Genomic DNA, 56,360 nt, shown 5'->3' with positions numbered 1-56,360 from the left:
TCCGAAAGCGCGGCGCCGCGGCCTACCGGCCGCGCGTGGGGGAGTCCGTCCTCGACACCAGGACCGGGCGCACCGGCATCTACATGGACACCATCGGTGGGGAGCACTACCTCCGCCCGCCCGAGGGCGGCTGCGAGTGGACCGCCCGCCCCGAGCACCTCGCCCCCGCGGCCGACGGCGGGGGCGGCGCCGAGGGCGCCGCCGACCCGGCGGGGCGGAGCGGACCGGGCGGGCGGGCCGACCCCGCGCGGGCCCCCTCTCCCACCTCCCCCGCCCACGCGGCCTGACGCCCGCCCCGGCCACCAGGCCCATCGGCGAATTCCGGCCACCGGACGTGCGTGTGCCCCGCGCCGCCGGACGGGGCGGGGCGGGGCACACGGGTGCTGTGTGGGGCTACGGGTGACCGGCGATGACTCCGGCGGAGGCGCCGGTGGCGGTCACGAGGTAGCCGGTGGTCACCACGATCGTCGAAACGGCGACGACCGCGAGGCGACGGAGCCTGTTCAAGTTCCCCCCTGGAACTGCTGGTGCGGAGTGCTTACGGGTGGCTCGCGATGACACCCTGCGGCTCGCGCTCGGCGTTCTGCTCGCCGCCGGCCGGCGCCTCGGTCTCCACCACGTACTGGGCCTCGTCACCGAAGAAGTCGTCCTCCAGGTCGGCCTTGCGGTCGGCAGAGGGCTCGGCGTACTCGGCCGGCTCCGAGGTCGCGGCGACCGCGCCCTCGACGGCCTCGACGGCCTCCGCGGTGACGGCCTCGTCGGCCTGCGCGGTCGGCACAGGGGTCTCGCTCTGGTTGCTGGCCATGGGCGGGCCGCCTTTCGGTCATCACATGTCTTCCGCCCCACCGGATTGGCGCGGGCGCGGGCTCAGTATCGTAGGGTTGATTAAATGTCCGATAAACATCGTGCGGCTTACCGTGCCGTCCGGCAGAGTCGGCCCCCCGCCTAAGCTGAGGCCACCACAACGGCGGAACCGCCGAGCGCCCTACCGGGACATCAACACCAGGCCATCGGGGGACTACATGGAGTTTCGGGAGACGCCGCCTGCACCGGCGCTGCGCTTCCAGGTACTCGGTCCGGTCCAGGCCTGGCTCGACGACAAGCAGCTCGCCCTCGGTTCACCCCAGCAGCAGGCCGTCCTGACGATGCTCCTGCTGCACGCCGGGCGCCCGGTCACCACCCAGGACCTCGTGGACGGTCTCTGGGGCGAGCGCCCGCCCGCCCAGGCCGTCGCCGCACTGCGCACCTACGTCTCCCGGCTGCGCACCGTGATCGAGCCCCGCCGCGAGGTGCGGCGGCCCGCCGAGTTCCTCGTCTCCGTCGCCGACGGCTACGCGCTGCACATCCCGGCCGAGGCACTCGACATGACGGTCTTCGAGCACCTCGCCGCCGAGGCCGCGACCGCCCGCAACGCCGGGGACCTCGACAACGCCCACCAGTTGCTGGTCCGCTCGCTCGCGCTGTTCGCCGGCCGCCCGCTCACCGGCGTCCCCGGCCCGTACGCGGACGCCCAGCGGCAGCGGCTGGGCGAGCGGCAGGTCTCGGTCGCCGAGGAGCGCTGCGCGGTCGCCCTCGACATCGGCCTGCACGCCGAAGTGGTCGGCGAGTTGAACTCGCTCACCGCCGAGCACCCGCTGCGCGAGCGGCTGCGCGAACTGCTGATGCTCGCGCTGTACCGCTGCGGCCGCCAGGCGGAGGCGCTCGGCGTCTACACCGACACCCGCAAGCTGCTGATCGACGAGCTGGGCGTGGAACCGGGCGCCGGGCTCTCCACCATGCACTCCCGGATCCTGGCCGCCGACCCGGCGCTGACCCTTCCCGCCGCGCCCGCGCCCGCCGCCGCGGCCCGTGAAGAGGGTCCCGCCACCCCGCCGGCCCCGGCCCAACTTCCCGCCGACGTCTCCGACTTCAGCGGCCGCTCGGAGATGGTGGCGGATCTCTCCGCCGTCCTGATGAACGCCACCGGCCAGGCCGTCGTCGTCACCTCGCTGGCCGGCATCGGCGGCGTCGGCAAGACCACGCTCGCCGTGCACGTCGCCCACCGGGTGCGCGCGGAGTTCCCGGACGGGCAGCTCTACGTCGACCTGCGCGGTGCGGGCGCCTCGCCCTCCGACCCGGCGGTGGTGCTCGGTGACTTCCTGCACGCCCTCGGCGTCACCGAGAACCCGGACTCGCTGGAACAGCGCGCCGCCCTCTACCGCTCGCTGCTCGCCAGCCGGCGGATGCTGATCCTGCTCGACAACGCCCAGGACGCCGAGCAGATCCGGCCCCTGATCCCCGGCGTATCCAGCTGCGCGGTGCTCGCCACCAGCCGCTCCCGGCTGGCCGGCATCCCCGGCGCGCACCTGGTGGACGTCGAGGAGCTGACGCCGGAGGAGGCGCTCGCGCTGTTCTCCGCGATCGTCGGCGAGCAGCGCGTCGCGGCCGAACCCGAGGCGGCCATGGCGGTGGTGACCGCCTGCGGTTTCCTGCCCCTCGCCGTCCGGATCGCCGCGGCCCGGCTCGCCAGCCGGCCCCGGTGGAGCGTCTCGGACCTCGCCCGCCGCTTAGCCGATCAGCGCCGGCGCCTCGACGAACTCCAACTCGGCAACCTCGCCGTGGAGACCACCATCGGGCTCGGCTACGGACAGCTCTCCCCCGCCGAGGCGCGGGCCTTTCGCCTGCTCTCGGTCGTGGACTCCCCGGACCTGCCGCTGACGGCGGTGTCGGCCCTGCTCGGCGTGGACGAGGACGAGGCCGAGGACCTCGCCGAGGCACTCGTCGAGGCCAACATGCTGGAGACCTTCTCGGCCGGCCGCTACCGCTACCACGACCTGCTGCGGCTCTACGCGCAGCGGCAGAACGAGCGGGTGGGGGACGTCGAGGAGCAGCAGGCCGCCGTCCTGCGGCTGCTCGACCTGCTGCTCGCGACGGTCCGCAACGCCGCACAGGCCATCGAGCCCGACGACCAGTTGCCCGAGCCCCTGAACGTCCCGGGCTCCACCGGCATCCCCCTGATCACCAGCGGATACGCGCAGGAGTGGATCCGGGCCGAGATCGGGCTGCTGCTCAGCTCGGTCGAGGCGGCCGTCCAGGGCCCGAGCGGGCTGCTGCGGCCCGCCGTCGACCTGCTGATCATCCTGGACAGCCTGGTCGAGGACCCGACGCACGGGCCGCGGGTGCGCCGCATGCTGGAGACCGCCGAAGGCGGCGCCGAGGAGCACGGGGACGCGGCGGCGCTCGCGCGGGTGCACTTCGCCTTCGGCACCCTGCAGTCCGTCACCGGTGACTTCCAGAGTTCCGAGCAGTCGCTGCGCAAGAGCCTGGGTCTCCTGGGCCCCGAGGACATGACCGTCATGCGCTCGATGGCGGCCAACACCCTCGGCATCATCCTCAGCCTCGGCAACCGCCCGGCCGAGGCCGCGCCGTTCTTCGAACAGGCCCTCACCATCAGCCGCGTCGTCGGCGCCCCGATCGGCGAGGCACGGCTGCTCGCCAACCTCGCGCGGGCGCAGCTCGGGCTCGGGCAGGTCGAGCAGGCCGTCCGCTCCGTCACCGAGGCGGTCGCCACCGCACGCGCCTCGAAGAACGGCCCCTGCCTGGCCGACACCCTGTACCAGCTCGGCGTCGTGCTCGCCTCCGCCGACGACCCCGCGACCGCCGCCGAGCACCTGCGCGAGTCCCACCGGCTCTACCGCTCGCAGCAGAACCGGCTGCGCGAGGGCTACACCCTCGCCCGGCTCTCCTCCGCCCTGCTCGCCGCCGGCCAGCAGGCCGAGGCGGCGGAGGCGGCGGAGGAGTCGCTGGCGATCGGCCTGGAGATGGACTCCGCCTACTGCCAGGGTCTGGCCAGTGCCGCGCTGGGCGAGGCCTTGCTCGCCCTCGCCCAGCCCGCACGTGGCCTGGCGTGTCTGCGCGGAGCGCACGCCATCTTCACCCGGCTCGGTGTGCCCGAGGCCTCCCCCGTGGCGGACCTCATCTCCCAGCAGCACACCGAGCCCCTCTCTCCCCCCGCGCCGTAGGCCCCCGCTCCCCCGTGTCCCCCGTGGAGGCCTTCCCCCGTGAGCGTCCGGTGCTCCCGCAGCCCCCCGGCTGCGGGAACACCTTCAACGCTTCCCCGGCGCTGACACCACTGTGCACCGCCCCGATTGACGTTCAATAAACGCCCGATTGTCGGCCCGCGGCTCGACGGATCCGCTGGTCAGCGCGGCTGTGAGGGCCGACCGTACGGCGTGCGGGCCCGGTCGCACCACCCCGGTCCGCGCCCCGTGCCCCCGCCGAGGGGGGCCGCGTCGGCCACCCGCCGCGAGTTGGCCGGAAACGCACCCCATGGCGGAGTGATCACGCATATTCTCGGATGCCAGTACACACACGAGCGCACTTCCCGGGTGGAGCAATCCGGAAAAGGCAGCGCGGTGGCGCTCCCGCAGTGCAGAGTGTCTCTGTGCAAAGAGTCTGTGCAAAGTGTCAGCGTGCAGTCAGCGTGGCAATGCAGTCATTGTGACGCGGGGAGCGTGACGTACCGCCACCGGCAGCGGGTCGGCGGGGCAGCGCGGGCGCCGGGAGGAGACGGCGGTCCGGCCCCGCGCCTCGTCCAGCCGACCGGAGGCCCGGCCGGAAAGGTGCCTCTCAATCGTGACGACCGGACAGATATCGGATCCGTTCCCCGTCGGCGAGGACGCGGGCGACGACGACGGGTCCGACGTCCTGCGCCGCCGGGCCGAACGCGCCCTGCAGGCGGTCGCCTTCGACACCATCGGCACCGGCTACGCCGAGGCGTTCCCCGCCAAGGACGGACAGCTGGCCTGCGGGCGCCGGCTGCTGGCCCTGCTGGAGCCGGGCGCCGCGGTGCTGGACGTCGGCTGCGGCAACGGCGAGCCGACCGTCCGCCAGCTGGTCGGAGCCGGGATGCGGGTCACCGGCGTGGACCTCTCGGACGTCATGCTGACCCTGGCCCGGCAGGCCCCCCACCCGGGCCCGTACCCGCCCGTCCTGCACCGCATGGACATGTACGACCTCGCCACCGAGCGCGCCCGCTCCGCCTGGAACGTGCCGCGGCTCGGCCCCGCCGGGCGGGGCACCTTCGACGCGGTCACCGCCTTCTTCTCGCTGATCCTGCTCCCCCAGGACGAGATCCCCGTCGTGCTGGGCCGGCTGCGCGAGCTGCTGCGGCCCGGCGGACTGCTGGCGCTCGGTATGGTCGAGGCGGATCTCGACCACGTTCCCCTGCCGTTCCTCGGCCGGGAGCTGCGGATCAGCGGGTACCTGCGGGAGGATCTCGAACGGGTCCTGCTGGCCGCCGGGTTCGCGGTCGAGGAGCAGGAGGGACGTCCGTACGCGCCCGCCAGCACCTCGCTGCCGCCGGAGGAGCAGCTCTTCCTCTGCTGTCGGCGGACCGGCTGACGGCCGGGCCTCCGGGCCCCCGACCGCCGGACCGCAGACCCAGGACAGTTCCCCGACAGACCCCAGACCGTACCGATCCCAGGACAGGCACCCGTGCGCGACCAGCTCAATCCCGAGGCCGGAGAGCCGCCTGCCCTGCCGGCCCCGCGCCGCCCGTCGTCGCCCCCGGAGCACGTCCCCGAACGCCTCGCCTACCTCGACTCCGCGACCCGGCGGATCAACAGCGCGCTCGACCTGGCCGCCACCCTGCGCAACGCCGGCCGGGTGCTCGTCCCCGCCCTCGCCGACGCCGCCGTCGTCCACCTGCGCGACCCGCTGCCCAACGTCGAGCGCGAGCCCGGCTTCCCCGAGCAGCTGCGGATCCACCACAGCCAGGGCACCCGGCTGGGCCGGCGCGGCCGCCCGGCCGGCGACGACCGCCGCGACCGCTACGGCGCGCGCTACGGCAGCCGGTACGGCGCCCGCTCCAGCGCCGACCCCGGCCCGGCCACCCCGGTCACCCGCGGCGGCGCGCTCGCCCACACCCTGCTCAGCCGCCGCCCCGCCGAACCCGTCGTGCTCGGCGCCGCCGGGGACAGCGGCAGCGCCCGCACCACCGAGCTGCTGCGCGAGCTGTACGGCGCCCGCGGCCTGGCCCGGCTCAGCCCGGGCACGTCGGTGCTCGCCCTGCCGCTGCGCGGGCGCAAGACCGTGCTGGGCCTGCTGGTGCTGATCCGGCGCCCGCCCGCGAAGAGCGGCCGGCCGGGCTTCGACGCCACCGACACCGCCACCGCCGCCCACCTCGCCACCCAGGCCGGGCTGGCCGTCGACACCGCGCTGCGGTACGCCCGCGAGTGGGAGATAGCCAACGAGCTGCAGCGCAGCATGCTCCCGCTGCGGCTGCCCCAGCCGCACGGCGTCCGGCTCGCCCAGCGCTACCTGCCCGGCGAGCGCGGCGCCCAGGTCGGCGGCGACTGGTACGACGCCGTGCCGCTGCCCGGCAACCGGGTGGCGCTGATCGTCGGCGACGTGATGGGCCACTCGCTGACCTCGGCCGCCATCATGGGCCAGCTGCGCACCAGCGCGCAGACCCTGGCCGCGCTCGACCTGCCGCCGCACGAGGTGCTCTACCACCTGGACGAGCAGGCCCAGCGGCTCGGCCGCGAACAGCACCTGGCGACCTGCGTCTACGCCGTCTACGACCCCATCGCCAACCGGGTGGTGCTCGCCAATGCCGGGCACGTGCCGCCGGTGCTCGTCCAGCCGGACGGCACGGCCGAGCTGCTCGACCTGGAGGCGGGCGCGCCGATCGGCGTCGGCGGGGTCGACTTCTCCTCCGTCGAACTGCCCGCGCCGCCCGGCTCGGCCCTGCTGCTGTTCACCGACGGCCTGGTGGAGACCCGCAGCCGGCCGCTCAGCGACGGTCTCGAACTGCTCCGCGCCCGGCTCGCGGGCGCCCACCGGCACGCGCCCGAACACCTCTGCCAGGAGGCGCTGCGGATCCTGCCGCCCGGCGACCGGGGCGACGACATCGCGCTGCTGGCCGCCTGCTTCGACGGGATCCCGGCCGGGGACGTGGCGCACTGGTACCTCCAGCCGCGCAACGAGACGCCGGGGCGGGCGCGCCGGCTGGCCGCGCACACGCTGCGCCGCTGGGGCCTGGAGGCGCTGACCGAGGCGACCGAGCTGATGGTCAGCGAGCTGGTCACCAACGCCGTCCAGCACGCCACCCGCCCGGTGACGCTGAGCCTGGTCCGCACCACCCGGCTGCGCTGCGAGGTCGGCGACGACAGCCCGCTGCTGCCCCGGCCGCGCCGGACCGGGCCGGAGGACGAGCGCGGACGGGGCCTGCAGATCGTGGCCCGGTGCGCCGAGCGCTGGGGCGCGACCCGGCTGGGCACCGGCAAGGTGGTCTGGTTCGAGCAGCGCCTGCCGTGACGCGCCGAGGGGCCGCTCCGGCGCTCGCGCGCCGGGGCGGCCCCCGTCCTGACCTCCGGAGCCGTCAGACCCGCTCGGGCACCTTCGTGTCCGCGGCGACGCGGCTCCCGTCGGACTCCAGCCGGGCCATCAGCTGCTCGCCCTCCATGTCCACCCGCGGCACCACCCGGTCCAGGCTCTTCGGGAACCACCAGGCGGCCCGGCCGAACAGCGCCATCGCGGCCGGCACCAGGGCCATCCGCACCACGAAGGCGTCCACCAGCACGCCCACCGCGAGCGCGAAGCCGATCGGCTGGACGATCGGGTCGTGGCCGAAGACGAACGAGCCGAAGACCGCGATCATGATCAGCGCGGCCGCGGTGACCACCCGGGCGCCGTCCCGCACCCCGGCCACCACCGCCTCGCGCGGCGCCATGCCGTGCGCGTGGCGCTCCTTCATGCCGGAGACCAGGAACAGCTCGTAGTCCATCGCCAGCCCGAACAGCACGCCGATCAGCAGGATCGGCACGAAGCTGACCACCGGGCCGACCTTCGGGACGTCGATCAGACCGTCCAGCCAGCCCCACTGGTAGACCGCGACGACGGCGCCGAGCGAGGCCGTGATGGAGAGCAGGAAGCCCGCCACCGCCTTCAGCGGCACCAGGACCGAGCGGAAGGCCAGCGCCAGCAGCACCAGCGCGATGCCCACGATCACCGCGACGAACGGCGGCAGCGCGTCGGCGAGCTTGGCGGAGACGTCGATGTTGGCGGCGGTGGTGCCGGTGACGTCGATCCGGGCGCCGGTCTCCGCCTTGAGCGCGTCGCGCTGGTCGCGGATGTCGGTGACCAGCTGCCGGGTGTCGGCGTCGTCCGGGCCGCTCTTCGGGATGACCGGGACGAGCGCGGTGCGGCTCGGCTGGTCGAGCTGCGGCGGGAGCAGGGTCTGCACCCCGGGCAGCGCGGCGAGCCGGCCCGCCACGCCCTGCACCGCCTGCTCCGGCTGCGCGGCGTCCGCGGCGTCGACGACGACCACCAGCGGGGCGTTGAAGCCGGGGCCGAAGCTCCGGTCGACCAGGTCGTACGCGGTGCGGGCGTCGGTGCCCTTGGCCTGCGAGCCGCCGCCGGGCAGCCCGAGGGTGAGGCTCGCGGCGGGCACGGCGAGCGCGACCAGCGCGGTGAGGCCCGCCAGCAGGACGGCGAGCGGGCGGCGCACCACGAAGCCGGCCCAGCGCTCGCCGAGCGTCGTGCGCCCGGTGGTCCGCAGCGCGCCCCGCCAGACCGGCAGCCGGTCGATGCCGCGGCCGACGAAGCCGAGCAGGGCGGGCAGCAGGGTGATCGCGACGAGCACCGCGACGACGACGGCGCCGGAGGCGGCCAGGCCCATCACGGTCAGGAACGGCACGCCGGCGACGGCCAGGCCGGCCAGGGCGACGACGACGGTCAGGCCGGCGAAGACCACGGCGCTGCCGGCGGTCGCGTTGGCGCGGGCGGCGGCCTCCTCCGGCTCCAGCCCCTCGGTGAGGTGGCGGCGGTGCCGGGAGACGATGAACAGGGCGTAGTCGAGGCCGACCGCCAGGCCGACCATCAGCGCCAGCACCGGCGCGGTGGAGATGATCTCGAACGAGCCCGCCAGCGTGATCACGCCGGCCATCGCGATGCCGACCCCGATCAGGGCGGTGACCAGCGGGAGCCCGGCCGCGACCAGCGAGCCCAGGGTGATCACCAGGACCAGCCCGGCGACGATGAGGCCGACCACCTCGCCGCCTTCGACCTGGGCCATCTCGTTGTAGGCGTCGCCGCCGAAGGCCACCGTGACCCCGGCCGCGCGGGCGGGTTCGGCCGCCTCCCGCACGGCGTCGCGCTGCTGGTCGGTGATGTCGCCGAGCACGCTGTCGAAGGAGACCAGGCCCAGCGCGACCTCGCCGTCCGGGGAGAGCGCCCCGGTGGTGTACGGGTCGGGGACACCGGCGACGCCCGGGACGGCGGCGATCCGGGTGACCGCCTCACCGACCGCCGCGGCCTTCTCGGGGGCGGCGATGCCGCCGGGGGCCTCGGTGGCGAAGACCACCTGGGCGGAGCCGTGGGCCTGGTCGGGGAAGGTGCCCTTGATCCGGTCCAGGGTGGCCTGGGCCTCGGTGCCGGGGACCTTGAACTCCTCGGAGGTCGAGCCGCCGAGCGCCGCCGCCGCGCCGCCGACGGCGATCAGCAGGGCCAGCCAGACGGCGAGCACGGTACGCCTGCGGCGGAAGCAGAGGCGGCCCAGGCGGTACAGGTACGTGGCCATGCGTGCACCTTCGGTCGGGTCGTTCGGGCAGGTCGTCCGGTCGGACCGTCCCGTTCGGACGTGAGCGCCGGACTCGGTCGTCCGCACCACCGTACGCGCAACTTTGTCACGTGACAAAGTCAATGGACGAGAACGTCTGACGCAATCATTCGATCCGGTTGTTTGAACATGGCGATACCCTGGCCCAATGGCACATGTCCCGGCCGCCGAACGGCGCCCCCAACTCATCCAGGCCGCCATCGACCTGATGGCCCGCGAGGGCGTGGCCGCCGGCAGCACCCGCGCCATCGCGGCCGAGCTGGGCGTGGCGCAGGCGACGGTGCACTACACCTTCGGCACCAAGAAGGACCTCTACCGGGCCGTCGTCGAGCAGCTGACCGCCGAGTTCATCGGCCAGGTGCGGGCGTCCGCGCCGGACGAGGGCCCGTTCGCCGAGCAGGTCCGCACGATGGTCCACGCCCTGTGGGACAGCGCCGTCGGCGAGCCCGGCAAGTGCTCGCTGATCACCGAGTTCGCCGCGATGGCGCTGCGCGACCCGGACCTGCAGGAGATCATGCGGGCGCTCCAGCACGAGATCGAGGCCACCGCCGCCGAGCTCCTCACCGCGCTCGCCGCCGCCCACGGGCAGGAGCCGGCGCTGCCGGCCCACGAGATCTCGCTGTACTTCCTGGCCGGCTTCAACGGGCTGACCGACCGCTACCTGGTCCTCAAGGCCGCCGGCGAGGACCCGGAGGAGGAGTCCCGCCGGGCGCTCGACCTGCTGGTCGCCACCACGGTCGGCCTCTGCCTCGGCGCCCCCGCCACCCCCTGAGCGCGGCCCCTACGGTTCGACGATCCTGACCGGCAGTTCGGCCAGGACCTCGCGCAGGGTGACGGCGAAGCGGTCGTACTCGGCGCTGCGGGCCGAACCCGGCCGGGTGGCGAGGCCGATCCGGCGGCCCGGCGCGGGCGCGGCGAAGCGGACGGCGGCCAGCCGGTCGGCGCGGCCCGCCTCGACGTCCAGCGCGGTGGCGGGCAGCAGGGTCACCCCGAGGCCGCCGGCCACCAGCTGCACCAGGGTGGACAGGCCGGCCGCCCGGGTGGTGGAGCCGGCCGGGTCGGCGCCGACCTCGCGGCAGATGTCCAGCGCCTGGTCGCGCAGGCAGTGGCCCTCCTCCAGCAGCAGCACGTCCAGGTCGAGCAGCACGTCGCGCGGCACGTCGACCCGGCCGGCCAGCTCGTGGTCGGGCGGGGCGACCAGCACGAAGTCCTCGTCGAACAGCGGGATGTCCCGGGTCGGCGCGCTGCCGCCGGCCGGCAGCGCCAGCAGCAGCACGTCCAGCCGCCCGGCGGCCAGCCCCTCCAGCAGCGAGGGCGTCCGCTCCTCGTGGACGTGCAGCTCCAGCTCCGGGTAGCGGTCGCGGACCAGCCGCAGCACGGTCGGCAGCAGGTAGGGCGCGACGGTCGGGATGACGCCCAGGTGCAGCGGCCCGGTGAACGGGCGGCGGGCGGCCTCCACCTCCTCGGTGAGGGCCTGCAGGGAGGCGAGCACCCGGCGCGAGTGCTCCAGCACGCGCTCCCCCAGTGGAGTGATCATCACCCGGCGCGTCGTACGCTCGACGAGCTGCGCGCCCAGCGACTCCTCCAGCGCCGCGACCGCCCCGGAGAGCGCCGGCTGACTGGTTCCGCTGGCCGCCGCGGCCTCCCGGAAGTGCCGGTGCTCGGCCACCGCCACGAAGGCCTTGAGCTGGGCGACCGTGGGCGTCCGGGGGCTGCGCGGGGTGGCGTTCGCCACAGTCGCGTCGGGTTTACGGGCGGGGGCCCTGCGACGGACGGGGCGGGACGGGGGCGTGGGGCTGTTGATAACTCTCTCCGATCAGACACATCGATTGTAGCTATTTCCCTGATCAGTCCACGATGTGGAATGGTGGAACCCGTTCCGCAAACCGGACAAACTCCCCTCAGCCTCACTTCAGGAGATGCGAACGTGCTCACGATCGGTGACCAGTTCCCGGCCTTCAACCTCAAGGGCGTGGAAGGGCCGTCCGCGGACAAGCTGGAGTTCAAGGACTACACCTCGGAGGACCAGAAGGGCTGGAAGGTCGTCTTCTTCTGGCCGATGGACTTCACCTTCGTCTGTCCGACCGAGATCGCCGCGTTCGGCAAGCTGAACGAGGAGTTCGCCGACCGTGACGCCCAGATCCTCGGCGTCTCCGGCGACTCGGAGTTCGTGCACCACGCCTGGCGCAAGGACCACAAGGACCTCAACGACCTGCCGTTCCCGATGCTGGCCGACATCAAGCACGACCTGATGCGCGCCTGCGGCGTCGAGAACGCGGACGGCACCGCCCAGCGCGCCGTCTTCATCGTCGACCCGGAGAACGAGATCCAGTTCGCCATGGTGACCGCCGGCTCCGTCGGCCGTAACCCCAAGGAGGTCCTGCGGGTGCTGGACGCCCTGCAGACCGACGAGCTGTGCCCGTGCAACTGGAACAAGGGCGAGGACACCCTCGACGCCCAGGCCCTGCTGGCGGGCTGACCCATGGCCCTCGACGACCTGAAGTCCGCCCTCCCGGACTACGCCAAGGACCTCAAGCTCAACCTGGGCTCGGTCATCGGCAACTCCGACCTCCCCGCCCAGCAGCTGTGGGGCACCGTCCTCTCCTGCGCGATGGCCACCCGCAGCCCCGCCGTCCTGCGCGAGCTGGAGCCCGAGGCCAAGGCCAACCTCTCCCCGGAGGCGTACAACGCCGCCAAGGGCGCGGCCGCGATCATGGGGATGAACAACGTCTACTACCGGACGCTGCACCTGCTCTCCGACAAGGAGTACAGCAGCATGCGGGCCGGTCTGCGGATGAACATCATCGGCACTCCGGGCGTCGAGAAGGCCGACTTCGAGCTCTGGTGCTTCGCGGTCTCCGCGATCAACGGCTGCGGCCAGTGCCTCGACTCGCACGAGGCCGTGCTGCGCAAGGCCGGCGTCGACCGCGAGGTCGTCCAGGCCTCGATGAAGATCGCCGCCGTGCTCCAGGCCGTCGCCGGCGTCCTCGACTCCGAGGCCGCCCTCGCGACCGTCACCGCCTGACCCGCACCACCCCGTACGGGCCCCTCCCCCGGACTCCCCGAGTCCCGGCGAGGGGCCCGTCCGCGTCCCCGGAACCGCGGGTCAGCGGGCCGGGGGTGAGGCGTGGGGGCGGGCGGCGGCTTCGCGGGCGGCTTCGAGGGCGGTGAAGACGGCCTGGCCGGCCTCGTTGCGGCGGCGGAGGTGGGTGACCACGGTGTTGGTGACGGCGATCAGGGGGACGGCGACGATCGCGCCGCCGATGCCACCGATGATGGAGCCGGCGGCCACGCCGAGGACGACGCCGAGCGGGTGGACGCGCACGGCGCGGCCGAGGATGAGCGGCTGGAGCACATGGCCCTCGATCTGCTGGACGGCGATCAGCACGACCAGCACCATCAGGGCCGTCCAGGGCGTCGTGGTGACCAGCGCGATCAGCACCGCGACCGTCCCGGTGACCAGCGCACCGACCAGCGGGACGAAGGCGCCCAGGAAGATGATCACGGCGAGCGGCAGGGCCATCGGCACGCCGAGCAGCTGGATGCCGGTGCCGATGCAGACCGCGTCGATGAAGGCCACGCAGACGGTGCCGCGGACGTACGCGGTGAGCGTGGCCCAGGCCTTCGGACCGGCGCCGGCCATCGCGTAGCGGGAGTGCCGGGGCAGCCCGCGCAGCGCCCAGTTCCAGATCCGCTCGCCGTCGTAGAGCAGGAAGAAGGTGGTGAAGAAGGCGAGCAGGACGGCCGTCAGCACCTCGACGGCGATCTGCGCGCCGGTGATGCTGGCCGAGGTGATCTGCTCGGTGTTGGTGCTGATCGCCTTGGTGATCTGGTTGGCGAAGTCGGTGATCTGCTGCTCGGTCAGGTGCAGCGGCCCGGTGATCAGCCAGTCCCGCAGCTGGTCGACACCGGCCTTGACCTTGCTGGTGACGGTCTCCAGGTTGGTGGTCACCTGCCAGACCACGAACCAGCCGACCAGCCCGATGCCGGCCAGTCCGCTCATGAACACCCCGCCGGCGGCCAGCGAGCGCGGGACGCCGTGGCGGCGCAGCCAGGAGACGGTGGGCTCCAGCAGCGCGGAGATCAGCAGCGAGGCGAGCACCGCGAAGGCGACCAGCCGCAGCATGTCGACGATGTAGAAGACGACGTACAGCGCGGCACCGAGCAGCAGCAGCCGCCAGGTGGACTCGGCGGCGACCCGCAGGCCCCACGGCACCGCCTCGGCGGGGGTGGCGGGCCGGCCGAAGTGGCCGTGCGAGGACGCCGGGGCAGGAGGCGGAGGGGACGACGGCGCGGGAGCGGGCGCGGGCGCGGGAACGGGGGCAAGGACGGGGCCGGGGACGACGGGGGCCGCGGGCGGCAGGCTCACCTCGGTCCGCGGGCCCGGCAGCGGATCGACGGGCAGCGGATCGACGGGCAGCGGGTCGGCCGGCAGCGGGTCGGCCGGCAGCGGCGACAGCGGCGGTTCGTGGAAGTCGGCCGCCATCGCGGCCCGCCGTCGCCGTTCGATCACGGCGGCCGCGCTCGCCACCACGGCCATGCCCTTGGCCACGGCCTTGAAGGCCTTTCCGCCCCGCGCCATGCTCGCTACCACTTCTCCCCGCCGGAGCCGCCCGGTGCGGCGGCACGCCGTGGGTCCCGCCACGGCCGTCAGGAAGACGCTACCCGGCCGCGGGGCGGTGAGTCCGCTCCCGGCCGTGATCCGTGCGGACTTCTCGGGGGCCGATTCCGGGGCAAAACAGCATGTCCCGGGTGGTTTCAGGCATCGGACAGCGGGGAGGAGTCGGTCGGGAAACCAGGAGCCGACTGTCGGCGGACCGGCCGGTGCGGGGAGCTACCAGGACCCCTCCCCGTCCCCGCGTCCGCACCCAGGACCGCACCGCCCGCGGGCGCACTGGTCAGCGCAGCCCGGGCGGCGCGGTCCGCCCGCGCACGGGAAACGCCGCGGCCCCCGGTCACGGCGGAAGCGTGACCGGGGGCCGCGGCGGTGTTCCTAGTACCAGTGGTGCGACTGCCAGAACGACCAGGCGCCGCAGGGGCTGCCGTAGCGGCTGTTCATGTAGCTCAGGCCCCACTTGATCTGGGTGGCCGGGTTGGTGCGCCAGTCGGCGCCGGCCGAGGCCATCTTGGAGCCGGGCAGCGCCTGGACCAGGCCGTACGCGCCGGAGCTCTTGTTGGTGGCGGTGTAGTTCCAGCCGCTCTCGCGCTTCACGATGTTGCTGAAGCACTGGAACTGGGCGTCGTTGCCGACGATCTGCTGGGCCAGCTCCTGCACCGAACCGGGGCTGACCGAGACCGGGGCGGGCGCGGAGCTGTCGGTGGCGGCCATCGCCGAGCGGGCCTTGGAGCGGTTGGCGGCGGCCTCGTCGGCCTTGCGCTTCTCCTCGGCGGCCTTCGCGGCCTTCTCCGCCTCGGCCTTGGCCGCGGCTTCCTTGGCCGCGGCGTCGGCCTTGGCCTGAGCCTCGGCGGCGGCCTGCTGGCGGGCGGCCTCTTCGGCGGCCTTCTGCTCGGCGGCGGCCTTGGCGGCGGCGTCGGCGGCGGCCTGCTGGGCGGATGCCTGCGTGCCGATGTTGTCGCTGATGGTCTGCGCCTGGGCGCCGGAGGGGACTTCGGCAAGCAGGGTCGCGCCTGCGACGTCGACCGTCTGCGTCGTCTTGCCCTCGCTGCCCGAGGCCATGCCCACGACGGCACCGACAGCGGTGACGGCGGTGGCGGAGGCGACAGCAACTCCCCGGACCGAGATCCGAGTCACATGGATTCCTTCCAGCATCGCCCACGCGTGACCGTGCGGGCGCAACATGCCCCTTGGCGCTGCCCTCCGTACGGTGCCGGTCACGGGAGGTACTGACCCGACGTCCGGCCGGGGTGAGGCGACCGGGCGTTGCGATCGGGCGGCGTACGGCGAGCGGTTTTCAATTGTGCATCCACCGACCGGAGTTGGCGGATCGTCCGGGCCGGACCCCCGGTCTCCCGGAAGCCCTGCCATGCCGTACGCGGGGCCTGACAGAACCCTCACCATGCCGCACGGGGACCTGTCGACGCAATTCCCTGTTGCGTGGCGGGCGTCACATTCACCGAACCGGCGTTCGCCGGACACACAGCACTCGATGTGATGAAAGGGACAGGGCCCGCCCCCTCAGGAACGGGCCCCGCGCCGGGAATTGACGCTTTTGTCCGTGATTGTCCGGATGTTCCGGATGGTCCGGCATCAACCGGTCACGGGTTCACGTCCTCCAGCATCTCCGTCACCAGCGCCGCGATCGGCGAGCGCTCCGAGCGGGTCAGCGTGATGTGCGCGAAGAGCGGATGCCCCTTCAGCTTCTCCACCACCGCCACCACGCCGTCGTAGCGGCCCACCCGGAGGTTGTCCCGCTGCGCCACGTCGTGGGTGAGCACCACCCGCGAGCCCTGGCCGATCCGGGACAGCACCGTCAGCAGGACGTTGCGCTCCAGCGACTGCGCCTCGTCCACGATCACGAAGGCGTCGTGCAGGGAACGCCCGCGGATGTGGGTGAGCGGCAGGACCTCCAGCATGCCCCGCGAGATGACCTCCTCGATCACGTCCGGGGTGGTGACCGCCGAGAGGGTGTCGAAGACCGCCTGGGACCAGGGGCTCATCTTCTCCGTCTCGGTGCCCGGCAGATAGCCGAGCTCCTGCCCGCCGACCGCGTACAGCGGCCGGAAGACCATCACCTTGCGGTGCTGCTGCCGCTCCAGGACCGCCTCCAGGCCGGCGCAGAGCGCCAGCGCGGACTTGCCGGTGCCGGCCCGGCCGCCCAGCGAGACGATCCCGACCTCCGGGTCGAGCAGCAGGTCCAGCGCCACCCGCTGCTCGGCGCTGCGCCCGCGCAGGCCGAACGCCTCGCGCTCGCCGCGCACCAGCCGGACCCGGCCGTCGCCGGCGACCCGGCCGAGCGCCTTGCCGCGCTCGGAGGTGAGCACGAGTCCGGTGTGCACCGGCAGCTCGGCGGCGCCGTCGACGTCCACCCCGGCGTCATGGCCGGCCGCGAACAGGGCGTCCACGTCGTCGGCGGGCACGTGCAGCTCGGCCATGCCCGTCCAGCCCGAGGTGATCGCCAGCTCGGCCCGGTACTCCTCGGCGAGCAGGCCGACCGAGGACGCCTTGATCCGCAGCGGGAGGTCCTTGGAGACGACGGTGACGTCGTAGCCCTCGGCCTGCAGGTTGCGGGCCACCGCCAGGATCCGGGTGTCGGCCTCGCCGCCGCCCGCCCGGTAGCCGGCCGGCAGTATCGACGGATCGGAGTGGTTGAGCTCCACCCGGATGGTGCCGCCGAGCTCGCCGACCGGGATCGGCTCGTCGAGGCGGCCGTGGCGGATCCGGTAGTCGTCGAGCAGTCGCAGCGCCTGGCGGGCGAAATACCCCAGCTCCGGGTGGTGCCGCTTGGCCTCCAGCTCGGTGACCACCACCACGGGGAGGACGACCTCGTGCTCCTCGAAACGGCTCATGGCGAGCGGGTCCGCCAGGAGCACACTGGTGTCGAGAACGTACGTGCGCCGGTCTGGTGTCCGGCGGCTCTTGGAACTGACCACTAGGCCTCCAGGGCGGATGACCCTGCGTCATCCGCGGCAAGCCGGCCCCCGCTGCCCCGGTGGCCTCGGGGCCGGTCTGATCGGAGTATTCCCAGGCGGGGGGCGGTGCATTCGCGCCCTCGGAGAACTGACGGATCATTGCGGGTGAACGTTTGGCCTCGCCCGGCCGCCGGGTAGGCCAGCCCCTACGGTGGTCAATCCGGCACGCCGGACCGCCGGGCCCGGTCTCCCGGGAGCGCTCCACCGCCCGGTCAGAGACCCATCCGCCGGTTGCGCTGCTCGTAGGCGCGCAGCGCCCGCAGGAAGTCGACCTTGCGGAAGGCCGGCCAGTACGCCTCGCAGAAGTAGAACTCGCTGTGCGCGCTCTGCCAGAGCAGGAAGCCGGAGAGCCGCTGCTCGCCCGAGGTGCGGATGACCAGGTCGGGGTCGGGCTGGCCCTTGGTGTACAGGTGCTCGGCGATGTGCTCGACGTCCAGGACCTCGGCCAGTTCCTCGATCGAGGTGCCCCGGCCGGCGTGCTCCTGGAGCAGCGAGCGGACGGCGTCGGCGATCTCGTGCCGGCCGCCGTAGCCGACGGCCACGTTGACCGTGATGCCCTCGATGCCGGCGGTCTGCTCGGCGGCCCGCTTCAGGACGTCGGCGGTGTGCTGCGGCAGCAGGTCCAGCGCGCCGACCGGGTTGATCCGCCAGCGGCGGGCGGCGGCCAGGTTGGTGACCGCGTCCTCGATGATGCCGAGCAGCGGGACCAGTTCGTCGGCCGGGCGGTCCAGGTTGTCGGTGGACAGCATCCACAGGGTGACGACCTTGACGTGGGTCTCGTCGCACCAGCCGAGGAACTCGCTGATCTTGTCGGCGCCGCGCTGGTGGCCGTCCGCGGTGGACCCACCGGTCGCGCGGGCCCAGCGGCGGTTGCCGTCGAGGATCACGCCGATGTGGTGCGGGGTGCGGGCGAGGTGCACCTCGACCCGGCGACCGTAGAGGCCGTACATCCCGTCCAGCAGGACGCGCAGACCAGGCGTGCGTTCGACGACATCGCGCAGACCCATGGTTTTCGGCCCCTCCGTACTCACTTCACCGGGTGCTTCAGAACCCCCGGCGCAGCCTACTCCCGCGTCGTGGCGGCAGGGAAAGCCGCAGGTCGCGGGAGGGTCACGGTCCTGTGCGAAGTCTGTCGCGACGGGCGCGCCCCAGGTGGCCTGATCGAGCCGACGCGGCGCCCCGGAGACGCTCCGGGGAACGGCCGGGGGCCGGATACGGAACGGTCTCCGATTCCTTAAGGAATCCGTAAGCCGACGGTTCAATGCTTGACGACCCCCAATGGTCTAGTCCAGCTTTTGTTCCCAGGGCGGAACAGAACACCGGACCCGCCCTCGTCAAGGCAGTACTTCGGACGCAATGCCCTCCCCCACACGCGGCCGCCGCGCCCCCCACCGCGGCGGCCGCTCCTCCCCCACAGGAGCGCACCTCCATGGCCCGTACGCTGAACCGGCCCGTGGCGCACAAGCGCCGCCGCGGCCCCGTCCCGGCCCTCGCCGCGGGCGCCACCGCCCTCGCCCTGGCCGGCACCGGCCTCGCCCTCTTCGCCGGCGGCGCCAACGCGGCGGCCGGGAACCTGGTCGCCAACGGCGGCTTCGACGGCTCGCTCGGCGGCTGGGTCTGCACCGGTGCCGCGAGCGCCGTCACCACGCCGGTCCACTCCGGCTCGGGCGCGCTGCAGGCCACCCCGGGCGCGGCGGACACCGCCGAGTGCACCCAGACCATCAGCGTGCTGCCCAACACCAGCTACACCCTGAGCGCCTGGGTCCAGGGCCCGTACACCTACCTCGGGGCGCGCGGCACCGGCGGCACCGACCCGAGCGTCTGGTCCAACCAGAACAGCTGGAACCAGCTCTCCACCACCTTCACCACCGGTGCGAGCGCCAAGAGCGTCACCGTCTACCTGCACGGCTGGTACGGCCAGAGCGCCTTCCTCGCCGACGACGTCGTGCTGAGCGGCCCGGGCGGCCCCGTCACCCCGAGCCCGACGGCGACGGTGACCCCCACCCCGACCGTCACCCCGACGGTGACGCCCACGGTCACCCCGACCCAGACCGTCACCCCGACCCCCACCCAGACGGTCACCCCCACCCCGACCGCGACGCCCACGGTGACCCCCACCGCGACGCCGACCGGCAACCCGAGCACCGGGGTGCCGAAGCACGCCATCACCGGCTACTGGCACAACTTCGACAACAAGGGCAACAACCTCCAGAAGCTGAGCGACGTCCCGGGCGCGTACGACATCATCGCGGTGTCGTTCGCCGACGCTGTCGCCAACCGCGCCGGCGCCATCACCTTCAAGCTGGACCCGGAGCTCTCGGCCGGCCTCGGCGGCTACACCGACGCCCAGTTCCGCGCTGACGTGAAGGCCAAGCAGGCGGCCGGCAAGAAGGTCATCATCTCCATCGGCGGCCAGAACGGCGCCATCCACATCAACGACGCCACCGCCGCGTCCGCCTTCGTCGAGACCGCCTACGCGGTGATCAAGGACTACGGCTTCGACGGCCTCGACGTCGACCTGGAGAACGGCCTCAACCCGACCTACCTGGCCGACGCGCTGCACGCCCTGCAGGCCAAGATCGGCCCGAGCTTCGTGCTGACGATGGCCCCGGAGACCATCGGGATGTACTCCACCGCCGGCTCCTACTTCCAGCTGGCGCTGAAGACCAAGGACATCCTGACCGTCGTCAACACCCAGTTCTACAACTCGGGCGGCATGAACGGCTGCGACGGCAAGGTCTACACCCAGGGCACCATCGACTTCATCACCTCGCAGATCTGCACCCACATCCAGGGCGGTCTGCGGCCCGACCAGGTCGGCATCGGTGTCCCGGCCTCCAGCAAGGCGGCCGGCGGCGGCTACGTCGCGCCGAGCGTCGTCAACAACGCGCTGGACTGCCTGGCCACCGGCAACAACTGCGGCAGCTTCGTCCCGCCGGCCAAGTGGCCGACCATCCGGGGCGCCATGACCTGGTCCACCAACTGGGACTCCGTCAACGGGAACGCCTTCGCCAACACGGTCGGCCCGTTCGTCCACCAGATGCCGTAACTCCCCCCGGCGCGCCGCTCCTTGAGGGTGGAGCCTGCGCGTCGGCGGCGGGCCCGTCGTACCTGACCGGTACGGCGGGCCCGTTCGCGTTCCGGGGCCGTTCCGCCCGCCCCGGCCGGCTCGGGAGCAGCCGGCTCAGGAGTGACCGGCTCAGGAGTGGCCTAGCACCGCCAGCAGGGTGCCGAGCAGCAGGAACGGGCCGAGCGGCACCTCCCGGCCGCGCACCGGACGGCGGCGCACCAGGGCGGTCAGCAGGACGCCGACCGACCAGAGCCCGGCCAGCAGCACGAAGGCGACCAGGCCGGCGAAGGCGGCGGTCCAGCCGTAGCGGCCGAGCAGCGCGCCGAGGCCGAGCGCCAGCACGGTGTCACCGGCGCCCACCAGGCCCAGCTGGACCGGGACTTCGAACAGCGCCCCGGCGGCCAGCGCCACCAGCAGGCAGCGCGGCAGCACCCCCGGGTCGCCCTCGACCAGTTGCACGGCCGTCAGCAGCAGCGCGAGACCCGCCGCCAGCGTCCAGGTGAGCGGATAGGGCAGCCGGTGCACCCGGGCGTCGGTGAAGCCCAGCACCACGCCGGGCCCGGCCAGCCAGAGCAGCAGCAGCGCGTCCGCCGGGTGCGCGGCGGCGAGCGCGGCGGCCGCCGCGGCGGCGGTGACCGCCTCCACCCGCCAGGGGCCCGGGCCCAGGCCCCTCCGGCAGCCCGGGCACCGCCCGGTGGGCGGCAGGCCGCGCAGTTCCCGCCCGCAGGACGGGCAGGCCAGGCACCACGGTTCACCCTCCGGCACGGTGTACCGCACCACCAGGCCGCGCAGCGCCGGCGCCGCCAGCAGCCCGGCCAGTACCGCTCCCAGCGCGCTCGCGATCACGGCTCGCCCCCTCCTCGCGTCCGACCGACGGCACCACGTCACCACGTCACCACGGCGCCACGGAACCGGGGCACCGCACAGCAGTGTGCCGTCCGTCTCGTTCCGGACGGCACCCCGCCCGCGCCTCCTCGTCTTCGGCGGGGTTGCGGACGCCCGGCCGCCGATCCGGAAGGCGGGCGACGGCATCCGCCTCCCGATCGAAGGAGTAGCGGAACCCCGGCGTCCGGGCGGTCCGGCGGGCGGCCCGGCGCACGCGCCCAACCGCCCGTTCGTGCCCCTAAAGTAGGCAGGCATGCAGGTCATCCAGTCCAGCAAGCTCGCCAATGTCTGCTACGACATCCGCGGTCCGGTGCTCGACGAGGCGATGCGGCTGGAGGAACAGGGCCACCGCATCCTGAAGCTCAACACCGGCAATCCCGCGCTCTTCGGCTTCGACGCGCCGCCGGAGATCCTCCAGGACATCCTGCGCAACCTCTCCACCGCGCACGGCTACGGCGACTCCAAGGGGCTGCTCGCCGCGCGCCGCGCCGTGGTGATGCACTACGAGGAGCGCGGCCTGGACGGCCTGACGGTCGAGGACGTCTTCCTCGGCAACGGCGTCTCCGAGCTGATCCAGCTGGCGATGACCGCGCTGCTGGACGACGGCGACGAGGTGCTCGTCCCGGCCCCGGACTACCCGCTGTGGACGGCGTCGGTCTCGCTGGCCGGCGGCACCGCCGTCCACTACCGCTGCGACGAGCAGTCGGAGTGGTACCCGGACCTCGCCGACATCGAGGCCAAGGTCACCGACCGGACCAGGGCCCTGGTGGTGATCAACCCCAACAACCCGACCGGCGCGGTCTATCCGCGCGAGGTGCTGGAGGGGCTGGTCGGGATCGCCCGCCGGCACCGGCTGGTGATCTACGCGGACGAGATCTACGACAAGATCCTCTACGACGACGCCGAGCACATCCCGCTCGCCAGCCTGGCGCCCGACCTGTTCTGCGTCACCTTCAACGGCCTGTCCAAGGCCTACCGGGTGGCGGGCTTCCGCTCCGGCTGGATGGTGCTCTCCGGCGACCGCGACCGGGCCCGCAGCTACGTCGAGGGCCTGACCGTGCTCGCCTCGATGCGGCTGTGCGCCAACATGCCGGCCCAGCACGCGGTGGCCGCGGCGCTCGGCGGACGGCAGTCGATCAAGGACCTGGTCCTGCCCGGCGGCCGGCTGCTGGAGTCCCGGGACGCCGCCTACCGGCTGCTCAACGAGATCCCCGGGGTCAGCTGCGTGAAGCCGAAGGGCGCGCTGTACGCCTTCCCCCGGCTGGACCCCAAGGTCTTCAAGATCAGGGACGACGCCCGGATGGTGCTCGACCTGCTGCGGGCCGAGCGGATCCTGCTGGTCCAGGGCACCGGCTTCAACTGGCCCGAGCCGGACCACTTCCGGCTGGTCACCCTGCCGCGCGCGGAGGAGATCACCGACGCGGTCACCCGGATCGGCCTGTTCCTGGGCGGCTACACCCAGCCCTGAGCAGCCGCGGGAAAAGCGCTACGGCCGGAGTCCCGGTCCGGACGATCTCCTTGGTCGGGGAAAGATCGTCCGTCGGGGCTCCGGCCGTCCTGTCGCCGGCCGGTGCGCGGTTCGTGCAGCGCACCGGCCTCTCTACCGCTCCTGCTGAGGCTCAGGCTCAGCCGAGGCGGGCGACCAGGTCCCGGTACTCGTCCCACAGCGCGGCGGGCGTGTGGTCACCGAACAGCTCCAGGTGGGCCGGGACGAGCGCGGCCTCCTGGCGCCAGATGTCGGCGTCGACGGTGAAGAGCAGGTCGAGGTCCTCCTTGGACAGCTCCAGGCCGTCCAGGTCGAAGCCCTCGACGGTCGGCAGCACGCCGATCGGGGTCTCGACGCCCTCGCCGGTGCCCTCCAGGCGCTCGACGACCCACTTCAGCACGCGGCTGTTCTCGCCGTAGCCCGGCCAGACGAACTTGCCGTCGGCGTTCTTGCGGAACCAGTTCACGTAGTAGATCTTCGGCAGCTTGGCGGCGTCCGCCTGGGCGCCGACCTTCAGCCAGTGGGCGAAGTAGTCGCCCATGTTGTAGCCGCAGAACGGCAGCATCGCGAACGGGTCGCGGCGCAGCTCGCCGACGGTGCCCTCGGCGGCGGCGGTCTTCTCGGAGGCGATGTTGGCGCCCAGGAAGACACCGTGCTGCCAGTTGAAGGACTCGGTCACCAGCGGGACGGCGGTGGCGCGGCGGCCGCCGAACAGGATGGCCGAGATCGGCACGCCCGCCGGGTCCTCCCACTCGGGGGCGATGGTCGGGCACTGCGCGGCCGGGACGGCGAAGCGGGCGTTCGGGTGGGCGGCCGGGGTCGAGGACTCCGGCGTCCAGTCGTTGCCGCGCCAGTCGGTCAGGTGGGCCGGCTTCTCGTCGGTGAGGCCCTCCCACCAGACGTCGCCGTCGTCGGTGAGCGCGACGTTGGTGAAGACGGTGTTGCCCCAGAGGGTGTCGATCGCGTTGGCGTTGGTGTCGACGCCGGTGCCGGGCGCGACGCCGAAGAAGCCCGCCTCCGGGTTGATGGCGTACAGGCGGCCGTCGGCGCCGAAGCGCATCCAGGCGATGTCGTCGCCGATCGTCTCGACCTTCCAGCCCGGAACGGTGGGCTGGAGCATCGCGAGGTTGGTCTTGCCACAGGCGGAGGGGAAGGCCGCCGCGACGTACTTGGGCTCCGCCTCGCCCGCGGGGCCCGCCGGCGGGGTGAGCTTCAGGATGAGCATGTGCTCGGCCAGCCAGCCCTCGTCGCGGGCCATCGTCGAGGCGATGCGCAGCGCGTAGCACTTCTTGCCGAGCAGGGCGTTGCCGCCGTAGCCGGAGCCGAAGGACCAGATCTCCCGGGTCTCCGGGAAGTGCGAGATGTACTTGGTGCTGTTGCACGGCCACGGCACGTCCGCCTGGCCCTCGGCGAGCGGGGCGCCGACGGTGTGCACCGCCTTGACGAAGTCGCCGTCCTCGCCGAGCTGGTCGAGCACGGCCTGGCCCATGCGGGTCATCACGCGCATCGACACGGCGACGTAGGCGGAGTCGGTGATCTCGACGCCGTACGCGGCCAGCGGGGAGCCGACCGGGCCCATCGAGAACGGCACGACGTACATGGTGCGGCCCTTCATGGCGCCGCGGAACAGGCCCTGCTCGCCCTGGAAGATCTCGCGCATCTCGGCGGGAGCCTTCCAGTGGTTGGTCGGGCCGGCGTCCTTCTCCTGCTCGGAGCAGATGAAGGTGCGGTCCTCCACGCGCGCCACGTCCGACGGGTCGGAGGCGGCGTAGTAGGAGTTGGGTCGCTTCTCCTCGTTGAGCTTCTTGAAAGTGCCCTGGGCGACAAGCAGGTCCGCGAGGCGCTGGTACTCCTCCTCGGAACCGTCGCACCACTCGACGCGGTCCGGCTGGGTGAGCTCCGCGATCTCGTCCACCCACGCCAGCAGGCGCTGGTGACGGGTGGGCGCGGCGCTGAGAGCAGCCGAGTTCTCGTTCGACACGATCGCTCCGTTTCACGCCATCCCGGCGGGGAGACGGCGTAGCGGGGGTTGAGGGTGCTTGCAGCGTAGCTCCGGGCCTACGCCTCGAACACGGCACAACGGCAGAGTTGACGCATCTTTTACTACAGTACGGATGATTACCAGCCAGTAGGGCAGCGGGTTCAGCACCTCCCGGCGCCCGCCGACCGCCCTCCCAATACTCCAAAACGTCCAAGTCGTGATGAGCGCCACTTCCTACGGATCGGTAACCTACGGAGTCGTAGGTAGCGGGTAGCATGCCGCTCATGACTGCTGAGCTCCTGGAGATCACGGAGCGTGCCGACAGCAAGCCCAAGTGGCGCGGCTGGCTGCACGCCGGAATGTTCCCCGCCACGGTGGCCGCCGGGATCGTGCTGATCTGCCTGGCCGAACCGGGGCCCGCGAGAGTCGCGTGCGCGATCTACTCCGTCAGCGCCTGGCTGCTCTTCGGGGTCAGCGCGGTCTACCACCGCTTCCATTGGGGGCCGCGCGGGGACGCGATCCTGCGCCGGCTGGACCACGCGAACATCTTCCTGATCATCGCGGGGACCTACACGCCGTTCACCATCCTGCTGCTGGACGGCGCCGCCCGGCAGGTGCTGCTCTGGGCGGTCTGGGGCGGAGCCCTGGCGGGGATAGCGTTCCGGGTCTTCTGGGTCGGCGCGCCGCGCTGGCTCTACACGCCGGTCTACCTCGCGCTGGGCTGGGCCGCCGCGTTCTTCCTGCCGGACTTCCTGCGCACCGGCGGCGTCGCGGTCCTGGTGCTGATGATCGTCGGCGGCGTGCTCTACAGCATCGGCGGCGTGGTGTACGGGCTCAAGCGGCCCAACCCCTCACCGCGCTGGTTCGGCTTCCACGAGGTGTTCCACGCCTTCACCCTCGGGGCCTTCATCACCCAGTACGTCGGCGTCTCACTGGTGGCCTACAGCGCGGCCGGCTGAGCCCGGCGCCCCGTGACGGGCGGTCGGCCGGTCGTGCGACCGGGCGGCCGCCCGTTCCGCCGTCCACTCCCGGACCTGGTGCTCGTGCACCCGGTCGTGCGGCGCGCGCTCGTGCGACCCGTCGTACCGCCGCTCGCGCGGCCGGTCCTCGTGCAGCCGGTCGAAGCGCTCGTGGAGGTGCCGGCCGTGGACCGGCCGCCCGGCCTGCCGCGCGTCGATCGCCGCCCTGGCCCGCCGGCAGCGCTCGCAGTGCGCGGCGTCCACCGTGCCGGCGGCCGTCCGGTGCCCGCGCGGCGCCGAGCGGCGGTCCGGCTCGGGCGCCTGATGGAGCAGCCGCCAGCGCCGGCCCACGTAGACCATCAGCAGCAGCACCTCGATCCCGGCGACCACCAGCACCAGCGCGGCGCCGTGGATCAGATAGGCCGCGACCACGGCCAGCGCCGAGCCCACCACCACCGCGGCGCCCCAGATCTGGGCACCCGACTCCCGAACGGCCATGACGGCTTCCCCTTCCTGCGCCGGGCTTGTGGTCGGCCCCTGCCGCCCCACCCCTTCTCCGCTCTCGGCACGCGCCGGTCCGCACTGACCGACGGCCACATCGTATCTACCGTCAGTCACCCGAAGCCGCCCGAAAGCGGCGAACGACAGATCAACGTTGCGTCAATTCCCCGTGCGGAACGCGCACTTCCAGGACACATCACGGAGCGTGACGATTGGCCGACGCCTCCCGGCATTGACGGTGACCATCTTTTGGGAGTTACTGTCATTTGACAGAGACTCCCTTCACAGGTCTCCGGAGGTACCCGTGCCCACTCCGCCCACCGACGACCAGGCGGCGGCCCCGCCCGGCCCGGACCCACGGCGCTGGCTCGCGCTGGTCGCGGTCGCGCTGAGCGTCCTGGTGATCAGCCTCGACATGACGGTCCTGAACGTGGCCCTGCCCACGCTGGCCTCCCAGCTCCAGGCCACCACCGGCCAGCAGCAGTGGATCGTCGACTCCTACACCGTGGTCTTCGCCGCCGTGATGCTCCCGGCCGGGCTGATCGGCGACCGCTTCGGGCGCCGCTTCACGCTCACCCTGGGCCTCGCCCTGTTCGGCCTCGCCTCGGCGATCGGCATGCTGGCCGACAGCCCCGCCACGCTGATCGCCGCCCGCGCCGCGATGGGTCTGGCCGGCGCGCTGGTGATGCCGATGTCCATGGCGGTGATCCCCGGCCTCTTCCCGCCCGGCGAGCAGCGGCGCGCCACCGCGATCCTGGCCGCGGCGCTGGCCGTCGGCACCCCGCTCGGCCCGCTGATCGGCGGCTTCATCCTCCAGCACTACTGGTGGGGCGCGATCTTCGCGATCAACCTGCCGCTGGTGGCGATCGGGATCACCGCCTGCGCCGTCCTGCTGCCGGAGACCCGCAACCCCGCCGCGCCCCCGATCGACGTGCCCGCCACCCTGCTCGGCGCCGGCGGGCTGGCCGCGCTCACCTACGGCATCATCGAGAGCCCCGAGCGCGGCTGGGCCGACCCGGTGGTGCTCGGCACCGTCGGCGGCGCGCTGGTCGCGCTCACCCTGTTGGTGCTGCGCAGCCGGCGGCAGCGGGACCCGATGCTCGACCTGTCGCTGCTCGCCGACGCCGCCTTCCGCTGGTCGACGGTGGCCGCGACACTGGTGTCCCTGGTCCTGTTCGGCGCGTTCTTCGTGCTTCCCCTCTACTTCCAGAGCGTCCTCGGCGCGGACGCCTTCGGCACCGGTCTGCGGCTGATGCCGATGATGCTCGGCCTGATGGTGGCCGCCCGGCTCAGCGACAAGCTGGTCGCCCGGACCAGCCCCCGGACGGTGATCGCCCTGGGCCTCGCCCTGCTGGCCGGCGCCCTGCTCATCGGCAGCAGCACCGGGGTCTCCGACGGCTACGGCCTCGCCGCGCTCTGGCTCACCCTGCTCGGGGTCGGCATGGGCCTGTCCCTCATCACCGCGCAGGCCACCGCCCTGCTCACGCTGCCGCCCGCCCGGGCCGGTGTCGGTTCCGGCCTGCTGCAGACCTTCCGCCAGGTCGGCGGGGCCATCGGGGTGGCCGTCTTCGGCAGCCTGCTCGCCAACGCCTACCGGGGCGCGCTGGACACCGGCGCCCTGGCGGCGGGCACGGCCGAGCAGGCCGGGAGGTCGGTGGTCGCCGCCGACGCGGTCGCCGCCGCGGCCGGCGATCCGGCGCTGTCCGCCTCCGCGCACGGTGCCTACGTGCACGGGATGACGGTGGTGCTGCTGGTCTCCGGGGTGATCGCGGTGCTGTCGGCGGTGCTGGTCGCGCTGCGGATGCCCGCCGTCGAACCGGCCGGGCCGCCCGCCGGGGCCACCGCGGTGCCCGCCGCCGATCGCGGATAATCGAAGACATGAACGCAACGCGGCCGGCAACGGCACCTCCGACCGGACCGGGCAACCCGATCCAGGCGATGCTGGAGGCGCCGCTGTCGCTGCGCGAGCGCAAGAAGCTGAAGACCCGCCAGGCCATCCGGCGCGAGGCGTACCGGCTGATCGCCGAACAGGGGTACGAGAACACGACGGTGGACCAGATCGCGGCCGCCGCCGAGGTCTCCCCGTCCACCTTCTTCCGGTACTTCGCCACCAAGGAGGACCTCGTCCTCACCGACGAGTACGACCCGGCGATGATCGACGCGTTGCTCGCCAGGCCTTCCGGGGAACCGTTTCTGCACTCCTGCCGGGAGGCCGTCATCGGGCTGATCCGGCAACTGCAGGAGCACGAGCGCGAGGAACTGCTCGTCCGGATGCGGCTGGCCAAGGACGTCCCCGCGCTGCGCGCCCGGATGATCGAAACCGGCAACGAGCCGCAGCGGCTGTACCTCTCCGTGCTGACCCGGCGGGCCGGCCTCCAGGAGCCCACCTTCGAGATGCGGATCACCGCCGCCGCGATCGGCGCCGCCACCACGGAGGCGGTGCTGCACTGGGCCGACGGCGACGGCGCCGAGGACATCGCCGATCTGGTGGACCGCACCTTCGCGATCCTGGAGGACGGCTTCACCGGCCTGTAGCGCATGCGGGAGGGGCGTGACGGGCGGGGTTCCGACCGTCACGCCCCCGAGGGGGTGCCCCTGCGCGCTACCCGTGCCGCAGGGACGTCCGCCGCCGCAGGGCCACACCCGCGCCCGCGAGCGCGGTGGCGCCCAGGGCCGCGGCGGCCGTCACGGCCGGCAGCGCGGTGCCGCCCGCCGACGGCCCGGCGGCGGGCTCGTAGCCGCCGCCCCGGCCCGCCCGGTCGTACGCCGAGCCGGGCAGCTTGTCGCCGTACCGCTGCCGGACCAGGCCCTGGTACGCGGCCAGGCTCACCCCGGCCTCGCCCACCGAGCGGCGCGCCTCGTCGTCCAGCGGCAGCACCCGGCCGTCCCGCAGCACGTACCAGGCGTTGATCTGCGGCTCACGGAACGCCGTCCCGCCACCGCCCTGCGCGGCGCGCGCCGCGTAGTCGCCCTCGTCGCCGCCGGTGGCGATGTTGACCACCCGCCAGCCGCCGTCCTGCCTCACCGTCCAGACCGAGGCGACCCGGCCGTCGGCCGCGACCACCCGGCTGGCGGCGAACTCGGCCCGGGCCACCGGCGCGCCCGGGGTGCCGGAGACGAAGGCGGCGTCCAGCGTGTACACCGGCACGGTGTCCCCGGCCAGCCGGGGCGCGGCGGCGGCCGGCGCCTCCGGCTCGGCCGCCCCGGGGGCGAGCCGGCCGGCCGGACCGGTCGGCGGCTGTCCCTTGCCGGCGAGGAAGCGGCCCACCTGGTCGAGCACCGCGGGGCTCTGCACCGCGCTGCGGGCCTGGGCCAGCTCCGCGGCCGGCACCGGCTCGGGCACCCCGGCGGGACCGGCCGGACCGGCGGCGGAGGCGGCCGGCGCGAGCGCCAGCCCCAGACCGGCGGCGAGCAGGACCGCCGCCGCGCCGCGGACGACCGCGGCCTTGTGCGTGCTGCTCATGTCGCCCCTCACGCGCCGATCCGGTACAGGGAGTGGGTCCAGGAGAACGTGCCGTTCGACACGTAGTAGTTGTAGTCCGCCCAGTTGTAGCGGTAGTTGGACGGCCACGGGTCGCCCCAGTAGACCCAGTTGCTGCCGGTGTCGTACCCGTACAGGACGTGCATGTGGCCGCCGCCGGAACTCCACTGGATCCGGGTCTCGACCGGCCGGTCGGCGTTCACCTCGGTCTGCACCGTGCTGTAGCGCAGGTACCCGGACACGTACGAGCCCGGGTTGATGCCGATCCAGCTCAGGGCGTTCTGCACATCGCCCAGCGTGGCCTGGCTGTTGGGGCAGCTGGAGCCGGTCGAGCGGCCGAACGCGGCGTTGCAGAACTGGTTCTGGCTGTAGGAGTAGCCGTACCAGGTGGCGATGGTGTTGCCGCTCGCCGCCCAGCACCAGTTGCTCTGCTGTTGCTGCTGCATGGTGATGTCGAGCTTCTTGGAGGTGCCGGCCAGATCGGCCGTGGCACCCGCGGCGCCCGCGGGCCGCACCCGCTGCGAAGGGGCCTCGGCCGTGGGGGCGGCCTGGGCCGGGGTGACGGCCGCGACGCTGAGCGCCGGACCGAGGACGCCGAGCGCGAGCACCGAGACGGCGCGGCGCAGGCGTATCCGTGTGACGGACATGGGGGTTGTCCTCCTTGCGACAGGCAGAGGAGTCGAGAGGTGTGGGGGTGCGGTCCGGATCGCGCCACCGAGCATCGCGCCGCCGGCACAGCCGGTCAACGGCCCCCGGACGCCCGCCCACCCGGGTGTGAACGGACCCGCCGCGCTGTGAACGCCGGCCTCCGAACCCCCGCCCAGGACGTCGGGACCGGTGACAAACCCCCCTCCCCGTGTGAATATTCACGACCGACCGGGGCCCACCGCACAGCACACGCCGGACGGGGCCGGCCCCGTCCGCCACCCGAGGAGGCCGCATGCAGCGGACCGACCGAACCGACCTCGTCACCGCCCTGCGCACCGGCCCGTTCGACCTCGCCCTGCGCACCGCCATCGCCGCCCGCGGCCTCGCCCTGCACCGCATCCGCGACCACCTCGCGCTGCGCGGCGTGCACATCGGGGTCACCAGCCTCAGCTACTGGCAGCAGGGCCACCGCCGCCCGGAACGTCCCGAATCGCTGCGCGCCGTCCGCGAGTTGGAGAAGGTGCTGGACCTCCCCGCGCACTCGCTCACCCGGCTGCTCGGCCCCCGGCGCGCCGCCCCCGCCGCGCCGGCCGGTCCGCCCGTGCGCCCCTACCGCGACCTCATCACCCCGGCCACCGCCGTCGACGACCTGCTCGCCGAGTTGGCCGGCCCGCGCGACAGCGGGCTGCACACCGTCACCCACATCGAACGGATCCGGATCGGCGCCGACCGCCGCCTGCGGCGCCGCGACTCCCAGCACGCCCTGCGCGCCCACCGCGACGGCATCGACCGCTACCTCGCGATCCACCAGGGCGATCCCGGCAGCGACATCACCCGGGTCGGCGTCCGCGCCGAGGAGAACTGCCGCCCCGGACGCATCCGCCGCGACCAGGCCCACGACCTGCTGATCGCCGAACTGCTGCTGGACCGCCGGCTGCGCGCGGGCGACACCCACCTGCTCGGCTACGGCTTCGACGACGCCCCGGCGCCCGAGCCCAGCTGCGAGTACCTGCGCGGCTTCCACGCGGGGGCCGGGCAGTACGTCCTGCAGATCACCTTCCACCCGGCCGCGCTGCCCGTCCGCTGCCACCGCTTCGCCCGCCGCTCGCCCGCCGAGGAGCCCTACGAGAGCGAGGAGCTGACGCTCGACGGCCACCACTGCGTCCATCTGGTCGCCACCGCCGTGCGGCCCGGCATCCTGGGCATCGGCTGGGACTGGGAGTGACCGCGTCTCCCGGTCACCGGGGCACCGGGGCGTCGGGTCACCGGAGCGTCGGGTCCGGGGCCGCGCGGCGGGCGTCGTAGCGGGGGTCGACGGTGCCGAACAGCCGGTCCCAGAGCGTGGTGTAGAAGCCCAGGTTGACCGCCGGATCGGCGTGGTGACCGGCGTGGAACATCGGCAGCGCCACCCAGCGGAACACCGCGAGCCGCCGGACCCGGACCGGGAAGGGCTCCACACCCAGGTGCCCGAGCAGGCCGAAGACCAGGTTGACGCCGATGTAGCCGGCCAGCGCGGGCGCGGACATCCCCGGCCAGAGGCAGAGCACCGCGATCCACGCGCCGCCGAAGCCCAGCACCTCCAGCGGGTGCAGCACGAAGAGCGTCGCGGGGCGCGGGTCCGGATAGGCGTGGTGCAGCTCGTGGGCCAGCCGGTAGAGCCGGCGGCGGTGGGCCAGCCAGTGCCCGCCGTACATCAGCGCGTCCATCACCAGGGAGAACAGCAGCAGATCGGCCACCGCGCGCGGTCCCGCGTCGGCCGTGAGCCGGATCCAGCCGGCCCGCCAGAGCAGCCAGCCGGCCAGGCCGACGGCCGAGTTGAGCAGCACGGCGACCACCGTGAGCAGCCGCTCCCGGCGGTCGGGAGGCGCGGGTGGCGGGGTCACCCGCCGGTCGCCGAAGCGGCGGACCAGCAGGCCGCCGGCCAGCAGGGCCAGCGCGAACAGCGCCAGGTTCCCGGCCAGCGCACCCGCCGCCGCCTGCGCCGGGCTCAGCCGCCCGGCCCATCCGAGTACCGCGTCCACCGTCGGGCTCCCCCCGGTCGCCGGCCCACCCCTCCGGTGCGACGCCGCCCCGCCCGGGGCGGTTCCCGCCGTCGGACCTCTGGCGTCAGGCGTCAGGCGTCGAAGGCCAGCACCAGGCAGTCCTCCACCGGCCGGTAGCCGATCTGCTGGTAGATCGAGTTGCTGGTCGGATTGGCGAGGTCCGTGTAGAGCAGCACCTCCCCGGCCCCGCCGGCGAGGGCGGCGGCCGAGGCGGCCGCCGTGACGCCGCTGGCGTAGCCGCGGCCGCGGGCGTCGCGCGGGGTGTAGACCGGGCCGATCCGGGACATCCCGGCGACGACCGCGCTGACCCCGGCCACCGCGACCGGCCGTCCCCCGTCCTCCCACAGGTGCAGCTGACCGGCCGCCGTCCGGTCGTCGACCACCGTCGCGACGTCGGGGATGCTGATGTCCACCTCGGCCGCGAACTCCTCGAACCAGCGGACCAGCAGTTCGCGGTCGGCCGCCCCGGCGAGCCGCGGCCGGCCGGCGGGCGCGGAGGTCCGGTCAACTCGCCGAGCCGGTAGAGGCGTTCCTCGGTCCTGACGGACCCGGTGAGCCCGGTCGCCGCGCCCCACGCCACGCCGAACGCCCGCACCGCCGCGACCCCGCCGGAGACCCCGGTGAGCGCCGTGAACCCGGCCCGGGCACCGGCGAGGTCGGCCGCCAGCTCGGCGGCGGCCTCCGCCGGCATCACCCCCAGCCGCGGGACGAAGGGCGGGGTCTGCAGGAACACCCCCTCGACCGGCCCGTCCGGCTCGCGGCGCCACCAGCCGAACACCGGCGCGCCGTCGCCGTAGTAGTGCGGGCCGCGCGCCGCCAGTCGGTCCGTGACCGTGAGCAGCACGGTGTTCTCGGCCGGGTGCGCGGCGAGCAGACCGCCGGCCTGCGCGCGGAAGTCGTCCAGGGAGGTGGTGAGAGTCCAGGGCATGGCCCATCCTCGCCCGCGCCCCACGCCGCCCACCAACGGTTTTACCCCTCCGCCGCCCCCAGCCGCTCGGCCAGGACCGCCGGGTCGGTGGTCGGCGCGTCGCAGGTGAAGTGCCGGCAGACGTAGGCGGCGGGCGCGCCGTCGACCAGCGGCCGGCCGGAGAGCAGCGGGACCTCGTCGCTGCCCGCGCCCGGCTCGCCGAACGCGACCACGGCCCCGGGCGCGGTGCCGAGCAGCGCGGCCCGGTGCAGCGCGACCGTCCCGGGGTCGCCGGCCCGGCCGATCACCGCGACCTCACGGGGCCCGTCGGCCAGCGCCTCGGCGGCGGCCAGGCCCCAGCCGACGAACCGCGGCGCGCGCGAGGCGAGCGCCCCGACGATGCCGAGGGCCCGCTCGGCGGCGGTCCGGTGGCGGGCCGAGCCGGTGTACGCGGCGTACGTGAGCAGGGCGGCCGCGGCGGCGGTCCAGCCGGACGGGGTCGCGTTGTCGGTCGGGTCCTGCGGGCGCCGGATCAGCTCCTCGGCGTCGTCGGCGGTGTCGTACAGCGCGCCGGTCTCCTCGTCGGCGAAGTGCTTGAGCACGGTGTCGAGCAGACCGCCGGCCAGCTGGAGCCACTCGGCCTCGCCGGTGACGGCGTACAGCGCGAGGAAGCCCTCGGCGGTGTCGGCGTAGTCCTCCAGGACGCCCGCGTTGGCCCCGGGGCGGCCGTCCCGGGAGGTGCGCAGCAGCCGGCCCTCGGGGGTGAGGTGGACGGCGAGCAGCAGGTCGGCGGCGCGCTCGGCGGCCCGCACCAGGTCGGGGCGCTCCAGCAGCGCGCCGGTCTCGGCGAGCGCGGCGATCGCCAGGCCGTTCCAGGCGGCCACCACCTTGTCGTCCCGGGCCGGCGCCGGACGGGCGGCGCGGGCCTCCAGCATGCGCGCGCGGATCGCCTCGTACTCGGCGAAGTCCTCCGGGTCGGCGAGGAGTTGGAGGACGGAGGTGCCGTGCTCGAAGGTGCCCCCGGCGGTGACCGAGAACAGCCGGGCGGCGGTGGCGGCGTCGGCCGGGCCGAGCAGGTCGACCAACTGGCCGGGCTCCCAGACGTAGTAGGCGCCCTCGGCGCTGGTGCCGGTCTCCTCGTCGAGGCTGTCGGCGTCCAGCGCGGAGGCGAACGCGCCCTCGGTGGTGCGCAGTTCGCGCAGCAGGAAGTCGGCGGTGGAGAGCGCGACCCGGCGGGCCGAGGCGGAGCCGGTCGCCCGCCACAGGTGCAGGTAGGCGCGCAGCAGCAGCGCGTTGTCGTAGAGCATCTTCTCGAAGTGCGGCACCACCCAGCCGGCGTCCACCGCGTACCGGGCGAAGCCGCCGCCGAGCTGGTCGTGGATGCCGCCGCGGGCCATCGCCTCACCGGTGCGCACGGCCATCTCCAGCGCGGCCTGCGAGCCGGTCCGGGCGTGGTGGCGCAGCAGGTACTCGATCACCATGGCCGGCGGGAACTTGGGCGCCCCGCCGAAGCCGCCGTGCCGCGGGTCGAAGTCGCGGCTGAGCGCGACCAGCGCCTGGTGCAGGTCGGCCTCCCCGGGCGGCTGGTGCACCCCGCTGCCGACCGCGTAGACCGAGGCCCGCTCGGCCAGGTCGGCCCGGATCCGGCCGGCGACCTCACCCACCTCGTCCCGCCGGTCCCGCCAGGCGGCGTGCACCCCCTCCAGCACCTGCCGGAACGACGGCATCCCGTGCCGGGGCTGCGGCGGGAAGTAGGTCCCGAAGTAGAACGGCTCCTTGCCGGGGGTCAGGAAGACCGTCATCGGCCACCCGCCCTGCCCGGTCGCCGCCTGCACGGCCTCCATGTACACGGCGTCGACGTCCGGCCGCTCCTCCCGGTCCACCTTGACCGCGACGAACCGCTCGTTGAGGTACTCCGCCGTCCCCTCGTCCTCGAACGACTCGTGCGCCATCACATGACACCAGTGGCACGCCGCGTACCCGACCGACAGCAGCACGGGCACGCCGCGGCGCGCCGCCTCCTCGAAGGCCTCGGGTCCCCACGGCCACCAGTCGACCGGGTTCTCGGCGTGCTGCTGCAGGTACGGCGACGTGGCGTCGGCGAGGCGGTTCGGCATGCCCCCATCCTCGCGCATCCGCGCGGTGGAGGGGGCGCGGCCTCACTCCTTCGGGGCCTCCGGCTCCTCGGCGAAGTTCACCCGCTTGAACTGCTTGTTCATGGACTTGGCCAGGAACCAGGTGGCCACGCCGAGGGCGGCGAAGACGAGGAAGCCCAGCAGGCCGGGGGTGACCTTGGCGTCGTCGACGGCGAGCTCGGCGGCGAGGTGGGTGAGGTTCACGGAGGCGCTCATATCTCTATGGTGGCCCGGCTCACGGGGAGCCGGGCCGTCGGGGGGTGCTTCAGTCCCGCGTGTCGGCCGACTCGGCCGTCAGGCTGGGGGTCCGCAGGCCGGCGAACAGGTCGTCCTCCGGCAGGTCCACGTCGACCAGGGTACGGGCGAGTTCGTAGTCCTCGGTGGGCCACACCTCGCGCTGGACCTCCAGCGGGACGCGGAACCACGGACCGTCCGGGTCGATCTGGGTGGCGTGCGCGATCAGCGCGCGGTCCCGGGTCTCGAACCAGTCGCCGCAGCGGACCCGGGTGGTGATCTCGCGCTCCTTGCGGCCGCTCTTCTCCCAGCCGGCGATCCACTCGCCGTAGGGGGACTCGTGGCCGTTCTCGGAGAGGTACTTGTGCAGGGCGCGGATCCGGCCCATCGGGAAGCCGTGGTTGTAGTAGAGCTTCAGCGGCTGCCAGGGCTCGCCGGCCCCGGGGTACGCGTCGGGGTCGCCGGCGGCGTCGAAGGCCACCATGGTGATCTTGTGGGTCATGATGTGGTCGGGGTGCGGGTAGCCGCCGTTCTCGTCGTAGGTCGTGATGACCTGCGGCTTGAACTCCCGGATGAGGCGGACCAGCGGTTCGGCCGCCTCCTTGACGTCCTGCAGGGCGAAGCAGCCCTCGGGCAGCGGGGGCAGCGGGTCGCCCTCCGGCAGGCCCGAGTCCACGAAGCCCAGCCAGGCCTGCCTGATCCCGAGGATCGCGCGGGCCTCGTCCATCTCCTTGCGCCGGACCTCGTGGATGTTCTCCTCGATCTCCGGCCTGCCCTGCAGCTTGGGGTTGAGGACCGAACCGCGTTCCCCCCCGGTGCAGGTGGCCACCAGCACGTCCACCCCCTGGTCGACGTACATGGCCATGGTCGCCGCGCCCTTGCTGGACTCGTCGTCCGGGTGGGCGTGCACCGCCATCAGTCGCAACTGCTCAGTCAACGCGTGCGTTCCTTCCGAAAAATGTCCGGGCGTACCGCGCAAGCCGGTCCGCCCACCGTCCGAGCCGCTCGTGGGGCCGCGTCACCGCGGGTCCGGCCGCCGCGCGGGGGCGCCGACACGGCCGGGCCCGCCCCCGCCGGACCGGCCGCGGGCGTGCCCCTCCTATAGTGACGGACTGGAGGAGCAGCGCATTCCCCCGCACCACCCGCGCGGCCCCCTCCCCACGAGAGGACTGAGCCCCATGAGCGCTGGCACCAGGACCCCGCAGCTGCCCGAGGACCGCTACGGGCGGCGCGGCGACCGCGAGAGCGACCGCCGACTCAAGGTGGTCGGCGCGGTCTGCGCGGTGCTGGGCCTGGGCCTGGTCGCCTGGCTGGGCGGCTCCTACCTGATCCGCGAGACGAAGATCAACGGCACCGTGCCGACCTTCCAGGCGCTCTCCGACACCGAGCTCCAGCTGCACCTGGCGGTGCGCAAGAGCGACGGCACGGCCGGCAGCTGCACCGTCCGCTCGCAGGCCGAGGACGGCGCGGTGGTCGGCGTGGCCGACTTCCCCGTCCCGGCGGAGGGCTCCAGCTACGACGCGGTGGTGAGCCTGCGGACCACCGCCCGCGGCACCACCGCCGAGCTGCTGGGCTGTACGCCCGAGTAACCGCGCGGCAGGCATATTCGCCCAGGGGAGCGGGCATCCGTAGAGGAGTCCCGCCCACCAATCCTGTACACCTTGGCGCAACGCTGTCGTCAATGGAGCGCCAACGACCCTCCCGATTGTCGGTGGGAGTTGTTAGGCTCGTGGTTTCGCCCCTTCCGCACCAACTGGTACGGGAGCGGGCGTTGCTTTGTAGTTAAGACCGATATCAGCACCACTCAACACGCTGACGACTCACACCCTCAGCACAGCCCCAGCACCTACGAGGAGCACCCGTGACCCAGACCAGCGAGAACGTGACCTGGCTCACTCAGTCCGGCTACGACCAGCTCAAGGCCGAGCTGGATCACCTGACCGGCCCGTGGCGGATCGAGATCGCGCAAAAGATCGAGGCCGCGCGCGAGGAGGGTGACCTCAAGGAGAACGCCGGTTACCACGCCGCCAAGGAGGAGCAGGGCAAGTACGAGCTGCGGATCCGCCAGCTCACCCAGATCCTCGAGCGCGCCAAGGTCGGCGAGGCTCCGGCGGACTCGGGCGTGGTGGCTCCGGGCATGGTCGTCACGGTCGCCTTCGACGGCGACGAGGACGACACCATGAAGTTCCTGCTGGGCTCGCGCGAGGTCGGCGACGACGACCTGGACATCTACTCGCCGCAGTCGCCGCTCGGCCGCGCGATCGACGGCAAGACCATCGGCGACGAGGCGACCTACGAGCTGCCGAACGGCAAGCAGGCCATGGTCAAGATCATCGAGGTCAAGCCCTACTCCGGCTGACCGCACCACGACACGCCGAAGGCGGCCGCGGCACCTGCCGCGGCCGCCTTCGCGCGTGCCTGGGACGGCTCCGGGCGGCTCAGCTGCCGGAGGAGCGGTACTTGCGCACCGACAGCCAGGAGAACACCGCGATGATCACCACCGACCAGAGCACCGACATCAGCTCGGCGTGCTGCATCGGCCACACGTCGTCCACCGGGCCCACCTGGTTGCCGAAGAGGTTGCGGCAGGCCTGCACGGTGGCGCTGAACGGGTTCCAGTAGGCGACCGCCTGCAGCCAGCCCGGCATCGAGCTGACCGGCACGAAGGCGTTGGAGATGAAGGTCAGCGGGAAGAGCCAGATCAGCCCGGCCGAGGTGGCCGCCTCCGGACTGCGCACCGACAGGCCGATCAGCGCGCCGATCCAGGAGAAGGCGTAGCCGAGCAGGAGCAGCAGTCCGAACGCGCCGAGCGCGGACAGCAGCCCCTCGTGGATCCGCCAGCCGACCAGCACCGCCACCAGGGCCAGCACCACCAGGGTGAACGCGGTCTGGCAGAGGTCGGCCAGGGTGCGGCCGACCAGCACCGCCGAGCGGGCCATCGGCAGCGAGCGGAACCGGTCGACCAGGCCCTTGGACATGTCCTCGGCGATGCCCGCCGAGGCGCCGGCCACCGCGAAGGTCACGGTCTGGGCGAAGATGCCCGCCATCAGGAACTGGATGTACGCCGAGGAGCTGGACTGCGTCCCCGGGATGTTGATCGCGCCGCCCATGACGTACGAGAACAGCAGCACGAACATGACCGGCTGCATCAGGCCGAAGATCACGATCTCGGGTATCCGGGTCATCCGGCGGAGGTTGCGCTTGGCGACCACCCAGGAGTCGTGCAGGACGGCGTCCGCGCCCCGGCGCTGCCTGGGGACCGCCCCGCCGATGGCGTGCTCGGTCGCGGTGGTCATCTCAGCGCTCCTTCCCGGCCGGAACGGCCTGCTTGCCGGTGCCGGAGCCGTTGCCCCGCTCGCGCTTCCCGCCCCCGGCGGCGCCGTTCTCCCCGTCCTCGGCCTCGGTGTGGTGGCCGGTGAGGGAGAGGAAGACGTCGTCCAGGGTCGGCCGGCGCAGACCGATGTCGTCGATCTCGATCGAGCGGGCGTCCAGCTCGCGGATCACGTCGGCGAGCACCCGGGCGCCGCCGCTGACCGGGACGGTGATCCGCCGGGTGTTCTTCTCCACCGCCGGCTCGCCGAGCGCGTGGGCGGAGACCGCCGCGAGCGCGTCGGCGACCAGGTCGGGCCGCTGCACCACGACCTCGATCCGCTCGCCGCCGATCTGCGCCTTGAGCTGGTCGGCGGTGCCGCGGGCGATCACCCGGCCGTGGTCGACCACGGCGATGTCGTGGGCGAGCCGGTCGGCCTCCTCCAGGTACTGGGTGGTGAGCAGCAGCGTGGTGCCCTGTTCGACCAGCGTCTCGATGACCTCCCACAGGGCGAGCCGGTTGCGCGGGTCGAGGCCGGTGGTGGGTTCGTCCAGGAACATCACCGGCGGGCGGACGACCAGGGCGGCGGCCAGGTCGAGGCGCCGGCGCATGCCGCCGGAGTAGGTCTTGGCGGTGCGGTCCTTGGCCTCGGTGAGGTTGAACCACTCCAGCAGTTCGAGCGCCCGGGCCTTCGCCGCGCGGGCGGGCATCTGGTACAGCTCGCCCACCATCTGGAGGTTCTCGAAGCCGGTGAGGTACTCGTCGACCGCGGCGTACTGGCCGGAGAGGCCGATCAGGCTGCGGACCCGGTTCGGGTGCTTGAGGACGTCGACGCCGGCCACCGTCGCGCCGCCGGAGTCGGGGCGCAGCAGGGTGGTGAGGACGCGCACGGTGGTGGTCTTGCCGGCGCCGTTGGGGCCGAGCAGCCCGAGCACCGTGCCCTCGGGGACGTCGAGGCTGACGCCGTCCAGGGCTCGTACGTCACCGAAGGTCTTGACCAGGTTCTCGGCTTGGATGGCTGGCGCCATGGGCCTGCCTCATCTCCTCGGGGAAAATGGACATGCGTGGTCTGTCCCACTTTGCCCCCACTACGGGCAGGCGAGCGACTCTTTTTCGCCGCGACGGCGACAGAACGCGATGTATCGCGAGTCTGGCATCCGCGATATATCGCGTCAAGGATCAGGTGTCCGCCCCGGCGCCGCCCCGTCCGGGCCCCTACCGGGAGACCACGTACCCGGCGCCCCGCAGCTCGCCGAGCACCGCCGCGCAGTGCTCCGGCCCCTTGGTCTCCAGGTGCAGGTCCACCTCCACCTCGGTCAGCCCCAGCTGCGGATCGACCCGGACGTGCGCCACGTCCAGCACATTGGCGTCCACCCTGGTCAGCACCCCGAGCAGGCCCGCCAGCGCGCCCGGCCGGTCGGCCAGCCGCACCCGCAGCGAGAGGTAGCGGCCGGCCGCCGCCAGACCGTGCCGCAGCACCCGCTGCATCAGCTGCGGGTCGATGTTGCCGCCGGACAGGACCGCCACCACCGGCCCCTCGAACGAGTCCGGCCGCTCCAGCAGCGCCGCCACCGGAGCCGCCCCGGCCGGCTCCACCACCAGCTTCAGCCGTTCGAGACCGAGCAGCAGCGCCCGGGACAGCGAGTCCTCGGAGACCGTCCGGACGCCGTCCGCCAGCGTGTTGACGATCTCGAACGGAACGTCCCCCGGCCGGCCGACCATGATCCCGTCCGCCATGGTGGCGAACCGTTCCAGCGAGACCGGGTGCCCGGCCGCCAGCGAGGGCGGGTACGCGGCCGCGGCCGCCGCCTGCACCCCGATCACCCGCACGTCCGGCCGCAGCGGCTTGACCGCCGCCGCGATCCCCGCCAGCAGACCTCCGCCGCCCACCCCGACCAGGATGGTGCGCACCTCGGGGCACTGCTCCAGGATCTCCAGCCCGACGGTGGCCTGCCCGATCACGACGTCCCGGTGGTCGAACGGGTGGATGAACACCGCGCCGCCCGCCTCCGCGTACCGCTGCGCCGCCTGCAGCGCCTCGTCGACGGTCGCCCCGTGCAGCCGCACCTCGGCGCCGTACTCCCTGGTCGCCGCGATCTTCGGCAGCGGCGCGGACACCGGCATGAAGACCGTCGAGCGCACCCCCAGCAGCGAGGCGGCCAGCGCCACCCCCTGGGCGTGGTTCCCGGCACTCGCCGCGACGACCCCGCCCGCCCGCTGCACCGGGGAGAGGCCCGCGATCCGCACGTACGCCCCGCGCAGCTTGAACGAGCCGGTGCGCTGGAGGTTCTCGCACTTCAGGTGGACCGGCGCGCCGACCAGCGCGGAGAGGTGGCGGCTGCCCTCCATCGGCGTCACCCGGGCGACCCCGGCGAGCATCTTCTGGGCGCCGCGGACGTCGTCGAGGGTGATCGGCCAGCTGTGCATGACAGCAGCCTAGGGCGTCACGACACGTGGTCCGGGGACGTCGGCCCTGTTCCCGGGCCCGCCCGGCCCGCGTACGCTGCTGCTCCTGAGCCTTCCTCACCGCACGACGATCGTGAGCCGCGATGACGACGACCTCGCCCCAGGCCACCGACCTCACCGACCCCGTGCACACCCAACTCCAGTACCAGCTCGCGCTGTTCGCCCGCCGCATGGAACAGGTCCGCGGCTCCGACGGGGTGGCCGCCCTGGTCCGGGCCGCCTACCTGCTGCTCGAACGGCTGGAGCGCCTCGGCCCCGCCAACGTCAAGGCGCTGGCCGACGCGCTGGGTGTCGACTCGTCCACCGTCACCCGGCAGGCCGCCCCGCTGGTCACGGCCGGTCTGGTCGGCCGGGTGCAGGACCCGGCCGACCGGCGCGCCGTCCGGCTCGCGCTGACCCCGCTCGGCGCCGGACGGCTGGCCGAAGTCCGGGCCGGCAGAACCGAGTTGACCCGCCGACTGGTCGACGGCTGGCCGCCCGAGGAGCAGCGGGTGTTCTGCGCCCTGCTGGCCCGCTTCAACCACTCCATGGAGGAGTACACGGCGGGCCGGCAGGGCGCGGACGGCGCACAGAGCGCGTAGGACGCGCAGGACGCGCGGGGCGTGTCAGCCCAGCGCCTGCTTGAGGTCGGCCAGCAGGTCGTCGATCGACTCGATGCCGACCGAGACGCGCACCAGGTCGGCCGGAACCTCCAGCGCCGAACCGGCCACCGAGGCGTGGGTCATCCGGCCCGGGTGCTCGATCAGCGACTCCACTCCGCCCAGCGACTCGCCGAGGGTGAACAGCTCGGCCCGGTTGCAGACCTCGACCGCCGCCTCCTCGCCGCCGTTCACCCGGAACGACACCATGCCGCCGAAGGCCTTCATCTGCTTGGCGGCGATGTCGTGGCCGGGGTGCCCGGGCAGGCCCGGGTACAGCACCTGGCTGACCTTGGGGTGGCTCGCGAGCAGCTCGGCGACCTTCTCCGCGTTGGAGCTGTGCCGGTCCATCCGCACGCCGAGGGTCTTGATGCCGCGCAGCACCAGCCAGGCGTCGAAGGGGCCGGAGACCGCGCCCATCGCGTTCTGGTGGTAGGCGACCTCCTCGCCGAGGCCCGCCTCGGCGATCACCAGGGCGCCGCCGACCACGTCCGAGTGGCCGCCCATGTACTTGGTGGTCGAGTGCACGACCACGTCGGCGCCGAGCGCGATCGGCTGCTGCAGGTAGGGGCTGGCGAAGGTGTTGTCGACCACCAGCAGCGCGCCGGCGCCGTGCGCGATCTCGGCCAGCGCGGCCAGGTCGGTGATGCCCAGCAGCGGGTTGGACGGGGTCTCCACCCACACCGCGCGGGTGTTGGGGCGCAGCGCCTCGCGGACGGTGGCGAGGTCCTGGGTGTTGGCCACGGAGAACTCGACGCCCCAGCGGGTCAGCACCTTGGCGAAGAGCCGGAAGGTGCCGCCGTAGGCGTCGTTGGGGATCACGATGTGGTCGCCCGGCTTGAGGATCGTGCGCAGCAGGGTGTCCTCGGCGGCGAGGCCGGAGGCGAAGGCGAGGCCCCGGGCGCCGCCCTCCAGCGCGGCGAGGCACTCCTCCAGCGCGGTACGGGTCGGGTTGGCGCTGCGGCTGTACTCGTAGCCGCCCCGCAGGCCGCCCACCCCGTCCTGCTTGTAGGTGGACACCTGGTAGATCGGCGTGACGACGGCCCCGGTCTGGGGGTCTGCTTCCTGACCCGCGTGGATGGCGAGGGTCTCGAAGCCCTGGGGAAGCTGGTGCTCGGTCATGCTCCGAGCGTAGTCGGCCGGGGGGCGGCTGCCGCCCGGAAGCCGCCGGGACGCCGCCGGGACGCCGCCGCGCGGCCGGAATCCCCCGGTGCCCGGCCGTGTTGGAACGTCCGCAACCCTTCCCGAACCGTTGGAGCAGGCCGTGCTGTTCAACCGCCACAAGACCTCGCTCGTTCCCGCCGACCAGGCGCTCCCCGGCCGCCAGGCCCCGGCGTTCACGCTGAGCGAGCCGCACACCGTGCTCGGAAACCCGCTGACCGGCCCGTACCCCGGGGGTCTCGAGGTCGCGGACTTCGGGCTGGGCTGCTTCTGGGGCGCCGAGCGCACGTTCTGGCGGCTGCCCGGCGTCTGGACGACGCTGGTCGGCTACCAGGGCGGCCACACCCCGAACCCGACCTACGAGGAGGTGTGCAGCGGCCTGACCGGGCACACCGAGGCGGTCCGGGTGGTGTACGACCCCGCGGTGGTCTCCTACGAGCGGCTGCTGAAGACCTTCTGGGAGGCGCACGACCCGACCCAGGGCAACCGCCAGGGCAACGACGTCGGCACCCAGTACCGCTCGGCCGTCTACACCCACTCCCCGGCGCAGGCCGCCGCCGCGACCGCCACCCGGGACGCCTTCCAGCCGGCGCTCACCGCGCTCGGCCTCGGCCCGATCACCACCGAGATCGCCCCGGCGGGTCCGTTCTACCCCGCCGAGCCCTACCACCAGCAGTACCTGTCGGACGCCAAGAACCCCAACGGCTACTGCGGCCTCGGCGGCACCGGCGCGAGCTGCCCGATCGGGGTGGCCCGGACGGGCGCCGAGGGCTGAGGTCACCCACGGCTTCCGGCCCCGGCCGCGGGGGCGCAGACTGGAGGGACCGGTAGGGCGGCCGCGTCACCGTCCCTGGTGACGCGGCCGCCCCTGTCCCGAGGAGCACCTCATGGCCGGTCTCATCCGCAAGAACTTCGACACCGATCCCGACGAGGTCCGCCCGTTCGAGGCGGACAAGGGCGAGATGCGCCTGGTCCACCTGGACGGCGGGGGCGTCGGACGGGCGGTGTTCCAGCCCGGCTGGCAGTGGTCCCAGCACGTCAAGCCGATCGCCGGGACGGACAGCTGCCAGGCCGCCCACGCCGGCTACGTCCTCTCCGGACGGCTGAAGGTCGTCATGGACGACGGCGAGGAGGACGAGTTCGGTCCCGGCGACTTCATGCTCTGCCCGCCCGGCCACGACGCCTGGGTGGTCGGCGACGAGCCGGCGGTCGTCCTGGACTGGCAGGGCTACGTCGACTACGCCAAGCGCTCCTGAGCACCCGGCCGGCGCGGGTCAGCCCCGCCGGACCTCGTGCATGAAGCACCCGAAGTCCACCGCGCGGGCGTGCAGCACGGCCACCCGCGGGTCGGCGAGCAGCCGCGCCGCGACCGCCTCGGCGGTCTCCGGCTCGACCAGTTCGCCGCCGAGGATGCGCCCGCGCCGGTCGTAGGCGCGCAGCACCCGCTGACCGCCGTGGAAGCCGGCCGGCCAGCCCGGTCCGGCCGGACCGGCGCACGGCCCGTCGTGCACGAAGACCGGGCCGGTCTCGTCGTACGGTCCGGGCTCGGCCCCGGTCTCGGCGGCCCAGCGCCGCAGCGGCGCGTAGCTCACCAGGGCGATCCGCTCCCCGGCCCGCGCCCTGGTCAGGCAGCAGCGCAGCGGGGCGCCGCCGTCCTCGTCGACGGACCGCACGGGCGGGCGTCCGGCGTCGTCGCGCACCAGCAGGGCGCGGTGCACGGCGGGGTCGATCGGGCGGACGGTCAGGACGGACGGGACGGTGGAGGTTGTCGTCATGCCTCCACCCTCCTGCCGCGGCCGCCGGGAGTCCGGCGGTTTTCGGCCGTCGCGTTCGGCAGCCCGCCGGCCGTCAGCGCGCGGACGGCGTTCCCGTCCCGCTGCCGGCGGTGGCCCAGGGGTCGGGGCGGCGCGGATCGATCAGGGCCGCGAGCCGCGTCCCGTCCGCCGCCCAGGCCGCCACGTCCGGGGAACCGGTGCGCCCGTTCGGTCCGGAGGACGCGGGGGCGGCGCCGGGGAACACCGCGTAGTAGGCGGTCCAGCCCTCCATCCCGGCGGTGGTGACCAGGGTCGCGACCACCTGTGTGCCGTTCAGCTCGACCGTGATGGTGGCCGGCGCCGGGCCCAGGTACAGGCCGGTCACCACGGTCCGCTGCGCGTCGCCGCTGCTCTGCGCACCCACGGTGGGCCGGCTGTGGTCGAGGTTGTCGCTGGTGGCGTCGCGGCAGCCGAACGGTTTCTCCCAGGTACCGGTGGCGCTCTCCCACTGCTCGACGCAGGACTCGGTCGCGGTGACGCTCATCCGGAAGCCGTCGACGATCGCGACCTGCTCGCCGGGCGCCACCCGCTTGACCGGCGAGTCCGGCCGGTGCTTCGGCCCGCTGCCCGACGGGGTCGCGGCGGACGCCTCCGGCGCGACGGGCACGTGCACGGGCGCCGTCCCGTCGACCGGGATGGGGGTACCCGTGCCGGGAAGGCGGCTGGCGGCGGGGAGTCCGGCGGCGGTCGGCGCCCCCGCCGCCACCACCGCGCCGCCGCCCGGCTGGCCGTCACCCTGGGTGAGCGCCGCGCCACCGGCGATCAGCGCCACGGCGAGCGCGGCCGCCCCCGCGCCGGCCCGCCGGCGGGCCCGGCGGCGCCGCGCCACGGCGATCACCGCCGCCGGGTCGGGCCCGGCCGCCACCCGCCCCCGGTCCTCCTGCTTGAGCAGCTCGTCGAGCCGCTGTTCGAAGCTGCTGCCGTCGCTCATACCGCCACCTCGATGTCGCTCGGGTCGTGGCCCGCCGGACCGCCGGAGCGGTCGGCGAGCTCGGGCCGTGCGCGCAGCTTCGAGAGCGCCCGGTGCAGGGTGGACTTGACCGTCCCGGGCGCGATGCCCAGTTCGGCGGCGGTCTGCGCCTCGCTCAGGTCCGCGTAGTACCGCAGCACGACGACGGCCCGCTCGCGCCGGGTGAGCGCGGCCAGCGCCTGGTGCAGCAGCGCCCGCTGGGCCTGCTGTTCGGCGAAGTCCGCCGGCCCGGGCCGGTCGGGGGCGCGGTCGGTGGGCAGCTCGCGGTTGCGCAGCCGCCGCCACCAGTCGCGGTGCTGGTTGACGACGATCCGCCGCACGTAGGCGGCCGGGTCGTCCGCGTTCGCGGTGATCCTGGGCCAGTGCAGGTAGGCGCGTTCCAGCGCGGACTGCACGATGTCCCCGGCCCGGTGCGGATCACCGGTCAGCAGCTCGGCCAGCCTGGTCAGCTGGGGTCCGAGGCCGACGACGAACGCACTGAATTCGGCGTCCAGGCGCTCCCTCTGCTCGCGTTTCACACCCCCCTGACTCCTCGGGGGACGGGCGGGGTTCTGTCCTGCCGGGCGGAAGTCGCCGGCACCCCGGGGAGCGTCAGATCGCGCTGCCGGCCTTCCAGTCGGCCCAGCCCATGTTCCAGCCGCTCAGGCCGTTGGACGGCGCGATGGTCTTGTCGCCGGAGTTCACGACCTCGACCACGTCGCCGATCATCGAGCTCTTGTAGAACTTGTAGCCGTCCGCGCTCGCGTCCTGGCCGCCCTTGACGTCGCGCAGGCCGACGCAGCCGTGGCTGGTGTTCTGGCTGCCGAAGGTCGACGCCGGGGACCAGTAGTTGCCGTGGATGAAGGTGCCGGAGGTGCTGAGCCGCTGGGCGTGCGGCACGTCCGGGATGTCGTACTCGCTGCCGAGGCCGACGGTCTGCGAGTTCATCCGGGTCTGCTGGTACTGCTCGGTGATCACCATCTTGCCGCCCCAGGTGCGGAACTCGGGCGAGCCGCCGGAGATCGCGTAGACGGCGCTGACCTGGCCGTCCGTGGTGACGGTGAGCTTCTTGGCGGCGAGGTCGGCGACGCTGGTCTGCGCCCGGCCGATGGTGAAGCGCACGTCCTTGGACTGGGTGCCGTAGACGCCCTTCGCGCCCTGGACGTCCTTCAGCCGGAGCTTGACGGTCACCTTGGTGCCCTTGGCCCAATACTGCTGCGGCCGGAAGTCGAGGCGGGTGCTGGAGAACCAGTGCCCGACGATCTCGACGCCCGGCTCGGCTATCACGGTGATCGCCTGCTGGACGGTCTTGCGGTCGGTGACCGGCTTGCTGAAGTTGATCGAGACGGGCATGCCGACGCCGACGACCGAACCGTCCTCGGGCGTGAAGTAGCCGACGAAGGTGTTGGCCGGGGTGGCCGTGGTGAAGACGGCGTTGGCGTCGGCCTCCAGCTTCTCCTTGTCGAAGGCGACCGCGGACACCGTGTACTTGGTGCCGCTGGCCGGGGCGGCGGCGGAGGTCCAGAGGGTGCCGTCCGCGGACAGCTCGCCGGCCAGCGCCTTGCCGGTGGAGTCGGTGACCTTGACCGTGGTGAAGGTGCCGCCGGCGACGGCGACCCGGACCGGCTCGCTGAAGCTGGCGGCGGTGGCGCCGTCGGCCGGGGTGACGGTGATCACGGCGGCCGAGGTCTTCGGGGTCGGGGTGCTGGTGGCGCTGGGCGTGGCCTGCGCGCCGCCGGTGGCCGTACCGCCGGCGCTGCCGCTCCCGCCGCCACTGCCACCCGACCCGCCGCTGCCGCCGGACCCACCGCTGCCGGCGGTGCCGGTGCCGGTGCCGGCACCGGCCTCGGCGCTCTTGCTGTCGTTGCAGGCCGCCAGCAGCAGGACCGGGGCGCCGATCAGGCCCGCCAGCACACCGCGCCGGCTCCAGTTGCTGCCGGTCGTTCGACCGCGACCTTCCCGTGCCGTCACGTCGCCCACTCCCTGCTGATCATCCGGGCATTACGGATACAGAAACGCAATCCGTGCGTTCACGGTTCCATCACCAACGGCTTGCGATCGTACGAGAATCCGAAACGGGGCGCCAAATATGGACAAATGCCCGGTCTGCGGACAGCAGACCGGGCATTCACGCGCTGTGACGGGCGCGCCCTACTCGGCGGACTCCTCCACCGCGTACTCGTCCCACTCGTCACTCTCCGGGTCGAAGTCGGTCTTCGCCGACTCCCAGGTCGCCGAGGCGAGCTCGACGCCCGGGACGTCGCCGAGCAGCGCCACCGGGTCGATGAAGTGGGCGAGCGAACCCGACGGGTCCACCTCGATGGCCTCGACGGACTGCGCGCGCTCCTCGTCGTCGAGGTACTCGTCCTCGGCCACCTGTGCCAGGGCCGCCGCCTTGAGGGCGCCCTCGTCGGTGATCTCGGCGATGAGCTCGATGGCGAGCCGGACGTAGCGCGGGCCGTCCTGGTCGGTCGTGTCAGTGCTGGTCATGGCAGTGAGGTTACGGGAAGCGACGGGTGCGCAGGCACCGGAGACGGGAGGGGCCGGCCCTTCCCTGAGGAAGGACCGGCCCCGCCGCCTCCGCCGGACTCCCCCACCCGGGAGCCGCGGAGACGCGCCAAGCGGCGCGGTCGCCCGGGAACCGCCACACCCTGGCAACCGGCCGCAGCCGGGCAGGGGCGGGACGACGGCGTCTCCACGGGCAGGGACACCACCGGCCGGATCAGGACCGACCGTCGTGCCCGAGACGGGACGCGCCGCCGGGGAGCCGCTCCCGGTCGGTCGCCGCCGTCTCGCTCGGCGTCTTGCCGTGAGCACAACGATGCCGCAGCCGTGTTAAGCCCGTGCTGCACGGAGATGACGCCGGTGTACCAGTTCGCCCGGAAACGGAACCTCCGCCCCCCCGGGGCTCCCGGCCCACCGGCCCTCAGCCGCCGGGTCGGGGTCGGCGACTGACGCCGGCTCAGTGCCCGGCGCGGCTGCCGGTCAGGAAGCCCAGCAGGTCCTGGCGGGTGACGATGCCCTGCGGCTTGCCCTCCACCAGCACCACCGCGGCGTCGGCCTTCTCCAGCACCGTCATCAGGTTGGTGACGGTCTCGCCCGAGCCGACCACCGGCAGCGGCTTGGACATCACCTTGTCCAGCGTGTCGGTCAGCTGGATGTCGCCCGAGAAGACGCCCTCCAGCAGCAGCTTCTCCACCACCGAGCCGATCACCTCGCCGGCCATGATGTCCGGGTGGCCGGCGCCCGGCGAGACCACCGGCATCTGCGAGACGCCGTACTCGCGCAGCACCCGGACCGCCTCGGCGACCGTCTCGTTGGGGTGCATGTGGACGAACTGCGGGATGCCCTCGTGCTCGATGGCGTCCTTGCGGGCCAGCACCTCGCCGATGTGCGCCTCGTCGGTGGCGGACGGCAGGAAGCCGTAGTCGGCCATCCAGTCGTCGTTGAAGATCTTCGACAGGTAGCCGCGACCGCCGTCCGGCAGCAGCACCACGACGACGTCGTCCGGGCCGAGGCCGCGGGCGACCTCCAGCGCGGCGACGACCGCCATGCCGCAGGAGCCGCCGACCAGCAGGCCCTCCTCCTTGGCCAGGCGGCGGGTCATCTGGAAGGAGTCCTTGTCGGAGACGGCGACGATGCCGTCCGCGACGGTGCGGTCGTAGGCGGTCGGCCAGAAGTCCTCACCGACGCCCTCGACCAGGTACGGCCGGCCGGTGCCGCCCGAGTAGACCGAGCCCTCCGGGTCGGCGCCGATCACCTTGACCTTGCCGCCGGAGACCTCCTTCAGGTAGTTGCCGGTGCCGGAGATGGTGCCGCCGGTGCCGACGCCCGCCACGAAGTGGGTGATCCGGCCCTCGGTCTGCTCCCACAGCTCCGGACCGGTGGAGTGGTAGTGCGAGGCCGGGTTGTCCGGGTTGGAGTACTGGTCCGGCTTCCAGGCGTTCGGGGTCTCGCGGACCAGGCGGTCGGAGACGTTGTAGTACGAGTCCGGGTGCTCGGGGGCGACGGCGGTCGGACAGACGACCACCTCGGCGCCGTACGCGCGCAGCGTGTTGATCTTGTCCGTGGAGACCTTGTCGGGACAGACGAAGATGCACTTGTAGCCCTTCTGCTGGGCCACGATCGCCAGGCCGACACCGGTGTTGCCGGAGGTCGGCTCGACGATGGTGCCGCCGGGCTTGAGGGCGCCGGACGCCTCGGCGGCCTCGATCATGCGCATCGCGATGCGGTCCTTCACCGAGCCACCGGGGTTGAAGTACTCGACCTTGGCGAGCACGGTGGCGCTGATCCCCTCGGTGACCTTGTTCAGCTTGACCAGCGGCGTGTTGCCGACCAGGTCGATGATCGAGTTGTGGTACCGCACGGGGGTCCTCCCGGTCTGTGGGCATGCAGTGGCTTTCGGTACTGCAAAGCCTAGGCCGTACCACGGGCCCCGGAAGGCCCGTGCGCACCACGAACGGCCCACCCCGGTCGTAGGGCGGGGCGATCGCGGGTACGAGGGGTGTACACGCATCGGGAGCGGCCCTTCACCGGGTGGCACGAGGACGCGAAGGGGGCACCGGATGGCCACGGCACAGGAGTCACGGGCCCGGGTGGCCCGCCGGATCGCCACCGCGGCGGCGTACGGCGGCGGCGGGCTCGGCGTGCTGGGCGTGGGTCTGGTGGGTCTGCTGCTGACCGAGAGCAAGCTGGCCGTCCAGGCCATCGGCATCCTGGAGGGTGCCCCGCCGAAGGCGGACGGCGTCTACGGCGAGGCCTTCGCCGACACCTCCGCCGCGCCGCAGCCGCCGCTGGTGCTGGCCTTCCTCGGCGACTCCACCGCGGCGGGCCTGGGGGTGCTGCGGGCCCGCGAGACGCCGGGGGCGCTGCTCGCGGCCGGGCTCGCCTCGGTCGCCGAGCGTCCGGTCCGGCTGGTCAACGTGGCGTTCTCCGGCGGCCGCTCCGCCGACCTGGCCGGCCAGCTGGACCAGGCCCTGGCGTACCGCCCCGACATCGCCGTGATCATGGTCGGCGCCAACGACGTGACCCGGCACAGCCCGGCCCAGCTCGCCGTGCGCCAGCTGGGCGAGACGGTCGCCGCGCTGCGTGCCACCGGCTGCCAGGTGGTGGTCGGCACCTGCCCGGACCTCGGGACGATCAAGCCGGTCCGCCCGCCGCTGCGCTGGGTGGCCCGCCGGCTGAGCCGCCAGCTGGCCGCCGCGCAGACCATCGCGGTGGTGGAGGCGGGCGGCCGGACGGTCTCGCTCGGCTCGCTGCTCGGTCCGGAGTTCGCGGCCCGGCCGGAGATGTTCGCCGCCGACCGCTACCACCCCTCGGCCCAGGGCTACGCGACGGCCGCGATGGCCGTGCTGCCCTCGGTCTGCGCCGTGCTGGACCTCTGGCCGCAGGAGGAGCGGCCGGGCGCAACGGTGCCGGGCGAGGCCGTGCTGCCGGTGGCGGTGGCCGCGGCGGCCGCCGCCGGACGCTCCGGCTCCGAGGTGGCGGCGGTCGGCGGCGAGGCCGGGGCGGCCGGGCGCTGGGCCCTGCTGCGCCACCGGCTGCGGGTCGGTCTGCCGGGCTCCGGGGCGGCCGGGGAGCCCGGCGAACAGGGCCGCCCGGGCCCCGGGAACACGTCGGCCAGCTCACACACCGGGGCGGGTGACGACTGACCTACCAGACGGTAACTTTCCTCCCGGACGCCTGTCCGCCGCCACTCAGCGAGGAGCCCGCCATGCCCGAAGCCGTCATCGTCAGCGCCACCCGTTCGCCGATCGGCCGGGCCTTCAAGGGCTCGCTGAAGGACGTCCGCCCGGACGACCTGACCGCGCACGTCATCCAGGCCGCCCTGGCCAAGGTGCCGCAGCTCGACCCGCGCGAGATCGACGACCTGATGCTCGGCTGCGGCCTGCCCGGCGGCGAGCAGGGCCACAACCTGGCCCGGATCGTGGCGGTGCAGATGGGCATGGACTACCTGCCCGGCGCCACCATCACCCGGTACTGCTCCTCCTCGCTGCAGACCACGCGGATGGCGCTGCACGCGATCAGGGCCGGCGAGGGCGACGTCTTCGTCTCGGCCGGCGTGGAGACCGTCTCGCGCAGCGTCCACGGCACCTCGGACGGCCTGCCGGGCACCATGAACCCGCTGTTCGACGAGGCGCGGGCGCGCACCGCCAAGCGCGCGGAAGAGGGCACGTGGGGGGCGGCGCGCAGCGCCTCGAACGAGGGTGGTGGCGGGCGGCGGGAGGGCTGGCACGACCCGCGCGAGGACGGGCTGCTGCCGGACGCCTACATCGCGATGGGCCAGACCGCCGAGAACCTGGCGGCGCTCAAGGGCATCACCCGCGCCGAGCAGGACGAGTTCGGCGTGCGCTCGCAGAACCTCGCCGAGGCCGCCATCGAGGCGGGCTTCTGGGAGCGCGAGATCACCCCGGTCACGCTGCCGGACGGCACCGTGGTCAGCAAGGACGACGGCCCGCGCGCGGGCGTCACGCTGGAGGGCGTCTCCGGTCTCAAGCCGGTCTTCCGACCGGACGGCACGGTGACCGCCGGTAACTGCTGCCCGCTGAACGACGGCGCCGCCGCCCTGGTGATCATGTCCGACACCAAGGCCCGCGAGCTGGGCATCACCCCGCTCGCCCGGGTGGTCTCCACCGGGGTCAGCGCGCTCTCCCCCGAGATCATGGGCTACGGCCCGGTCGAGGCCTCGAAGCAGGCGCTCAAGCGGGCCGGCCTGACCATCGGCGACATCGACCTGGTCGAGATCAACGAGGCCTTCGCCGCCCAGGTGATCCCGTCCTACCGGGACCTCGGCGTCGACCTGGACCGACTGAACGTCAACGGCGGCGCGATCGCCGTCGGCCACCCCTTCGGCATGACCGGCGCCCGGATCACCACCACCTTGATCAACTCCCTGCAGTGGCACGACAAGCAGTTCGGCCTGGAGACCATGTGCGTCGGCGGCGGCCAGGGCATGGCCATGGTCATCGAGCGGCTCAGCTGACCCCGGCGGACCGCTCCCCCGTCAACCCCGAAGGGTCCAGACCACCCGTTTGGAGTGACGCAGCGTAATTGAGGGCCGGATCACACCGAGAGGTCGATCCGGCCCTCTTTCCGTTCATTTCCGGGCCGGAAATCGACGGTGCGGAGCGGATCAACTCCGCAGCGTAGAGCGGTACTACCTAACAATTTGGGGACAAGAGCGAAAGTCACTGACAAAGTGGACATTCGCCACTGCGGTAACAGGGCCGGATGCGGCAGTGTGGAGACGTAACCCCGTTCCGCTCCTCGCTAGGAGTACGTTCCGTGAGCGCCGTCTACACCCTCCTGCTGCTGATCCTGATCGCCGTGTCGACCGCCGTGCTGCTCCACCTCCGGGGAATCTCCCGCCGGCTGGACGAGCGGGCCGCCGCCGCTCCGGTCGTCGACGAGGCGGCGATACGCCGGGCCGTCGCCGAGGCCCTGGCCGCCGACCGCGAGCGGGAGATCACCGAGGCCCGGGCGTTCTGGGCCGAGCAGGAGGCCCGCGCGGCCGAGGACGCGCCACTGTTCGACTCCCCGTTCGCCGGGGTCTTCCAGACCACCGACGAGTGGCCGCTCTTCTTCCCCCGCCCGACCGGTCCGGGCGAGGCGGCCGACAACGCGGGCACCATGGACCCGGAGTTCGGCGAGGCGCTGCGCTCGGCGCTGGAGGACCTCATCAACGAGGGCGGCGTCCGCCCGGCCGGGCCCGACGGCGAGGGCGGCGCCCCGCTGCGCCCCGGCCACCCGGCCGGTGCCCCGGCCGCCGAGGGCTCCGGGGACGCCCGGGCCCGGCGCGAGGCCGACCTGCTGGCCACCGGTCTGGAGGCCGGGCTGCTGGACGCCGAGTCGGCCGTCGAGGACGCCCCGGTCACCGCGCCCGACCCGCGCCGCCACCCCTCGCACCCCGACTTCGTGCCCAGCCAGGCGCCGTCCCGGGAGTGGACCGACACCCGGCTGACCGCGCTCGCCGAGGAGGGCACCGCCCTGGTCGACGTCCGCCCCGGCCCGCTCGGCACCCTGGACGTCTACGCCTTCGCCGACGGCACCACGCTGTGCGTGGCCCCGGGCGACCGCGAGGCCGCGTACCGGCTGATCGACGCCGTCCGGGCCGGTGAGAACGTCCGGCTGCTCGGTGGCTCCCGGTTCTCCGGCTCCTACTCGCTGACCTTCTCCACCGACGAGGACACCGTCTACGTGCTCGCCGACCGGGTGGTGGCCAGCATCTGACCCGACCACAGCACGAGGCCCGGGGGCCGGACGGATCAAGGGGTTACCGATCCGTCCGGCCCCCGGGCCTTTCGGCTGTCCCGCGGCTTCTCCGCCGTCCCGCGGTCAGACCGCCGCGGTGGTCTCCGCGAGCCACCCCAGGGCCCGCTCCCGCACCGCCTCGGCCGTCACCGGTCCGTCCGCCAGCGCCACCGCGGCGTCCCCGGGCAGTGCGGCCAGCGCCGCCGCCAGGTCGTGTCCGACCACCGCGAGCTGGTCGCCGACGGCGAACGCCCCGGCGTCCGGCAGCTCGGGCAGCTCCCCAGCGTGCGCCCCGCCGTCCGGGCGCGCCGCCTCGGCCGCCCGCGCCGCGACCGCCAGCCGGCGGGCCAGCGCCAGCCCGGCCGCCGCCCGCGAGGGGTGCCCGGGGACGGCGCCCAGCAGCCGGCTCTGCGGCATCGAGCGGAACCGGTCCGCCAGCGCGTCGACGGCTTCGGCCAGGGTGGTGTCTTCGGGCGTCTCGGACATGCCGCGAGCATACGGGGCACGGGCCCGGAAAGCCGCCGGGCCCCGGAGCGAACGGCTCCGGGGCCCGGCGGCAGTGGTGGTGCGACGGAGGATCAGTCGTCGCCGCGCAGGATCGCGATCAGCCGCAGCATCTCGACGTAGATCCAGACCAGCGACAGGGTGAGCCCGAAGGCCGCCCGCCAGGACTCCTTCTGCGGCGCGCCGTGGGCGATCGCCTCCTCGATGGCCGCGAAGTCCAGCGAGAGGAAGAACGCGCCGAGGCCGATGCCGACCAGGCCGACCACGATGCCGAGCGGGCCGGAACGCAGCCCCATGTCGGCGCCGAAGACCATCGAGGCGACCATGTTGACCAGCATCAGCAGCACGAAGCCCATGGCGATCGCGATGCCGATCCGGGTGTAGCGCGGGGTGACCCGGATCCGGCCGGTCTTGTAGGCGATCAGCATCGCCGCGAAGACGGCCGCGGTGCCCAGCACCGCCTGGATCGCGATGCCCGGCCAGATGGTGTTGAACACCTTGGTGATCGCGCCGAGCGCGAAGCCCTCCAGGCCCGCGTACAGCAGGATCAGCGGCGGGCTGACGCTCCGCTTGAAGGAGATCACCATGCCGACCACGAAGGCGATCAGCGAGGCGCCGATGGCCAGGCCGAAGTTCCGGTCCGGCAGCGCGAACCAGGCCAGACCACCGGCGGCGACCAGGGTGAGCAGCGTCATCGCGGTGCGCGCGACCACGTCGTCGAGCGTCATCCGGCCCGTCGCCAGCGGACCGGCGGACGGCGCGTTGTACATCTCGACGAGCTGCTCGTCGGTCAGCGGCGCCTGGCCCTGCGGCTGCTGGGCGTAGGGGCTGTTGGCGTACGGGTTGTTGCCGTACGGGTTGTTGCCGTAGGGGTTCGTGGCGTACGGGCCCCCGGCCGGCGGGGTCTGGGTGGTCCCGAAACCCGCGTAGCCGGACTCGCGGGTGAAGGACCCCTCCCGCGAGAAGACCGGGTTGCTGCTTCTCATTGCTCATTCCCTCCGGGGCGGCACTGCACCGCCCGAAGCACAAGGGTAATGGCTTGGCAAAGAAATCGGCATCCGCCGCGAGAAGGATTCGCCGACCGGCGCCCTGGCGGGGACGCCGGTCGGCGTCCCCGCGAGCAAGCACGTGTGCCCAGAGCCGGACTCGAACCGGCACGGCCTTTCGGCCAAGCAGTTTTAAGCTGCCCGTGTCTGCGTTCCACCATCTGGGCGTCCTGCGGACCCGGCCCCGCCGACGGAGCGGAGAGCATCGCTCCGCCGCCCGTGCGGACCACCCCTGAGCCTAGTCTCCCGGCCTCCTCTTTCGCATGTTCCGAGGCGGGGAAGTTGTCATGTTTCCTTGCCATCTGACGAACTGTCCGTGATTTGGCCACCGGACCCGCTCGATCCGGCCACCGCCCTCCGACTCAGGGGCGGTGTCATACCGCAGGAGGAGGGCGCCACCTGGGCGTACGCCCAGCGGTGGTCGGACCAACCGTCCGACGGAGCGACGAGGAACCATGATCATCGGGCGGAGCATGGAGGTACGGCCGGACGCCCCTTGGAAGGGCCCGGCCGTCCAAGCACTTCTCCCGCGCCGCACCACCCGGCGCGCCCCCTGCCTGCCGAGCCCGAGGAGCATCCCCGTGACCACGTCGACCGCAACCGCCGTCCGCACCGGCCGGGCGGCCGCCCGCGCCACCGGCCTGAACAAGGTCTACGGGGAGGGGGAGACCCGCGTCGTCGCCCTCGACAACGTCAGCGTCA

Annotated in this window: 50 protein-coding genes, 1 tRNA gene and 1 pseudogene (1 of these 52 running past the window's edge); 22 read left to right on the top strand and 30 right to left on the bottom strand. The window is 73.3% G+C overall.

Annotated features, from left to right (window positions below; genetic code table 11):
• Positions 1-287: the 3' portion of a hypothetical protein gene (locus ABT238_RS14340; RefSeq protein ID WP_350563254.1), read on the top strand. Its footprint begins 7 nt before the window's first position; only the last 287 of its 294 coding nucleotides appear in the window; the start codon falls outside the window, past its left edge; it ends in the stop codon at positions 285-287.
• Between the two features lie 251 nt (positions 288-538).
• Here the strand turns inward: ABT238_RS14340 and ABT238_RS14335 are convergent, their stop codons facing one another.
• Complete coding sequence (locus tag ABT238_RS14335) at positions 539-805, bottom strand: hypothetical protein (RefSeq protein ID WP_350563252.1); 267 nt, start codon at positions 803-805, stop codon at positions 539-541.
• Positions 806-1,022: 217 nt separating this feature from the next.
• On the opposite strand from ABT238_RS14335, the gene ABT238_RS14330 reads away from it, so the two are divergent.
• The 3 genes from ABT238_RS14330 (at position 1,023) to ABT238_RS14320 (ending at position 7,299) form a co-directional block, all read left to right on the top strand.
• The gene (locus ABT238_RS14330) at positions 1,023-4,001 is read left to right on the top strand and encodes an AfsR/SARP family transcriptional regulator (protein ID WP_350563250.1); all 2,979 of its coding nucleotides are present in this window, start codon (positions 1,023-1,025) and stop codon (positions 3,999-4,001) included.
• Positions 4,002-4,686: 685 nt separating this feature from the next.
• Positions 4,687-5,382 carry a class I SAM-dependent methyltransferase gene (locus ABT238_RS14325; protein WP_350563457.1) on the top strand — a complete coding sequence of 232 codons (696 nt, stop codon included), beginning with the start codon at positions 4,687-4,689 and terminating at the stop codon, positions 5,380-5,382.
• 93 nt (positions 5,383-5,475) lie between these two features.
• On the top strand, positions 5,476-7,299 hold the full coding sequence (locus ABT238_RS14320) for a SpoIIE family protein phosphatase (RefSeq protein ID WP_350563248.1): 1,824 nt from the start codon (positions 5,476-5,478) through the stop codon (positions 7,297-7,299).
• A 64-nt stretch (positions 7,300-7,363) separates the two neighbouring features.
• Here ABT238_RS14320 and ABT238_RS14315 read toward each other — a convergent pair whose 3' ends face one another.
• The gene (locus ABT238_RS14315; RefSeq protein WP_350757580.1) at positions 7,364-9,562 is read right to left on the bottom strand and encodes an MMPL family transporter; all 2,199 of its coding nucleotides are present in this window, start codon (positions 9,560-9,562) and stop codon (positions 7,364-7,366) included.
• A gap of 187 nt (positions 9,563-9,749) precedes the next feature.
• On the opposite strand from ABT238_RS14315, the gene ABT238_RS14310 reads away from it, so the two are divergent.
• The gene (locus tag ABT238_RS14310) at positions 9,750-10,373 is read left to right on the top strand and encodes a TetR/AcrR family transcriptional regulator (RefSeq protein WP_350563244.1); all 624 of its coding nucleotides are present in this window, start codon (positions 9,750-9,752) and stop codon (positions 10,371-10,373) included.
• A 9-nt stretch (positions 10,374-10,382) separates the two neighbouring features.
• On the opposite strand, the gene ABT238_RS14305 is transcribed toward ABT238_RS14310, so the two are convergent.
• On the bottom strand, positions 10,383-11,336 hold the full coding sequence (locus ABT238_RS14305; protein WP_350563242.1) for a LysR substrate-binding domain-containing protein: 954 nt from the start codon (positions 11,334-11,336) through the stop codon (positions 10,383-10,385).
• 192 nt (positions 11,337-11,528) lie between these two features.
• Here ABT238_RS14305 and ABT238_RS14300 point away from each other — a divergent pair, with 192 nt between their 5' ends.
• Together ABT238_RS14300 and ABT238_RS14295 are read left to right on the top strand one after the other, a co-directional pair.
• A complete protein-coding gene (locus tag ABT238_RS14300; RefSeq protein WP_350563240.1) occupies positions 11,529-12,080 on the top strand; it encodes a peroxiredoxin in 552 nt (183 codons plus the stop codon).
• A 3-nt stretch (positions 12,081-12,083) separates the two neighbouring features.
• Complete coding sequence (locus tag ABT238_RS14295) at positions 12,084-12,626, top strand: alkyl hydroperoxide reductase (protein ID WP_350563238.1); 543 nt, start codon at positions 12,084-12,086, stop codon at positions 12,624-12,626.
• Positions 12,627-12,707: 81 nt separating this feature from the next.
• On the opposite strand, the gene ABT238_RS14290 is transcribed toward ABT238_RS14295, so the two are convergent.
• The 4 genes from ABT238_RS14290 to ABT238_RS14275 form a co-directional block, all read right to left on the bottom strand.
• A complete protein-coding gene (locus ABT238_RS14290; RefSeq protein WP_350563236.1) occupies positions 12,708-14,183 on the bottom strand; it encodes an AI-2E family transporter in 1,476 nt (491 codons plus the stop codon).
• A gap of 411 nt (positions 14,184-14,594) precedes the next feature.
• A complete protein-coding gene (locus ABT238_RS14285) occupies positions 14,595-15,353 on the bottom strand; it encodes an aggregation-promoting factor C-terminal-like domain-containing protein (RefSeq protein ID WP_350563234.1) in 759 nt (252 codons plus the stop codon).
• Between the two features lie 464 nt (positions 15,354-15,817).
• Positions 15,818-17,152 carry an RNA 5'-3' helicase PhoH2 gene (gene phoH2 / locus ABT238_RS14280; protein WP_350563232.1) on the bottom strand — a complete coding sequence of 445 codons (1,335 nt, stop codon included), beginning with the start codon at positions 17,150-17,152 and terminating at the stop codon, positions 15,818-15,820.
• A 251-nt stretch (positions 17,153-17,403) separates the two neighbouring features.
• Positions 17,404-18,198 carry an isoprenyl transferase gene (locus ABT238_RS14275; RefSeq protein ID WP_350563230.1) on the bottom strand — a complete coding sequence of 265 codons (795 nt, stop codon included), beginning with the start codon at positions 18,196-18,198 and terminating at the stop codon, positions 17,404-17,406.
• Between the two features lie 422 nt (positions 18,199-18,620).
• Here ABT238_RS14275 and ABT238_RS14270 point away from each other — a divergent pair, with 422 nt between their 5' ends.
• Positions 18,621-20,240 carry a chitinase gene (locus ABT238_RS14270; protein ID WP_350563228.1) on the top strand — a complete coding sequence of 540 codons (1,620 nt, stop codon included), beginning with the start codon at positions 18,621-18,623 and terminating at the stop codon, positions 20,238-20,240.
• 150 nt (positions 20,241-20,390) lie between these two features.
• Here ABT238_RS14270 and ABT238_RS14265 read toward each other — a convergent pair whose 3' ends face one another.
• On the bottom strand, positions 20,391-21,107 hold the full coding sequence (locus ABT238_RS14265) for a prepilin peptidase (RefSeq protein ID WP_350757576.1): 717 nt from the start codon (positions 21,105-21,107) through the stop codon (positions 20,391-20,393).
• Positions 21,108-21,399: 292 nt separating this feature from the next.
• Here ABT238_RS14265 and ABT238_RS14260 point away from each other — a divergent pair, with 292 nt between their 5' ends.
• A complete protein-coding gene (locus tag ABT238_RS14260) occupies positions 21,400-22,614 on the top strand; it encodes a pyridoxal phosphate-dependent aminotransferase (protein ID WP_350563224.1) in 1,215 nt (404 codons plus the stop codon).
• Between the two features lie 157 nt (positions 22,615-22,771).
• Here the strand turns inward: ABT238_RS14260 and ABT238_RS14255 are convergent, their stop codons facing one another.
• On the bottom strand, positions 22,772-24,613 hold the full coding sequence (locus tag ABT238_RS14255) for a phosphoenolpyruvate carboxykinase (GTP) (protein ID WP_350563222.1): 1,842 nt from the start codon (positions 24,611-24,613) through the stop codon (positions 22,772-22,774).
• A 284-nt stretch (positions 24,614-24,897) separates the two neighbouring features.
• On the opposite strand from ABT238_RS14255, the gene trhA reads away from it, so the two are divergent.
• Positions 24,898-25,572 carry a PAQR family membrane homeostasis protein TrhA gene (gene trhA / locus ABT238_RS14250; protein WP_502884200.1) on the top strand — a complete coding sequence of 225 codons (675 nt, stop codon included), beginning with the start codon at positions 24,898-24,900 and terminating at the stop codon, positions 25,570-25,572.
• On the opposite strand, the gene ABT238_RS14245 is transcribed toward trhA, so the two are convergent.
• Positions 25,543-26,070: a hypothetical protein gene (locus ABT238_RS14245; RefSeq protein WP_350563218.1), complete on the bottom strand. Its 528-nt coding sequence runs from the start codon at positions 26,068-26,070 to the stop codon at positions 25,543-25,545. The two genes, trhA and ABT238_RS14245, sit on opposite strands and share 30 nt — an antisense overlap.
• A 307-nt stretch (positions 26,071-26,377) precedes the next feature.
• Between ABT238_RS14245 and ABT238_RS14240 the strand changes: the two genes are divergently transcribed.
• A complete protein-coding gene (locus tag ABT238_RS14240) occupies positions 26,378-27,943 on the top strand; it encodes an MFS transporter (RefSeq protein WP_350563216.1) in 1,566 nt (521 codons plus the stop codon).
• An 8-nt stretch (positions 27,944-27,951) separates the two neighbouring features.
• Positions 27,952-28,608: an acyl-CoA-like ligand-binding transcription factor gene (locus ABT238_RS14235; RefSeq protein WP_350563214.1), complete on the top strand. Its 657-nt coding sequence runs from the start codon at positions 27,952-27,954 to the stop codon at positions 28,606-28,608.
• 67 nt (positions 28,609-28,675) lie between these two features.
• Here ABT238_RS14235 and ABT238_RS14230 read toward each other — a convergent pair whose 3' ends face one another.
• Positions 28,676-29,536 carry a hypothetical protein gene (locus ABT238_RS14230; protein WP_350563212.1) on the bottom strand — a complete coding sequence of 287 codons (861 nt, stop codon included), beginning with the start codon at positions 29,534-29,536 and terminating at the stop codon, positions 28,676-28,678.
• Between the two features lie 8 nt (positions 29,537-29,544).
• A complete protein-coding gene (locus ABT238_RS14225) occupies positions 29,545-30,201 on the bottom strand; it encodes a papain-like cysteine protease family protein (protein ID WP_350563210.1) in 657 nt (218 codons plus the stop codon).
• A gap of 293 nt (positions 30,202-30,494) precedes the next feature.
• Here ABT238_RS14225 and ABT238_RS14220 point away from each other — a divergent pair, with 293 nt between their 5' ends.
• Positions 30,495-31,427: a hypothetical protein gene (locus ABT238_RS14220; protein ID WP_350563208.1), complete on the top strand. Its 933-nt coding sequence runs from the start codon at positions 30,495-30,497 to the stop codon at positions 31,425-31,427.
• Between the two features lie 37 nt (positions 31,428-31,464).
• On the opposite strand, the gene ABT238_RS14215 is transcribed toward ABT238_RS14220, so the two are convergent.
• The 5 genes from ABT238_RS14215 to mca all read right to left on the bottom strand — a co-directional run bounded on the left by ABT238_RS14215 (position 31,465) and on the right by mca (position 36,457).
• The gene (locus tag ABT238_RS14215; protein WP_350563206.1) at positions 31,465-32,223 is read right to left on the bottom strand and encodes a sterol desaturase family protein; all 759 of its coding nucleotides are present in this window, start codon (positions 32,221-32,223) and stop codon (positions 31,465-31,467) included.
• Positions 32,224-32,315: 92 nt separating this feature from the next.
• Positions 32,316-32,657: a GNAT family N-acetyltransferase gene (locus ABT238_RS14210; RefSeq protein WP_350757573.1), complete on the bottom strand. Its 342-nt coding sequence runs from the start codon at positions 32,655-32,657 to the stop codon at positions 32,316-32,318.
• Positions 32,658-33,213: 556 nt separating this feature from the next.
• Positions 33,214-35,268, bottom strand: coding sequence for a thioredoxin domain-containing protein (locus ABT238_RS14205; protein ID WP_350757570.1), 2,055 nt, complete (start codon positions 35,266-35,268; stop codon positions 33,214-33,216).
• Between the two features lie 42 nt (positions 35,269-35,310).
• Positions 35,311-35,502 carry a hypothetical protein gene (locus ABT238_RS14200; RefSeq protein WP_350563200.1) on the bottom strand — a complete coding sequence of 64 codons (192 nt, stop codon included), beginning with the start codon at positions 35,500-35,502 and terminating at the stop codon, positions 35,311-35,313.
• 49 nt (positions 35,503-35,551) lie between these two features.
• Positions 35,552-36,457 carry a mycothiol conjugate amidase Mca gene (gene mca / locus ABT238_RS14195; protein WP_350563198.1) on the bottom strand — a complete coding sequence of 302 codons (906 nt, stop codon included), beginning with the start codon at positions 36,455-36,457 and terminating at the stop codon, positions 35,552-35,554.
• Positions 36,458-36,698: 241 nt separating this feature from the next.
• On the opposite strand from mca, the gene ABT238_RS14190 reads away from it, so the two are divergent.
• Together ABT238_RS14190 and greA are read left to right on the top strand one after the other, a co-directional pair.
• Positions 36,699-37,109 (top strand): DUF4307 domain-containing protein, encoded by a 411-nt coding sequence (locus tag ABT238_RS14190; RefSeq protein WP_350563196.1) that lies wholly within the window; start codon positions 36,699-36,701, stop codon positions 37,107-37,109.
• Positions 37,110-37,381: 272 nt separating this feature from the next.
• The gene (gene greA / locus ABT238_RS14185) at positions 37,382-37,879 is read left to right on the top strand and encodes a transcription elongation factor GreA (RefSeq protein WP_350563194.1); all 498 of its coding nucleotides are present in this window, start codon (positions 37,382-37,384) and stop codon (positions 37,877-37,879) included.
• Positions 37,880-37,958: 79 nt separating this feature from the next.
• Here greA and ABT238_RS14180 read toward each other — a convergent pair whose 3' ends face one another.
• The 3 genes from ABT238_RS14180 to ilvA all read right to left on the bottom strand — a co-directional run bounded on the left by ABT238_RS14180 (position 37,959) and on the right by ilvA (position 41,257).
• Positions 37,959-38,816 (bottom strand): ABC transporter permease, encoded by an 858-nt coding sequence (locus ABT238_RS14180; protein WP_350563192.1) that lies wholly within the window; start codon positions 38,814-38,816, stop codon positions 37,959-37,961.
• Between the two features lies 1 nt (position 38,817).
• Positions 38,818-39,858 (bottom strand): ATP-binding cassette domain-containing protein, encoded by a 1,041-nt coding sequence (locus tag ABT238_RS14175; RefSeq protein ID WP_350757567.1) that lies wholly within the window; start codon positions 39,856-39,858, stop codon positions 38,818-38,820.
• A 187-nt stretch (positions 39,859-40,045) separates the two neighbouring features.
• On the bottom strand, positions 40,046-41,257 hold the full coding sequence (ilvA, locus tag ABT238_RS14170) for a threonine ammonia-lyase (RefSeq protein ID WP_350757564.1): 1,212 nt from the start codon (positions 41,255-41,257) through the stop codon (positions 40,046-40,048).
• 122 nt (positions 41,258-41,379) lie between these two features.
• Between ilvA and ABT238_RS14165 the strand changes: the two genes are divergently transcribed.
• Positions 41,380-41,877 (top strand): MarR family winged helix-turn-helix transcriptional regulator, encoded by a 498-nt coding sequence (locus ABT238_RS14165; RefSeq protein WP_350563186.1) that lies wholly within the window; start codon positions 41,380-41,382, stop codon positions 41,875-41,877.
• Positions 41,878-41,901: 24 nt separating this feature from the next.
• On the opposite strand, the gene ABT238_RS14160 is transcribed toward ABT238_RS14165, so the two are convergent.
• Complete coding sequence (locus ABT238_RS14160) at positions 41,902-43,056, bottom strand: cystathionine gamma-synthase (protein WP_350563184.1); 1,155 nt, start codon at positions 43,054-43,056, stop codon at positions 41,902-41,904.
• 142 nt (positions 43,057-43,198) lie between these two features.
• Here ABT238_RS14160 and msrA point away from each other — a divergent pair, with 142 nt between their 5' ends.
• Both msrA and ABT238_RS14150 read left to right on the top strand, forming a co-directional pair.
• Entirely contained in the window at positions 43,199-43,870 is a 672-nt protein-coding gene (gene msrA / locus ABT238_RS14155) for a peptide-methionine (S)-S-oxide reductase MsrA (RefSeq protein ID WP_350563182.1), read from the top strand.
• Positions 43,871-43,982: 112 nt separating this feature from the next.
• Complete coding sequence (locus tag ABT238_RS14150; protein ID WP_350563180.1) at positions 43,983-44,351, top strand: cupin domain-containing protein; 369 nt, start codon at positions 43,983-43,985, stop codon at positions 44,349-44,351.
• A gap of 18 nt (positions 44,352-44,369) precedes the next feature.
• Here the strand turns inward: ABT238_RS14150 and ABT238_RS14145 are convergent, their stop codons facing one another.
• The 6 genes from ABT238_RS14145 to ABT238_RS14120 form a co-directional block, all read right to left on the bottom strand.
• Positions 44,370-44,870, bottom strand: a complete 501-nt coding sequence (locus ABT238_RS14145) for a DUF1203 domain-containing protein (RefSeq protein ID WP_350563178.1) — start codon at positions 44,868-44,870, stop codon at positions 44,370-44,372.
• Between the two features lie 73 nt (positions 44,871-44,943).
• Complete coding sequence (locus tag ABT238_RS14140) at positions 44,944-45,840, bottom strand: hypothetical protein (RefSeq protein WP_350757561.1); 897 nt, start codon at positions 45,838-45,840, stop codon at positions 44,944-44,946.
• The gene (locus ABT238_RS14135; RefSeq protein ID WP_350563174.1) at positions 45,837-46,397 is read right to left on the bottom strand and encodes a SigE family RNA polymerase sigma factor; all 561 of its coding nucleotides are present in this window, start codon (positions 46,395-46,397) and stop codon (positions 45,837-45,839) included. Before ABT238_RS14135 ends, ABT238_RS14140 begins: the two co-directional genes overlap by 4 nt.
• A 73-nt stretch (positions 46,398-46,470) precedes the next feature.
• The gene (locus ABT238_RS14130) at positions 46,471-47,829 is read right to left on the bottom strand and encodes a L,D-transpeptidase (protein ID WP_350563172.1); all 1,359 of its coding nucleotides are present in this window, start codon (positions 47,827-47,829) and stop codon (positions 46,471-46,473) included.
• A 180-nt stretch (positions 47,830-48,009) separates the two neighbouring features.
• A complete protein-coding gene (locus tag ABT238_RS14125; protein ID WP_350563170.1) occupies positions 48,010-48,348 on the bottom strand; it encodes a hypothetical protein in 339 nt (112 codons plus the stop codon).
• Between the two features lie 472 nt (positions 48,349-48,820).
• A complete protein-coding gene (locus tag ABT238_RS14120; protein WP_350563168.1) occupies positions 48,821-50,224 on the bottom strand; it encodes a cystathionine beta-synthase in 1,404 nt (467 codons plus the stop codon).
• Between the two features lie 199 nt (positions 50,225-50,423).
• Here ABT238_RS14120 and ABT238_RS14115 point away from each other — a divergent pair, with 199 nt between their 5' ends.
• The 3 genes from ABT238_RS14115 (at position 50,424) to ABT238_RS14105 (ending at position 54,087) form a co-directional block, all read left to right on the top strand.
• The gene (locus ABT238_RS14115; protein ID WP_350563166.1) at positions 50,424-51,509 is read left to right on the top strand and encodes an SGNH/GDSL hydrolase family protein; all 1,086 of its coding nucleotides are present in this window, start codon (positions 50,424-50,426) and stop codon (positions 51,507-51,509) included.
• A gap of 62 nt (positions 51,510-51,571) precedes the next feature.
• Positions 51,572-52,840, top strand: coding sequence for an acetyl-CoA C-acetyltransferase (locus tag ABT238_RS14110; RefSeq protein ID WP_350563164.1), 1,269 nt, complete (start codon positions 51,572-51,574; stop codon positions 52,838-52,840).
• A 302-nt stretch (positions 52,841-53,142) separates the two neighbouring features.
• A complete protein-coding gene (locus ABT238_RS14105; protein ID WP_350757558.1) occupies positions 53,143-54,087 on the top strand; it encodes a hypothetical protein in 945 nt (314 codons plus the stop codon).
• 105 nt (positions 54,088-54,192) lie between these two features.
• On the opposite strand, the gene ABT238_RS14100 is transcribed toward ABT238_RS14105, so the two are convergent.
• From ABT238_RS14100 to ABT238_RS14090, 3 genes are all read right to left on the bottom strand, one after another.
• Complete coding sequence (locus ABT238_RS14100; RefSeq protein WP_350757555.1) at positions 54,193-54,594, bottom strand: hypothetical protein; 402 nt, start codon at positions 54,592-54,594, stop codon at positions 54,193-54,195.
• Between the two features lie 92 nt (positions 54,595-54,686).
• A complete protein-coding gene (locus tag ABT238_RS14095) occupies positions 54,687-55,598 on the bottom strand; it encodes a Bax inhibitor-1/YccA family protein (protein ID WP_350563158.1) in 912 nt (303 codons plus the stop codon).
• A gap of 145 nt (positions 55,599-55,743) precedes the next feature.
• Positions 55,744-55,825: transfer RNA gene (locus ABT238_RS14090), tRNA-Leu, on the bottom strand.
• A 414-nt stretch (positions 55,826-56,239) separates the two neighbouring features.
• Between ABT238_RS14090 and ABT238_RS14085 the strand changes: the two are divergent.
• Positions 56,240-56,360, top strand: a pseudogene (locus ABT238_RS14085) (ABC transporter ATP-binding protein); the annotation flags it as partial.

The sequence above is a fragment of the Kitasatospora sp. NPDC001527 genome (genome assembly GCF_040298605.1).
In the GTDB taxonomy this organism is placed as follows: domain Bacteria; phylum Actinomycetota; class Actinomycetes; order Streptomycetales; family Streptomycetaceae; genus Kitasatospora.
This window is presented reverse-complemented; position numbering and strand designations above follow the sequence as displayed.

Bases quoted from the DNA above. Each gene is read 5' to 3' on its own strand.
- ABT238_RS14125 (WP_350563170.1), bottom strand. From the start codon at position 48,348: ATGACCAGCACTGACACGACCGACCAGGACGGCCCGCGCTACGTCCGG.
- ABT238_RS14235 (WP_350563214.1), top strand. From the start codon at position 27,952: ATGAACGCAACGCGGCCGGCAACGGCACCTCCGACCGGACCGGGCAAC.
- ABT238_RS14260 (WP_350563224.1), top strand. From the start codon at position 21,400: ATGCAGGTCATCCAGTCCAGCAAGCTCGCCAATGTCTGCTACGACATC.
- ABT238_RS14100 (WP_350757555.1), bottom strand. From the start codon at position 54,594: ATGTCCGAGACGCCCGAAGACACCACCCTGGCCGAAGCCGTCGACGCG.
- ABT238_RS14165 (WP_350563186.1), top strand. From the start codon at position 41,380: ATGACGACGACCTCGCCCCAGGCCACCGACCTCACCGACCCCGTGCAC.
- ABT238_RS14330 (WP_350563250.1), top strand. From the start codon at position 1,023: ATGGAGTTTCGGGAGACGCCGCCTGCACCGGCGCTGCGCTTCCAGGTA.
- ABT238_RS14270 (WP_350563228.1), top strand. From the start codon at position 18,621: ATGGCCCGTACGCTGAACCGGCCCGTGGCGCACAAGCGCCGCCGCGGC.
- ABT238_RS14160 (WP_350563184.1), bottom strand. From the start codon at position 43,056: ATGACCGAGCACCAGCTTCCCCAGGGCTTCGAGACCCTCGCCATCCAC.
- ABT238_RS14115 (WP_350563166.1), top strand. From the start codon at position 50,424: ATGGCCACGGCACAGGAGTCACGGGCCCGGGTGGCCCGCCGGATCGCC.
- ilvA (WP_350757564.1), bottom strand. From the start codon at position 41,257: ATGCACAGCTGGCCGATCACCCTCGACGACGTCCGCGGCGCCCAGAAG.
- ABT238_RS14110 (WP_350563164.1), top strand. From the start codon at position 51,572: ATGCCCGAAGCCGTCATCGTCAGCGCCACCCGTTCGCCGATCGGCCGG.
- ABT238_RS14190 (WP_350563196.1), top strand. From the start codon at position 36,699: ATGAGCGCTGGCACCAGGACCCCGCAGCTGCCCGAGGACCGCTACGGG.
- ABT238_RS14150 (WP_350563180.1), top strand. From the start codon at position 43,983: ATGGCCGGTCTCATCCGCAAGAACTTCGACACCGATCCCGACGAGGTC.
- trhA (WP_502884200.1), top strand. From the start codon at position 24,898: ATGACTGCTGAGCTCCTGGAGATCACGGAGCGTGCCGACAGCAAGCCC.
- ABT238_RS14295 (WP_350563238.1), top strand. From the start codon at position 12,084: ATGGCCCTCGACGACCTGAAGTCCGCCCTCCCGGACTACGCCAAGGAC.
- ABT238_RS14220 (WP_350563208.1), top strand. From the start codon at position 30,495: ATGCAGCGGACCGACCGAACCGACCTCGTCACCGCCCTGCGCACCGGC.
- ABT238_RS14275 (WP_350563230.1), bottom strand. From the start codon at position 18,198: ATGGGTCTGCGCGATGTCGTCGAACGCACGCCTGGTCTGCGCGTCCTG.
- ABT238_RS14140 (WP_350757561.1), bottom strand. From the start codon at position 45,840: ATGAGCGACGGCAGCAGCTTCGAACAGCGGCTCGACGAGCTGCTCAAG.
- ABT238_RS14315 (WP_350757580.1), bottom strand. From the start codon at position 9,562: ATGGCCACGTACCTGTACCGCCTGGGCCGCCTCTGCTTCCGCCGCAGG.
- ABT238_RS14200 (WP_350563200.1), bottom strand. From the start codon at position 35,502: ATGAGCGCCTCCGTGAACCTCACCCACCTCGCCGCCGAGCTCGCCGTC.
- ABT238_RS14180 (WP_350563192.1), bottom strand. From the start codon at position 38,816: ATGACCACCGCGACCGAGCACGCCATCGGCGGGGCGGTCCCCAGGCAG.
- ABT238_RS14335 (WP_350563252.1), bottom strand. From the start codon at position 805: ATGGCCAGCAACCAGAGCGAGACCCCTGTGCCGACCGCGCAGGCCGAC.
- ABT238_RS14225 (WP_350563210.1), bottom strand. From the start codon at position 30,201: ATGTCCGTCACACGGATACGCCTGCGCCGCGCCGTCTCGGTGCTCGCG.
- ABT238_RS14175 (WP_350757567.1), bottom strand. From the start codon at position 39,858: ATGGCGCCAGCCATCCAAGCCGAGAACCTGGTCAAGACCTTCGGTGAC.
- ABT238_RS14205 (WP_350757570.1), bottom strand. From the start codon at position 35,268: ATGCCGAACCGCCTCGCCGACGCCACGTCGCCGTACCTGCAGCAGCAC.
- ABT238_RS14245 (WP_350563218.1), bottom strand. From the start codon at position 26,070: ATGGCCGTTCGGGAGTCGGGTGCCCAGATCTGGGGCGCCGCGGTGGTG.
- ABT238_RS14230 (WP_350563212.1), bottom strand. From the start codon at position 29,536: ATGAGCAGCACGCACAAGGCCGCGGTCGTCCGCGGCGCGGCGGCGGTC.
- ABT238_RS14095 (WP_350563158.1), bottom strand. From the start codon at position 55,598: ATGAGAAGCAGCAACCCGGTCTTCTCGCGGGAGGGGTCCTTCACCCGC.
- ABT238_RS14310 (WP_350563244.1), top strand. From the start codon at position 9,750: ATGGCACATGTCCCGGCCGCCGAACGGCGCCCCCAACTCATCCAGGCC.
- ABT238_RS14290 (WP_350563236.1), bottom strand. From the start codon at position 14,183: ATGGCGCGGGGCGGAAAGGCCTTCAAGGCCGTGGCCAAGGGCATGGCC.
- ABT238_RS14145 (WP_350563178.1), bottom strand. From the start codon at position 44,870: ATGACGACAACCTCCACCGTCCCGTCCGTCCTGACCGTCCGCCCGATC.